At 71.9% G+C, this 57,210-nt stretch carries 50 protein-coding genes (1 of these 50 only partly in view); 26 read left to right on the top strand and 24 right to left on the bottom strand.

The genetic code is table 11. The annotated features are described in order from the left end of the window. The 3 genes from N4G70_RS25610 to N4G70_RS25620 form a co-directional block, all read right to left on the bottom strand. On the bottom strand, positions 1-354 hold a 354-nt coding region (locus N4G70_RS25610; RefSeq protein ID WP_261715065.1), incomplete at its 3' end, for an ATP-binding protein. A 182-nt stretch (positions 355-536) separates the two neighbouring features. Then, on the bottom strand, positions 537-2,078 hold the full coding sequence (locus N4G70_RS25615; RefSeq protein ID WP_261715066.1) for an SDR family oxidoreductase: 1,542 nt from the start codon (positions 2,076-2,078) through the stop codon (positions 537-539). A 154-nt stretch (positions 2,079-2,232) separates the two neighbouring features. After that, on the bottom strand, positions 2,233-4,086 hold the full coding sequence (locus N4G70_RS25620) for a transketolase (RefSeq protein WP_261715067.1): 1,854 nt from the start codon (positions 4,084-4,086) through the stop codon (positions 2,233-2,235). Positions 4,087-4,424: 338 nt separating this feature from the next. Between N4G70_RS25620 and N4G70_RS25625 the strand changes: the two genes are divergently transcribed. After that, positions 4,425-5,783 carry a deoxyribodipyrimidine photo-lyase gene (locus tag N4G70_RS25625; protein WP_261715068.1) on the top strand — a complete coding sequence of 453 codons (1,359 nt, stop codon included), beginning with the start codon at positions 4,425-4,427 and terminating at the stop codon, positions 5,781-5,783. 300 nt (positions 5,784-6,083) lie between these two features. Here the strand turns inward: N4G70_RS25625 and N4G70_RS25630 are convergent, their stop codons facing one another. Together N4G70_RS25630 and N4G70_RS25635 are read right to left on the bottom strand one after the other, a co-directional pair. After that, positions 6,084-8,597 carry a SpoIIE family protein phosphatase gene (locus N4G70_RS25630; RefSeq protein WP_399036827.1) on the bottom strand — a complete coding sequence of 838 codons (2,514 nt, stop codon included), beginning with the start codon at positions 8,595-8,597 and terminating at the stop codon, positions 6,084-6,086. A gap of 49 nt (positions 8,598-8,646) precedes the next feature. Further along, on the bottom strand, positions 8,647-13,227 hold the full coding sequence (locus tag N4G70_RS25635) for a HAMP domain-containing protein (RefSeq protein ID WP_261715069.1): 4,581 nt from the start codon (positions 13,225-13,227) through the stop codon (positions 8,647-8,649). Between the two features lie 253 nt (positions 13,228-13,480). Between N4G70_RS25635 and N4G70_RS25640 the strand changes: the two genes are divergently transcribed. The 5 genes from N4G70_RS25640 (at position 13,481) to N4G70_RS25660 (ending at position 17,523) form a co-directional block, all read left to right on the top strand. Continuing rightward, positions 13,481-14,347, top strand: coding sequence for an MEDS domain-containing protein (locus N4G70_RS25640; RefSeq protein WP_261715070.1), 867 nt, complete (start codon positions 13,481-13,483; stop codon positions 14,345-14,347). Beyond that, entirely contained in the window at positions 14,344-15,303 is a 960-nt protein-coding gene (locus tag N4G70_RS25645) for a sensor histidine kinase (protein WP_261715071.1), read from the top strand. Before N4G70_RS25640 ends, N4G70_RS25645 begins: the two co-directional genes overlap by 4 nt. A gap of 297 nt (positions 15,304-15,600) precedes the next feature. Beyond that, positions 15,601-16,299 carry a HemK2/MTQ2 family protein methyltransferase gene (locus N4G70_RS25650; protein WP_261715072.1) on the top strand — a complete coding sequence of 233 codons (699 nt, stop codon included), beginning with the start codon at positions 15,601-15,603 and terminating at the stop codon, positions 16,297-16,299. Next, positions 16,283-16,525 (top strand): CDGSH iron-sulfur domain-containing protein, encoded by a 243-nt coding sequence (locus N4G70_RS25655; protein ID WP_261715073.1) that lies wholly within the window; start codon positions 16,283-16,285, stop codon positions 16,523-16,525. Before N4G70_RS25650 ends, N4G70_RS25655 begins: the two co-directional genes overlap by 17 nt. After that, positions 16,522-17,523, top strand: coding sequence for an iron-containing redox enzyme family protein (locus N4G70_RS25660; protein WP_399036833.1), 1,002 nt, complete (start codon positions 16,522-16,524; stop codon positions 17,521-17,523). Before N4G70_RS25655 ends, N4G70_RS25660 begins: the two co-directional genes overlap by 4 nt. A gap of 63 nt (positions 17,524-17,586) precedes the next feature. Here N4G70_RS25660 and N4G70_RS25665 read toward each other — a convergent pair whose 3' ends face one another. Together N4G70_RS25665 and N4G70_RS25670 are read right to left on the bottom strand one after the other, a co-directional pair. Then, complete coding sequence (locus tag N4G70_RS25665; protein WP_261715074.1) at positions 17,587-18,165, bottom strand: hypothetical protein; 579 nt, start codon at positions 18,163-18,165, stop codon at positions 17,587-17,589. Positions 18,166-18,363: 198 nt separating this feature from the next. Further along, complete coding sequence (locus tag N4G70_RS25670) at positions 18,364-18,849, bottom strand: carboxymuconolactone decarboxylase family protein (protein WP_261715245.1); 486 nt, start codon at positions 18,847-18,849, stop codon at positions 18,364-18,366. 166 nt (positions 18,850-19,015) lie between these two features. Here N4G70_RS25670 and N4G70_RS25675 point away from each other — a divergent pair, with 166 nt between their 5' ends. Next, complete coding sequence (locus N4G70_RS25675) at positions 19,016-20,005, top strand: RNA polymerase sigma-70 factor (protein WP_261715075.1); 990 nt, start codon at positions 19,016-19,018, stop codon at positions 20,003-20,005. 35 nt (positions 20,006-20,040) lie between these two features. Here N4G70_RS25675 and N4G70_RS25680 read toward each other — a convergent pair whose 3' ends face one another. Then, complete coding sequence (locus tag N4G70_RS25680; RefSeq protein WP_261715076.1) at positions 20,041-21,354, bottom strand: alpha/beta hydrolase; 1,314 nt, start codon at positions 21,352-21,354, stop codon at positions 20,041-20,043. A gap of 197 nt (positions 21,355-21,551) precedes the next feature. Here N4G70_RS25680 and thpR point away from each other — a divergent pair, with 197 nt between their 5' ends. The 3 genes from thpR (at position 21,552) to N4G70_RS25695 (ending at position 23,777) form a co-directional block, all read left to right on the top strand. Then, the gene (gene thpR / locus N4G70_RS25685; RefSeq protein ID WP_261715077.1) at positions 21,552-22,145 is read left to right on the top strand and encodes an RNA 2',3'-cyclic phosphodiesterase; all 594 of its coding nucleotides are present in this window, start codon (positions 21,552-21,554) and stop codon (positions 22,143-22,145) included. Between the two features lie 99 nt (positions 22,146-22,244). After that, positions 22,245-22,871, top strand: coding sequence for an ATP-binding protein (locus tag N4G70_RS25690; RefSeq protein WP_261715078.1), 627 nt, complete (start codon positions 22,245-22,247; stop codon positions 22,869-22,871). A 66-nt stretch (positions 22,872-22,937) separates the two neighbouring features. Beyond that, on the top strand, positions 22,938-23,777 hold the full coding sequence (locus N4G70_RS25695) for a helix-turn-helix transcriptional regulator (protein WP_261715079.1): 840 nt from the start codon (positions 22,938-22,940) through the stop codon (positions 23,775-23,777). Positions 23,778-23,813: 36 nt separating this feature from the next. Here N4G70_RS25695 and xylA read toward each other — a convergent pair whose 3' ends face one another. Beyond that, positions 23,814-24,983 (bottom strand): xylose isomerase, encoded by a 1,170-nt coding sequence (gene xylA, locus N4G70_RS25700; protein ID WP_261715080.1) that lies wholly within the window; start codon positions 24,981-24,983, stop codon positions 23,814-23,816. A gap of 199 nt (positions 24,984-25,182) precedes the next feature. Between xylA and xylB the strand changes: the two genes are divergently transcribed. Together xylB and N4G70_RS25710 are read left to right on the top strand one after the other, a co-directional pair. Continuing rightward, complete coding sequence (gene xylB / locus N4G70_RS25705; protein ID WP_261715081.1) at positions 25,183-26,688, top strand: xylulokinase; 1,506 nt, start codon at positions 25,183-25,185, stop codon at positions 26,686-26,688. A 231-nt stretch (positions 26,689-26,919) separates the two neighbouring features. Beyond that, positions 26,920-27,306 (top strand): STAS domain-containing protein, encoded by a 387-nt coding sequence (locus N4G70_RS25710; protein WP_261715082.1) that lies wholly within the window; start codon positions 26,920-26,922, stop codon positions 27,304-27,306. A 59-nt stretch (positions 27,307-27,365) separates the two neighbouring features. Here the strand turns inward: N4G70_RS25710 and N4G70_RS25715 are convergent, their stop codons facing one another. Next, entirely contained in the window at positions 27,366-28,466 is a 1,101-nt protein-coding gene (locus tag N4G70_RS25715; protein ID WP_261715083.1) for a M20 family metallopeptidase, read from the bottom strand. Between the two features lie 205 nt (positions 28,467-28,671). Between N4G70_RS25715 and N4G70_RS25720 the strand changes: the two genes are divergently transcribed. Continuing rightward, positions 28,672-29,046 (top strand): hypothetical protein, encoded by a 375-nt coding sequence (locus N4G70_RS25720; protein WP_261715084.1) that lies wholly within the window; start codon positions 28,672-28,674, stop codon positions 29,044-29,046. Between the two features lie 31 nt (positions 29,047-29,077). On the opposite strand, the gene N4G70_RS25725 is transcribed toward N4G70_RS25720, so the two are convergent. Continuing rightward, a complete protein-coding gene (locus tag N4G70_RS25725) occupies positions 29,078-30,208 on the bottom strand; it encodes an AI-2E family transporter (RefSeq protein WP_261715085.1) in 1,131 nt (376 codons plus the stop codon). Between the two features lie 353 nt (positions 30,209-30,561). Next, the gene (locus N4G70_RS25730; RefSeq protein ID WP_261715086.1) at positions 30,562-30,744 is read right to left on the bottom strand and encodes a DUF6381 family protein; all 183 of its coding nucleotides are present in this window, start codon (positions 30,742-30,744) and stop codon (positions 30,562-30,564) included. A 184-nt stretch (positions 30,745-30,928) separates the two neighbouring features. On the opposite strand from N4G70_RS25730, the gene N4G70_RS25735 reads away from it, so the two are divergent. Continuing rightward, on the top strand, positions 30,929-31,159 hold the full coding sequence (locus tag N4G70_RS25735; protein WP_261715087.1) for a DUF6479 family protein: 231 nt from the start codon (positions 30,929-30,931) through the stop codon (positions 31,157-31,159). A 161-nt stretch (positions 31,160-31,320) separates the two neighbouring features. Continuing rightward, a complete protein-coding gene (locus N4G70_RS25740; RefSeq protein WP_261715088.1) occupies positions 31,321-31,647 on the top strand; it encodes a plasmid stabilization protein in 327 nt (108 codons plus the stop codon). Positions 31,648-31,654: 7 nt separating this feature from the next. On the opposite strand, the gene N4G70_RS25745 is transcribed toward N4G70_RS25740, so the two are convergent. Next, a complete protein-coding gene (locus N4G70_RS25745; RefSeq protein ID WP_261715089.1) occupies positions 31,655-32,527 on the bottom strand; it encodes a class II glutamine amidotransferase in 873 nt (290 codons plus the stop codon). An 87-nt stretch (positions 32,528-32,614) separates the two neighbouring features. After that, positions 32,615-33,418, bottom strand: coding sequence for a VOC family protein (locus tag N4G70_RS25750; RefSeq protein ID WP_261715090.1), 804 nt, complete (start codon positions 33,416-33,418; stop codon positions 32,615-32,617). Positions 33,419-33,708: 290 nt separating this feature from the next. On the opposite strand from N4G70_RS25750, the gene N4G70_RS25755 reads away from it, so the two are divergent. Both N4G70_RS25755 and N4G70_RS25760 read left to right on the top strand, forming a co-directional pair. Next, the gene (locus N4G70_RS25755) at positions 33,709-34,245 is read left to right on the top strand and encodes an ATP-binding protein (RefSeq protein ID WP_261715091.1); all 537 of its coding nucleotides are present in this window, start codon (positions 33,709-33,711) and stop codon (positions 34,243-34,245) included. 76 nt (positions 34,246-34,321) lie between these two features. Continuing rightward, positions 34,322-35,416, top strand: coding sequence for a glutamate--cysteine ligase (locus tag N4G70_RS25760; protein ID WP_261715092.1), 1,095 nt, complete (start codon positions 34,322-34,324; stop codon positions 35,414-35,416). A 216-nt stretch (positions 35,417-35,632) separates the two neighbouring features. On the opposite strand, the gene N4G70_RS25765 is transcribed toward N4G70_RS25760, so the two are convergent. Genes N4G70_RS25765 through N4G70_RS25785 form a run of 5 tightly spaced genes read right to left on the bottom strand, consistent with a single transcriptional unit; the run spans position 35,633 to position 43,447 of the window. Further along, positions 35,633-36,166 (bottom strand): type 1 glutamine amidotransferase domain-containing protein, encoded by a 534-nt coding sequence (locus tag N4G70_RS25765; protein ID WP_261715093.1) that lies wholly within the window; start codon positions 36,164-36,166, stop codon positions 35,633-35,635. Positions 36,167-36,210: 44 nt separating this feature from the next. After that, positions 36,211-37,221, bottom strand: coding sequence for an SDR family oxidoreductase (locus N4G70_RS25770; protein ID WP_261715094.1), 1,011 nt, complete (start codon positions 37,219-37,221; stop codon positions 36,211-36,213). Between the two features lie 49 nt (positions 37,222-37,270). Next, positions 37,271-38,398, bottom strand: a complete 1,128-nt coding sequence (locus N4G70_RS25775) for an enolase C-terminal domain-like protein (RefSeq protein WP_261715095.1) — start codon at positions 38,396-38,398, stop codon at positions 37,271-37,273. Next, positions 38,395-40,212, bottom strand: coding sequence for a thiamine pyrophosphate-requiring protein (locus tag N4G70_RS25780; protein ID WP_261715096.1), 1,818 nt, complete (start codon positions 40,210-40,212; stop codon positions 38,395-38,397). The genes N4G70_RS25775 and N4G70_RS25780 overlap by 4 nt, the downstream gene beginning before the upstream one ends. A gap of 55 nt (positions 40,213-40,267) precedes the next feature. Then, entirely contained in the window at positions 40,268-43,447 is a 3,180-nt protein-coding gene (locus tag N4G70_RS25785; protein ID WP_261715097.1) for an FAD-binding and (Fe-S)-binding domain-containing protein, read from the bottom strand. A 277-nt stretch (positions 43,448-43,724) separates the two neighbouring features. Between N4G70_RS25785 and N4G70_RS25790 the strand changes: the two genes are divergently transcribed. Together N4G70_RS25790 and N4G70_RS25795 are read left to right on the top strand one after the other, a co-directional pair. Beyond that, positions 43,725-44,678, top strand: a complete 954-nt coding sequence (locus N4G70_RS25790; RefSeq protein ID WP_261715098.1) for an LLM class F420-dependent oxidoreductase — start codon at positions 43,725-43,727, stop codon at positions 44,676-44,678. Between the two features lie 35 nt (positions 44,679-44,713). Beyond that, the gene (locus N4G70_RS25795) at positions 44,714-44,911 is read left to right on the top strand and encodes a hypothetical protein (RefSeq protein WP_261715099.1); all 198 of its coding nucleotides are present in this window, start codon (positions 44,714-44,716) and stop codon (positions 44,909-44,911) included. Between the two features lie 107 nt (positions 44,912-45,018). Here the strand turns inward: N4G70_RS25795 and N4G70_RS25800 are convergent, their stop codons facing one another. Next, complete coding sequence (locus tag N4G70_RS25800) at positions 45,019-45,693, bottom strand: HAD family hydrolase (protein WP_261715100.1); 675 nt, start codon at positions 45,691-45,693, stop codon at positions 45,019-45,021. 116 nt (positions 45,694-45,809) lie between these two features. After that, the gene (locus N4G70_RS25805) at positions 45,810-46,028 is read right to left on the bottom strand and encodes a hypothetical protein (protein ID WP_261715101.1); all 219 of its coding nucleotides are present in this window, start codon (positions 46,026-46,028) and stop codon (positions 45,810-45,812) included. A 218-nt stretch (positions 46,029-46,246) separates the two neighbouring features. On the opposite strand from N4G70_RS25805, the gene N4G70_RS25810 reads away from it, so the two are divergent. From N4G70_RS25810 to N4G70_RS25825, 4 genes are all read left to right on the top strand, one after another. Beyond that, the gene (locus N4G70_RS25810; RefSeq protein WP_261715102.1) at positions 46,247-47,212 is read left to right on the top strand and encodes an LLM class F420-dependent oxidoreductase; all 966 of its coding nucleotides are present in this window, start codon (positions 46,247-46,249) and stop codon (positions 47,210-47,212) included. A gap of 26 nt (positions 47,213-47,238) precedes the next feature. Next, positions 47,239-47,610, top strand: coding sequence for a VOC family protein (locus tag N4G70_RS25815; RefSeq protein ID WP_261715103.1), 372 nt, complete (start codon positions 47,239-47,241; stop codon positions 47,608-47,610). A 103-nt stretch (positions 47,611-47,713) separates the two neighbouring features. Beyond that, complete coding sequence (locus N4G70_RS25820; RefSeq protein WP_261715104.1) at positions 47,714-48,106, top strand: hypothetical protein; 393 nt, start codon at positions 47,714-47,716, stop codon at positions 48,104-48,106. A 104-nt stretch (positions 48,107-48,210) separates the two neighbouring features. Beyond that, a complete protein-coding gene (locus N4G70_RS25825) occupies positions 48,211-48,366 on the top strand; it encodes a DUF6131 family protein (RefSeq protein WP_261715105.1) in 156 nt (51 codons plus the stop codon). Between the two features lie 103 nt (positions 48,367-48,469). Here the strand turns inward: N4G70_RS25825 and N4G70_RS25830 are convergent, their stop codons facing one another. The 3 genes from N4G70_RS25830 to N4G70_RS25840 all read right to left on the bottom strand — a co-directional run bounded on the left by N4G70_RS25830 (position 48,470) and on the right by N4G70_RS25840 (position 53,616). Then, entirely contained in the window at positions 48,470-49,705 is a 1,236-nt protein-coding gene (locus N4G70_RS25830; RefSeq protein WP_261715106.1) for a PP2C family protein-serine/threonine phosphatase, read from the bottom strand. Between the two features lie 182 nt (positions 49,706-49,887). Next, complete coding sequence (locus N4G70_RS25835) at positions 49,888-51,333, bottom strand: glyceraldehyde-3-phosphate dehydrogenase (protein ID WP_261715107.1); 1,446 nt, start codon at positions 51,331-51,333, stop codon at positions 49,888-49,890. Between the two features lie 75 nt (positions 51,334-51,408). Beyond that, positions 51,409-53,616 carry an RICIN domain-containing protein gene (locus N4G70_RS25840; protein WP_315904293.1) on the bottom strand — a complete coding sequence of 736 codons (2,208 nt, stop codon included), beginning with the start codon at positions 53,614-53,616 and terminating at the stop codon, positions 51,409-51,411. A 493-nt stretch (positions 53,617-54,109) separates the two neighbouring features. Here N4G70_RS25840 and N4G70_RS25845 point away from each other — a divergent pair, with 493 nt between their 5' ends. The 3 genes from N4G70_RS25845 to N4G70_RS25855 form a co-directional block, all read left to right on the top strand. Further along, positions 54,110-55,066, top strand: a complete 957-nt coding sequence (locus tag N4G70_RS25845; RefSeq protein ID WP_261715247.1) for a hypothetical protein — start codon at positions 54,110-54,112, stop codon at positions 55,064-55,066. A 156-nt stretch (positions 55,067-55,222) separates the two neighbouring features. Beyond that, on the top strand, positions 55,223-56,674 hold the full coding sequence (locus N4G70_RS25850) for an amino acid permease (RefSeq protein WP_261715248.1): 1,452 nt from the start codon (positions 55,223-55,225) through the stop codon (positions 56,672-56,674). Between the two features lie 316 nt (positions 56,675-56,990). Further along, positions 56,991-57,210: the 5' portion of a DUF779 domain-containing protein gene (locus N4G70_RS25855; RefSeq protein WP_261715108.1), read on the top strand. The gene runs 101 nt beyond the window's last position; 220 of the gene's 321 nt are visible here — the first part of the coding sequence; its start codon is at positions 56,991-56,993; its stop codon lies off the right edge, out of view.

Raw genomic sequence — 57,210 nt, forward strand, 5'->3', positions numbered from 1 at the left:
GCGCGGGAGGGCGACGCAGACGTTCTTGCCGCCGTCCATGCTGGGTGTAACGGCCACGCTGCGGGCGAGCTTGCGGACCAGGAGCCAGCCGAAGCCGCCCTCGTATCCGCGAAGGTCGGGCAGGCGCTCGCGCGGTGGTTCGGGGCTCGGGTCCCGGACGCTGATGTGCAGCGAGCGGCGGTCGGCGGCCAGGTGCAGCGCCGTGGCGCCGCCCGCGTGCCGCACGGCGTTGGTGACGAGTTCGGAGACGACGAGGAGCACGTTCTCGGCGCTTTCCCGCGACGGCAGGGGCGCCAGTGCGGAGAGAAAGGTACGGGCCTCGTCGCGGGCCTGGGCCGGCGTGGCCGGTCCCATGGTCCGTTCAACGGTGCCCGGTGAAGCGCCGGTGCTGGCAGGCGGGCGCGCCATGATCGAAACCCCCAGAGGATTTGCCCGTGGTTGGTTGTGGATGTACTGAAGCTTCTGCCCAGCTTCCCCAAGGCCGAACGTGTGCAAGGGCCACCGGACGTCCGGCCCGAAGCCGGTGGCGGGGCGGCTCAGGGGCCGGCGCCCGACACCTGCGACGCCCGTCCCGTCTCAGCCTCGGCGGCCTTCGCCATGTTGCGGGCCATCCCGCCGAAGACGATCGCGTGGAAGGGCGACACGCTCCACCAGTAGGCGTGGCCGAGCAGTCCCCGCGGATGGAAGACCGCCCGCTGCCGGTACCGGCTGCGTCCCGGTCCGGCGTCTTCGGTGGTCATCTCCAGCCAGGCGAGACCGGGCAGCCGCATCTCGGCCCGCAGGCGCAGCAGCCGGCCGGTCTCGATCTCCTCGACGCGCCAGAAGTCCAGCGAGTCCCCGGCGCGCAGCCGGTGTGCGTCGCGCCGGCCGCGCCGCAGTCCGACGCCGCCCACCAGCCGGTCGAGCCAGCCGCGCAGCGCCCAGGCCGCCGGGAGGGAGTACCAGCCGTGCTCGCCGCCGATGCCCTCCACCACCCGCCACAGGGCGTCGGCCGGAGCGTCGACGGCGCGCTCGCGCACATCGGTGTAGAGGCTGCCGCCCGCCCAGTCGGGGTCGGTGGGCAGCGGGTCGCTGGGGGCGCCGGGGACCGAGGCGTTGGACCAGCGCGTCATGACCTGGGCGTCACGGACCCGTCGCAGCGCGAGGGCGAGCGCCTCGTCAAAGCCGAGGGGGGCGCCCGGCCCGTCGGGCACGTATCGCGCGATGTCGTGTTCGCCGCAGACCACCTCGTGGCGCAGCGACTCCGCGAGGGGCCGCGCGATGGCGGCGGGTACCGGGGTGACCAGGCCGATCCAGTGACTGGAGAGTCTCGGGCTCAGCATGGGGACGGGCAGGATCAGCCGGTGCGGGAGGCCCGCCACCTTGGCGTACCGCTCCATCATGTCCCGGTACGTCATGATGTCGGGCCCGGCGATGTCGAAGGAGCGGTTCACGTCCTCGGGCATGCGGGCGCCGGCCACCAGGTAGCGCAGGACGTCGCGGATGGCGATGGGCTGGATGCGGGTGCCGACCCAGCTCGGGGTCACCATGACCGGCAGCCGCTCGGTCAGATAGCGCAGCATCTCGAACGAGGCCGAGCCCGATCCGATCACGACGGCGGCCCGCAGCACGGCCGCCGGGACCGGGCAGGCGAGGAAGATCTCGCCCACTTCGGCGCGCGAGCGCAGATGCGGCGACAGTTCCCGCACCGGTACGTCGGCGGGGGTGAGCCCCCCGAGGTAGACGATCCGGCGCACGCCGGTGTCCGCGGCCGTGTCGGCGAACAGGCGGGCGGCGTCCCGGTCGGTCTTCTCGAACCCGGACCCGGTGCCGAGCGCGTGCACCAGGTAGTACGCGACGTCGATGCCGCGCAACGCCCGCGCGACGGAATCCGGGTCGGTGACATCGCCGCGCAGCACCTCGACCCGGCCGGCCCACGGCTGGTCGCGCAGCTTCTCCGGGGAGCGCGCCAGGCAGCGCACCGTGTGGCCGGCGGCGAGGAGTTCGGGGACGAGCCGCCCGCCCACGTACCCGGTGGCGCCGGTCACCAGGCAGGTGAGCGGCGCTCCGCCGTGCTGTGTCTCGTCTCCTGAAGGCACCGGGACTCGCTCTCTGTAACGGGGGCGGCCCCGGGTGTGCCCCGCGCCGTACGCCGGGCCCGAGGGCACCGCTGTGGCGGGGCGTACGGCGGTGTCCCCGGTTCGAGGACGGCCGCGCGGCACCCCTGATGCCGATGATGCGCGGCCGTCCGCCTCAGCGCACCACGGCGCGTTCCACCAGGAGGCGTACCGCCGCGGCGATCGACTCGGCGTCGATGCCCGCCAGGTGGAGCTGTTCCTCGGGGCTCGCCGAGGCCGGCATGTTCCGCACCCCGAGCCTGACCAGGCGCGGCGCGGGGCGGCCGTCGGCGAAGGCCTCGGCCACCGCGTCCCCGATGCCGCCCTCGACGCGGTGGTCCTCGACGGTGACGAGGCATCCCGTCTCCTCGGCCGCGGTCCGCAGGGTGTCCGCGTCGACCGGCTTCACCGAGTACAGGTCGATGACGCGCACCGCGATGCCCTCCTGGCCGAGGAGTTCGCCCGCGCTCAGCGCCTCGTGGACCGTGACGCCCGCCGCCACGATCGTCACGCGGTCCTGGTCGGTGGAGCGCAGCACCTTGGAGCCGCCGGGACGGAACTCCTCCTCGGGGCCGTAGATGACCGGGGCGTCGCCCCGGCCGGTGCGCAGATAGCGCACTCCGCTCAACTCGGCCATGGCGGCGACCAGTTGGGCGGTCTGGTTGGCGTCGCACGGATAGAGGACGGTGCTGCCGTGCACGGACCGGAACATCGCCAGGTCCTCGAGGCCCATCTGCGAGGGGCCGTCCTGGCCGATGGAGACACCCGCGTGCGAGCCGACGAGGTTGATGTCGGCCCGGCTGACGGCGGCCATCCGCACGAAGTCGTGGGCGCGGGTCAGGAAGGCCGCGAACGACGAGGCGAAGGGCACGTAGCCCCGGGTCTGGAAGCCCACCGCGGCCGCGACGAGCTGCTGCTCGGCGATGTAGCACTCGAAGTACCGCTCGGGGTGGTCCTTGGCGAAGAACTCGGTCCGGGTGGAGTCCCCGACCTCGCCGTCGAGGGCCACCACGTCCTCGCGCGCCGAGCCGAGTGCGGCCAGCGCCTGCCCATAGGCGTCGCGCGTGGCCACCGAGCCCCCGAGCTCGAAGCGCGGGAGTTCCAGATGGCCGTTGTCGGCCTTGCGCCGGGACGGGGCGGTGGGCGGCGCGGTGACCTCGACGCGGACGAAGCGCGGGCCGCCGAGTTCCTCGATGGCGGCGTCCGCGTCCGGCAGCGGCTTGCCGTGCTGGCCCTCCTGGTCCTCGACCTGGGCCACGCCCCGGCCCTTGCGGGTGCGGGCGATGATGGCGGTGGGCTGTCCGAGCGTGGCCGTCGCCTCGGCGAACGCGGCGTCCACCGCCTCGACATCGTGTCCGTCGATCTCGATCGTGTGCCAGCCGAAGGCCTTGAGGCGGCGGGCGTATGCGTCGAGGTCCCAGCCGTGCCGGGTCGGGCCGCGCTGGCCGAGGCGGTTCACGTCGACGATCAGCGTCAGATTGTCGAGGTGTTCGTACGCCGCGTGCTCGGCGGCCTCCCACACCGAACCCTCGGCCATCTCGCTGTCGCCCGACAGCACCCACACCCGGAACGGGTCCTGTTCGAGCCGCTTGCCCGCGAGCGCCATGCCCACCCCGACGGGCAGGCCCTGCCCGAGCGAGCCCGTCGCCACGTCCACCCAAGGCAGTCGCGGGGTGGGGTGGCCTTCCAGGAGGCTGTCGCGGCGGCGGAAGGTCAGCAACTGCTCGTCGTCGACGACGCCCACCGCCCGGTACATCGCGTACAGCAGCGGGGAGGCGTGGCCCTTGGAGAAGATGAGCCGGTCGTTCCCGGGGTGGTCGGGCCGGTCGAAGTCGTAGCGCAGATGGCGGGCGAGCAGGACCGCCGCCAGATCGGCGGCGGACATCGAGGAGGTGGGGTGGCCCGAGTTCGCCGCGGCGGCCGCGCGCACCGCGTCCACCCTCAACTGCTGTCCCAGGTCGGCGAGTTCGCGTGCGGATTCGCGTCGCATGTCACTCCTTGCGTTCGACGGCCCGGCGGGCCGGTCGGTGCGGGCGGTCGGTGATGTCCGGGGCGAGGGCGGCCTCATGGCCCGGGCGCACCTCCTGGGTCCACCCGGATCGGCGGCCCTCCTGACGTCGGGTATCCCCGGGTCTCCGGGCCAAACGGTCACATACTGTCGTCAACCGGGAGCCTTCCCTGGGATCATCCGACCCTCGCCACGCCCGCGTCGGATCACCCGAGTGGTGGCCGCCGTCCGGGAGGATCGGTCCAGCCGGTGTCCTGCGCCCGTCGCGGGCCGTACGCCGCCCGTCCGACGCATCACGTACGCCTTGAGGAGCCGACCAAGTGACCGTGTCCGTAGTGCTGTTCACGTCAGATCTGCGGTTGCACGACAACCCGGTGCTGTCCGCCGCCGTGCGCGGCTCCGACGCGGTGGTGCCGCTGTTCGTGGACGACGACGGGGTGCGGGCGGCCGGATTCGACGCGCCCAACCGGCAGGCCTTCTTGGCCGACTGCCTCACCGATCTCGACAGCGGGCTGCGGGCGCGCGGCGGCCACCTGGTCGTCCGGAGCGGCGATGTCGTGGCCGAGGTGTGCGCCGTGGTGTCCGCGACCGGGGCACGGCAGGTGCACCTGGCGGGCGGCGTGAGCCAGTACGCGGCACGGCGCGAGGGACGGCTGCGGGCGGCGCTCGACGAGATCGGCTGTGCGCTGTCGGTCCATGACGCCGTGGTGACCGCGCTGGCGCCGGGGGCCGTCACCCCCGCGGACCGGGACCACTACACCGTCTTCACGCCGTATCTGCGGCGCTGGTCCGAAGCGGGCGTACGCGAGGTGGTGGCGGCGCCCCGGAAGATCGCGACGCCCGATGTCGCGCCCGGCACCCTGCCCCGGCGCGCCGATGTGGGCGGGGTGTCGCCGGGTCTGATGGCAGGCGGTGAGACGGAGGGCAGGAAACGCCTTCGGCAGTGGCTCTCCGGCGGCATCGCCGGATACGAGGAGGGCCACGACGATCTGGCGGGCGACGCCACCTCCCGCCTCTCGCCGTTCCTCCACTTCGGCGCCCTGTCCGCCGTGGAACTGATCCACGCGGCACGGCGCGAGGGCTCCCCGGGGGCGCAGGCGTTCGTACGGCAGCTCGCGTGGCGGGACTTCCACCACCAGGTGCTCGCGGCACGGCCCGCGTCGGCGCACCAGGACTACCGTCCGCGCGGCGACCGGTGGCGCGACGACGAGCGGGAGATCGCCGCGTGGCGCGCGGGCCGCACCGGCTATCCGCTGGTGGACGCGGCGATGCGGCAGCTCGCGCACGAGGGGTGGATGCACAACCGGGGCCGGATGCTGGTGGCCAGCTTCCTCACCAAGACGCTGTACGCCGACTGGCGGACCGGCGCCCGCCACTTCCTCGACCTCCTGGTCGACGGCGACCTCGCCAACAACCAGCTCAACTGGCAGTGGATGGCGGGGACCGGCACCGACACCCGCCCCAACCGGGTGCTCAACCCGGTGGTCCAGGGCAAGCGCTTCGATCCGCTCGGCACCTATGTGGGCCGCTGGGTGCCCGAACTCGCGGGCCTGGCGCGCGGGGTCGTCCACGAGCCGTGGAAGCTGAAGCCGGCGGAGCGGGCGGCCCTCGACTACCCCGAGCCGATCGTGGACCTCGCCGAGGGCCGGGCCCGTTTCGAGCGCGCCCGCGGGGTCTGACCGACGGCGCCGGGTGGCTCAGGTCACACGCATGGAGCGGCGGCGCCGGGGCACTCGAACGTCAAGCCCCCCTCAGGGCCCCACAGGGCCAGGCGTCCCCCCGACCTGGCCCGGGCTTGCGGCCCCGCCGTCCCTCCCCCCGGACGCGCGGGGCCGCTTCGTGTCCGCCCGCCGACGGCCGCCCGTACGCGGCCGCCGGGGCCGGCGAGCCGGGCCCGAGGCGCCGGACGGGAGGCTTTGGCCCGATGCGCTGGAGTTGCCGGAGCCGGACCCGCACGGACTGACGACCGCCCGGCCCGGCTAGCGCACGGTGACCCCGATGAGACAGGTGTCGTCGTCGGTGTCCGCGTTGGTGTAGCGCAGCAGATGGTCGAGCTGGTCCTCCAGATACCCCTCGCGCCCCAACTGGCGTGGTGTGCGGGCGACTTGGAGCAGGTTCTCCAGGGAGTCCTGCACCGACCGGTCCCGGCGCTCGATCAGCCCGTCCGTGTACATCAACAGGGTGTCGCCGGTCTCCAGCTTGGTGTGGCCCTCCTCGTACGTGGCCTGCCCGACGGCCCCCAGGAGGATGCCGCCGAGCTTGGGCAGCGTCGCCGCCTTGCCCCCGCGCATCAGGACGGGCGGCAGATGGCCGGCCCTGGCCCAGCGCAGTTCGCGCGAGCCCGGATCGTAGAGACCGCACACCGCGGTGGCCGTGACGTTGTCGGTGAGGTGGTGGGTGACGGTGTTGAGCCACGCCAGGAGCTGGGCGGGACCGGCTCCGGTGGTGGCGAGCCCGCGCAGCGCGTTGCGCAGCGCGACCATGCCGGTCGCCGCCTCGATGCCGTGTCCCGCCACGTCGCCCACGCACAGCAGCACCTGGCCCGAGGGAAGCGCCACGGCGTCGTACCAGTCGCCGCCGACGAGGTGGTCCTTCTCGGCGGGCCGGTAGCGCACGGCGACGCTGAGGTTGTGCAGGTCCACGGGCCCATGGCTGGGCGGCATGATCGCGTGCTGCAACTGGAGGGCCAGCCGGTTGCGTTCGGCCGTCTCCTGCTGGCTCTGGGCGAGCTGGTCCCGGGTGGCCGCGAGCGCGACCTCGGTCCAGTGCTGGGCAGAGACGTCCTGGTAGGCGCCGCGCACCGCGGTGACCCGGGCGTTGTCGTCCAGCACGGGCTCGGCGACCACCCGGATGTGCCGGGCCACGCTGTCGGCGCGCTGGAGCCGGAAGGCGGTGGAGGCGGGCCGCTGGTGGTGGAGCAGGGAGCGCAGGAACCGGCCGATGGAGTGGGCGTCGTCCGGGTGGACGTGCGCGGCCAGATGCTCCAGGGGGATCGGTTCGGCGGTGGGCAGCAGGCCGTGGAGCTCGAAGAGGGTCTCGTTCCAGGCGATGTCGCCGGTGAGGAAGTTCTCCTCGAACCCGCCGATCCGGCCCAGGCGTTGGGCGTGCTGCAACAGGCTGGCGACCTTCGGTGTGCCGTCGTCCAGACGCAGCACCACGACCACGTGGTTGCCCTGGCGGCTGATGCTGACCTGGGCCTGGGTGGTCAGCGAGATGGTGTCGACCACGGCCGCGAGCCGCATGCGCTCGGCGCGGAAGGGCTCGCCGGTGGCGAGGACGTGCTCCACCTTCTCGAAGAGTCCGCCGGGCTCGGCCGCGAGCGGGTACGCGTCGAGGAGCAGGGCGCCCGCGATCACGTTGCGGGGCCGGCCGGCGAAGTCGACGAAGCTCGAATTGACGTGCCGGATCAGGAAGTCGGCAGGGGTGTCCGCCGTGTCGAGGAGCGGCTGGAGCACCAGACAGGGGTCGTTGAGCCCGTCGGTGAGGTCGAGCAGTTCGGTGAGCCGGGGGTCGACGGGCTCCTTGGACCGGGAGTCGTCGGCGGCGGAGTGGCTCTCCAGGGCGATCGCGCACAGTTCGGCCAGCACCTGCACCTGGCGCTCGATGGACTGGGACTGCTCGGGGAGCCGGCCGGGCCAGCAGATTTCGAGTACGCCGATGATGCGGCCACCGGCGCCGGCCGGTACCGCGACCCGGCCGCCGCCCACCTCGCGCAGCCCGATCGAGGGCAGCGCCGCCTCGGCGAGCATGTCGTAACTCACGGTCGCACGTTCGTCGAGGGCGCGCCGGGCCGGGGTGGGTACGCCGGGCGGCACATGGCGCCAGCGGGCCGGCTCCTCCTCCGTGAACCCGGCGCTGCCGGCCAGGGACAGGGACTGGTCGGCGTGGGCGGCCCAGATGGCCACGGCGACCGCGCCCAGCGGCGCCAGGGCGTGCTGAAGGATGGACTGCGCCACGGACTGCGCGTCGCCGGCCGCGATGGCGCCCGCCTCGGCGCTGCGCAGGCGCAGGCCGACGGAGGCCCTGGCCGGCTGGACGGCGTCGGTGACGAAGTCCCGGGCCACGTCGGCGATCTTGTCCCGGGTCGCCTGGTTGACGAGGTCGGCGGCCAGTTCGAGCGTGGACATGCCGGACTGCTCGGCCAGGCTTTCCAGTTGGGCCGCGGCTTCGACGGGGCTGCAACTCAGACGCTCGACGAGGATGCCGCATGCCAGGTCGACCAGGGCGCGCCCGTCGGCCTCGGCCTGGGCGCGCTGGAGCTGCTCCTGCAAGCGGCGGACGCTGTCCGCGAGGCGGCCCACGGCGCCCGCGCCCTCGGCCGGATCGGCGCTCGTCGCCACGGTGGCACCCGTCGCCAGGTCGACAGCTGTCGCCGGGCCGGGCCCGTCCGCGGGGGCCGCGCCGGGCGCCGCCGTCTGGGCCGGCAGGGAACGGCCCGCCTTCAGAGGGCTGCCGCTCCCGTGCTCGTCCCCGGTGTGTTGGGGCTTGGACACAAGCGCTCCTTGGGAGGTGGACTGTCGTTGACGTGGTGGCCGGACGGGATCAGGCGTTCAACTGCCGCTTGATCCGTGCGACCAGCTCGTGCGCGTCCACGGGCTTGGTGACGTAGTCGCTCGCTCCGGAGGCCAGACTCTTCTCCCGGTCACCGATCATCGCCTTGGCGGTCACGGCGATGATCGGAAGGTCGACGTGTTCGGGCATGGCCCGGATGACCGCAGTGGCCGTGTACCCGTCCATCTCCGGCATCATCACATCCATCAGGATGAGATCGATCGCGGGGTGCGCGGCCAGGGTGTCGATGGCGATCTTGCCGTTCTCGGCCTGGAGGACCGTCACGCCGTGCAGTTCGAGGATGCCGGTGATGGCGTACAGGTTGCGGTCGTCGTCGTCCACGACCAGCACGGTGCGCCCGGCCAGCGAGGAGTCGACGTCGTGGCTCACCGCGACCGGCTCGTCGGCCCGGACCAGCGGCAGCACGTCCCCGGGCTGGTCGGCGCTCAGGTGCAGGGCGATGCGCTCGCGCAGTTCGTCGAGGCTGGAGATCAGCTCCAGCGGCTGGGAGGCGGCGCGCTTCTGGAGGATCTGCTCCTGCTCGGTGCCGAGCCGGCGGTTGTTGTGGGCCAGCACCGGCACCCCGCGCAGCGCGGCGTCCCGTCCCATCTCCTCCAGGAACCGCAGTGCCGCGTCGTCCGGCAGGTCCAGCTCCAGGACCACGCAGTGGCAGGGCATCTCGGCGAGCGCCGCCGCCGCTTCGTTCACGCCGACCGCCGCGGTGATCTCCACCGGGCCCCGCGGGTCCCCGAGGTCGGGGTGGGCGGCCAGATCGCCCACGGCGCTCTCCGCGACCAGCGAGAGCAGTCCGCGCGAGCGCTCCTCGACGACCAGCAGCCGCTTGGGCTGGACGATCTCCGGGGCCGGGGCGGCCGCGCCGTGCGGCTCGGGCTCGGCGGCCACCTCCTCCTGCGGCACGACGGCCGGAAGGGCCGGGCGCCCGGCGGGAGCGTTGAGGTCGGCGTAGTCGGGCCGGGCGACCGGCAGGTAGAAGGTGAAGGTGCTGCCCTGGCCGAGCACGCTCTCGGCGGTGATCGCGCCGCCGAGCAGGAAGGCGATCTCCCGGCTGATCGACAGGCCGAGGCCGGTGCCTCCGTACTTGCGGCTCGTCGTGCCGTCGGCCTGCTGGAAGGCGCCGAAGACGGTTTCCAGGTGCTGCGGCGCGATGCCGATACCGGTGTCCATCACATGGAAGGCGATCACCGGGCCGCCGCGCCGGGCGGCATCCGGGGCGAGGTGCTCGTCGAGCAGTTCGATCCGCAGCTCCACCCCGCCCTTCTCGGTGAACTTGACGGCGTTGGAGAGCAGGTTGCGCAGCACCTGGCGCAGCCGGTAGTCGTCGGTGAGCAGTTCGGCCGGCAGCGCCTCGGCGGCGCTCACGGTGAACGACAGGCTCTTCTGGCTGGTCACCGGGCGGAAGGTGGCCTCGATGTACTCGAGGAGCTTGCGCAGCGAGATCCGCTCGGGGCTGACGTCCATCTTGCCCGCCTCGACCTTGGACAGGTCGAGGATGTCGTTGATGAGCTGGAGCAGGTCGGAGCCGGCGGAGTGGATGATGCCGGCGTACTCGACCTGCTTGGGGGTGAGGTTGCGGCTCGGGTTCTGGGCGAGCAACTGGGCGAGGATGAGCAGGCTGTTGAGCGGGGTGCGCAGCTCGTGGCTCATGTTGGCCAGGAACTCGGACTTGTACTTGGAGGCGAGGGAGAGCTGGTGGGCCCGGTCCTCCAGCTCCTGGCGGGCCTGCTCGATCTCCAGGTTCTTGGTCTCGATGTCGCGGTTCTGCGCGACGAGCAGTTCGGCCTTCTCCTCCAACTCGGCGTTGGAGGACTGGAGTTCCTCCTGCCGGGCCTGCAACTCCTGGGAGCGGGTCTGGAGTTCGGCGGTCAGTCGCTGCGACTCGCCGAGCAGCTCGTCGGTACGCGCGTTGGCGATGATGGTGTTGACGTTGACACCGATGGCTTCCATGAGCTGTTCCAGGAAGTCGCGGTGGGTCGGCGTGAAGGCGTGCACGGTGGCGAGCTCGATGACACCGAGCACCTGCTCCTCGACCACGATGGGCAGCACCATCAGGCTGACCGGCTCGGTGCTGCCCAGGCCCGAGGAGACCGAGACGTAGTCGGCGGGCAGGTCGTCCACGGCGATGGTGCGCCTGCTGCGGGCCGCCTGGCCGACGAAGGACTGGCCGAGCTTGAAGCGGGCGCCGAGGGTGGCGTCCGGCCGGGCGTAGGAGCCGATGAGGTTGAGGTAGACCCCGTCCGGGGTCTCCTCGGCGAGGTAGAAGGCGCCGTACTGGGCGGAGACCAGGGGGCTGAGCTCGTCCATGATGAGTTCGGCGACGACCGCGAGGTCGCGGCGGCCCTGCATCAGGCCGGAGATCCGGGCCAGGTTGGACTTGAGCCAGTCCTGTTCCTCGTTGGCGCGGGTGGTCTCGCGCAGCGACTCCACCATGAAGTTGATGTTGTCCTTGAGGTCGGCGACCTCTCCGGAGGCGTCCACGGTGATCGACCGGGTGAGGTCGCCCTCGGCGACGGCGCCGGTGACCTCGGCGATGGCGCGGACCTGGCGGGTCAGGTTGCCGGCCAGTTCGTTGACGTTCTCGGTGAGCCGCTTCCAGGTGCCGGAGACGCCTTCGACCTCGGCCTGCCCGCCGAGCCGGCCCTCGCTGCCGACCTCGCGGGCGACTCGGGTGACTTCGGCGGCGAACGACGAGAGCTGGTCGACCATCGTGTTGATGGTGGTCTTGAGCTCCAGGATCTCGCCGCGCGCGTCCACGTCGATCTTGCGGGTCAGATCGCCCTGGGCGACGGCGGTGGTGACCTGCGCGATGTTGCGTACCTGACTGGTCAGGTTGTGCGCCATGAAGTTGACGTTGTCGGTGAGGTCCTTCCAGGTCCCCGCGACGTTCGGCACGCGGGCCTGGCCGCCGAGGGTGCCCTCGGTGCCGACCTCGCGGGCGACCCGGGTCACCTCGTCGGCGAACGCGGAGAGGGTGTCGACCATCGTGTTGATGACACCGGCGAGGGCGGCGACCTCGCCCTTGGCCTCGACGTTGATCTTCTGCGACAGGTCGCCCTTGGCGACCGCGGTGGCGACCTGGGCGATCGAGCGGACCTGCCCGGTCAGGTTGGACGCCATCACGTTGACGTTGTCGGTGAGGTCCTTCCAGGTGCCCGAGACGCCCCGGACCGTGGCCTGGCCGCCGAGGTTGCCCTCGGTGCCGACCTCGCGCGCCACGCGGGTCACCTCGTCGGCGAAGGCGCCGAGCTGGTCGACCATCGTGTTGATGGTCTCCTTCAGCTCCAGGATCTCGCCCCGCGCGTCCACCCGGATCTTCTGCGAGAGATCGCCCTTGGCGACCGCCGTCGTCACCTCGGCGATGGACCGGACCTGCGCGGTCAGGTTGTCGGCCATGACGTTGACCGACTCGGTCAGGTCCCGCCAGGTGCCGGACACGTCACGGACGTCGGCCTGCCCGCCGAGGCGGCCCTCGGTGCCGACCTCGCGGGCGACGCGGGTGACCTCCCCGGCGAACGACGAGAGCTGGTCGACCATCGTGTTGATGGTCTCCTTCAGCTCCAGGACCTCACCGCGGGCGGTGACCGTGATCTTCTGCGAGAGGTCGCCCTTGGCCACGGCGGTGGCCACCTGCGCGATGGAACGGACCTGTGCGGTGAGGTTGCCGGCCATGCCGTTCACGGAGTCCGTCAGGTCGCGCCACGTGCCCGAGACGCCCTTGACGTCGGCCTGGCCGCCGAGGATGCCCTCGGTGCCGACCTCGCGCGCCATACGGGTCACCTCGTCGGCGAACGCGGAGAGCTGGTCGACCATGGTGTTGACGGTGTTCTTCAGCTCCAGGATCTCGCCCCGGGCATCGACGGTGATCTTCTGCGAGAGATCACCCCGGGCGACCGCCGTCGTCACCTGGGCGATGTTGCGGACCTGGTCGGTGAGGTTGCCCGCCATGAAGTTGACCGAATCGGTCAGATCCCGCCAGGTGCCGCCCACGCCGGGCACCTGCGCCTGGCCGCCCAGGCGCCCCTCGCTGCCCACCTCGCGAGCGACGCGGGTCACCTCGTCGGCGAAGGCGGACAGCTGGTCCACCATGGTGTTGACGGTGTTCTTCAGCTCCAGGATCTCGCCGCGGGCGGCCACGTCGATCTTCTGCGAGAGGTCGCCCTGCGCGACCGCGGTGGCCACCTGGGCGATGTCGCGGACCTGGCTGGTGAGGTTGCCCGCCATCGCGTTGACGGAGTCGGTCAGGTCCTTCCACGTACCGGAGACACCCGGCACCTCGGCCTGCCCACCGAGCCGTCCGTCGGTGCCGACCTCACGGGCGACGCGGGTCACCTCGGAGGTGAACAGCGAAAGCTGGTCGACCATCCCGTTGAAGACGACGGCGATCTCACCGAGCAGGCCGTCCGCCTCGCCGGGCAGGCGCGTGCCGAAGTCGCCGTCGCGCACCGCGGTCAGACCCGCGAGCAGCTGACGCAGCTCCGATTCGCCGGCCTGAGCGGAACCGGATGTTCCCGCGGTCCGCTGCTGCGCAACAGTGGGTTTCGTCGAGCCAGCCATGGAACTTCGCCTCCGTCATACCCCAGGCCAACGGCCCACCATTCTCGCCCCATCGGCGCCTGCCACCTTCATGGACCCTCACGAGATCCACACGGCGGGTACACGCGCCGCCGAGGAGGTTATCCCACCGCTTCCCCCACCCGGGCCCCGCTGGGGCGCTGCCGTGACCAGGCACACTCTGGGCGATTGTCGGCCGGGCCCGCTAGGCTCATCAGCGTTCCGTGCCCATGTCGACGCCTCGAAGGGAGGCCACGTGCCCACATCCCGTGGCCCCGCGCCGGTCGCCGAGGGTGAACACTCCTTCTTCGCGTACGACGACGACACCGAGTGGGCGGACGTGGTGCTGCGTTCCGTCCACGCCGGTCTGGGCAGCGGCCGCCGGGTCCTGTGCGACGTCGACGCCAAGCCGGCGGGTGCCGTCCTCGATGTTCTGAGGCGCGGCGGCATAGACGTGGCCGCGGCCCAGGAGGGCGGACGGCTGAGGGTCGCCGGCTCGGACGGTTTCTTCCGCCGGAATCTGCCCTTCGATCCGGACCGGGTGATCCCCCTGGTGCGTGCCGCGTGCACGGAGGCCCTCGCCGACGGGTTCGCCGGTCTGACGGTGCTCGAGGACAAGTCCTGGTGCGCCCGGGAGCTCCCCGGCGCGGAGCGGTTGCTGGAGTACGAGCTGCGCCTGGACCGCGAGGTCTACGCGGATCTGCCGGTGACGGGCCTGTGCATGTTCGACCGCCGCGTCGTACCCGCGCGTCTGGCGGGGCTCCTGAGTGGCGCACACCACAGCGCCGCGCCCGCGACGGCGCGGCTCGCGCCGCCGCCGTTCACGGTCAGCGCGCTGCCCGACGGCGTGGGGGTCCGGCTCAGCGGAAGCGCCGATCTCGACAGCCGGCCGGACCTGGGCGCCGCCCTGGCCGCGATCACCGGGATCCCGGGCCAGACGGTCCGGCTCGACCTTTCCCACGCGACGTTCATCGACGCGCAGGCGGTCGCCGCCCTCGTCGAGGCGACGCACCACCTGCGCCGCCAGGGGCGACGCCTGATGCTCCAGAACCCGCCCTACTCACTGCGCCGGGTCGCGCAGCTGTTTCCGGACGAGTGTGGCGCGTTGGAGGTGCCCGTATGACCGACACCATCACCACGCGCCCCGAGGCGGAGACGTTCATCCATCCCGCCCTCTTCTACCGGGACCTGGACGAGTACGTGCGCGAGACGGGCGGCTTCGTCCGGGGCGCTCTCGCCGCCGACGAGCCGGTCTTCGTCGCCGTTCCGACGTCGCGTCTCGATGCCCTGCGCCAGGAGCTCGGCGCGGACGCGAGCGCCGTGGACTTCGCCGACATGACCGAGCTCGGCCGCAACCCGGGCCGTATCCTCGCCGCCCTCCAGGGCTTCGCCGACCGGCACCCGGGCCGGGCGGCCCGGATCATAGGCGAACCGATCTGGGCGGGCCGCTCCCAGGCGGAGATCCTCGAGGCCACCCGGCACGAGGCGCTGATCAACACCGCGTTCCACGAGCGCGGGGCCACGATTCTCTGTCCGTACGACACGAGCCGTCTGCCCTCCGCCGTGATCGCCGACGCGCGGCGCACCCACCCCACGCTGATCGAGGACAGCCAGAGCCTGTCCAGTCCCGCCTATACCGACGCCGAGGTCGTCTGCGCGGACTGCGACCTTCCGCTGCCCGAGCCCGACGCGGCCGAGGTGTGCCTGGAGTACGCGGCCGGTGACCTCGGCGAGGTCCGTGAGCAGGCGGACGCCTGGGCGCGGCGGATGGATCTGGATCCGGCGCGCCGCGGTGACCTCGTCATCGCCATCAGCGAGGCGGCCGCCAACTCCGTCGCCCACGGCGGCGGAAGCGGCACCCTGCGCCTGTGGTGCACCGGTTCCGGCACGGCGATCGCGGAGGTGCGCGACGGCGGCCGGCTGAGCGATCCACTGGCGGGGCGCCGCCGCCCCGCGCTGGCCTCCAGCAACGGTGGTCGCGGCCTGTGGATGATCCACCAGCTCTGCGACCTCGTCGAGGTCCGGGCCCTGGAGACCGGCCTCACCCTGCGTCTGCACGTCTCGTCCGCACGCGTCTGAGGCCCTGAGCCCCTCATCGGCCCGTGCGCCCGCGCGCACCCGCACCGCCCGTCCGGGACCCGTCGTACCCGGCCGCGGCGCGTTCGCCACCCCTGCCCCGCCTCCTCCTCGCACCCCACGGGAAATCTCCCGTCCGCCCCGCATCAACAGACTTCTGCGGGGCACCTGTCGATCACGGTGTACGCACCGTGACGACTCAAATGGACGTCGTGGAGAAAGCGAGGAACGCTGGTGGAGGATCCGGAATCCTCGATTCCTACGGCAAGCACTTCGTCGACCGACTCAGCGAGGCCCGCCATGGCACGGTTGATCACCCCCGACGCGCCCCCGGCCCGGTTCGCCGCCGGGGACCGGCTGTGGCGGTTCCCCGGTGTGTACGCCCCGCAGGACGACACCCGGCTGCTCGCCGACACGCTGCGCCGCGAGGGATCCCTGGCCGGAATGAACGTGCTGGACATCGGGACCGGCAGCGGCGCCCTGGCCCTGTGCGCGGCCCATCTGGGGGCGCGGGTGACCGCCCTGGACGTCGCCCGCCGGGCGGTGTGGAGCACCCGGATCAACGCCTGGCGCGCGGGCCTCTCCGTCGACGCCCGCCGCGGCAGCGTCGAGGACCTCGCCGGGGAGCGCTTCGACCTGATTCTCAGCAACCCTCCCTATGTGCCCGCCCCGCACCCCGCGCCGCCCGGCCGGGGCGCCGCGCGGGCCTGGGACGCCGGTGTCGACGGCCGCCATGTACTGGACCGGCTGTGCAGGACCGCGCCCGCCCTGCTGGGCCCGCACGGTGTGTTCCTGGTGGTCCAGTCCGCCCTGAGCGGCACCGAGGCCACGGTGAACATGCTGGAGGCGGCCGGTATGCGGGCCAAGGTGGCCGACCGGACGCTCATCCCCTACGGCCCGGTCCTGCGCTCCCGCCTGGACTGGCTGCGGGACCGGCGCCTGGTCGGTCCGCACGACACGATGGAGGAGCTGGTGGTGATCCGTGCCGAACACACCTGACCAGCTCGCTCCCGAGACCACGGCCCGGCGCGTCACGGTCGACCCGGGCGGCCCGGTCCTGATCGAGGGGCCCGTCGAGGTGACGGCGGCCGATGGGACGGTCGCCCGCTCGGACCGCTTCGTGGTCGCCGTCTGCACGTGCCGGCGCACCCGCACACCCCCCTGGTGCGACACCAGCCACCGCCGCCGCTCCCGCCCCTCCGAGGCCCCGAAGGACTCGCCGTGACCGCCCTGCCCACCCCCCGCGGCCCCCTGTCGCACGCCGTGATCGCCGCTCTGGCCGACGGCCCGGGCGAAGGGCTGCCGGACGCCGGTGCCGTCGGCGACGCCGACCCGTACGGCGATGACGCCCAACTCGCCCTGTACGCGCTGTATGAACTGCACTACCGCGGCTTCGAGGGCGTACCGGACGACCGCGAATGGGACCCGGCCCTGCTCACCGTGCGCCGCGAGTTGGAGCGCTCCTTCCTGTCCGCGCTGCGGGCCGACACACCCGGTGGCCGTACCGCGCAAGAGGCGCTCGACGAGCTGCTCGTGGAGCCCGTCGAGCAGACGGGCGTCAGCCACCACCTCGCCCGCGACGGGGAGTTGTGGCAGATGCGGGAGTACGTGATGCTGCGCTCGCTCTACCACCTCAAGGAAGCCGACCCCCATCTATGGGTCGTGCCCCGGCTGCGGGGGCGCGCCAAGGCGGGCATGGTGGCCATCGAGTACGACGAGTTCGGCGGGGGCCGCGCCGACCGCATCCACTCCCAGCTCTTCGCGAACCTCATGGCCGACCTGGGACTGAACACCGACTACGGCCACTACCTCGACGAGGCACCCGCCGAAGCCCTGGTGACGGTCAACCTCATGTCGCTGTTCGGGCTGCAGCGAGCCCTGCGCGGCGCCCTGATCGGTCACTTCGCGGCCGTGGAGATCACCTCCTCCCCCGGTTCGCGCCGGCTCGCCGCCGCGATGAGCCGTCTGGAGGCGGGCCCGGCCGCCGAACACTTCTACGCCGAGCACGTCGAGGCCGACGCGGTGCACGAACAGGTGGTCCGGCACGAGGTGGTGGCCGGTCTCCTCGCCGACGAACCCTTCCTGGACGCCGATGTCGCCTTCGGCGCGGACGCCACCGGCTTCGTCGAGGACCGTCTGGCCAGGCACCTTCTCGCCGCCTGGGAAGAGGGGCGCTCGGCCCTGCGTGAGGGCCGCACCGTCGCGGCCGCGGGTCCCCGGTAACCCGGCCGACGCGCCGCGGCTCCGGGCGGAACACGCGCGCGTCGAGCGGAAACTGACGATCCGTCAGGAGCGGTAGCGGTACGAGGCCACGCGGGAGCGGGCCTCCTGCTCGGTCAGCCCCAGCGCATGCCCCACCGATTCCCAGGACACCTCGTCGGCCCGGGTGTGGAACGCGGCCACCATGCCGATGCGACCGCTGAGGCGCTCCAGGGCGGCCACCACGCGCAGCGCGGCGAGCGGGGCGTCGTCGGCAAGGGTGCTCAGGCGGGTGTCCAACTGGGCGACCAGATCGTCCAGTTCGACCGGGACGGGCACGGTGCGCGCCTCGACGTGCCGGATGTGGTTCTGCCAGTCGGCGTAGGGGCCGGGGACGACGGTGTCGTACGGCCGCTCGTCGTCCACCTGGGACCAGTCGACCGGGTGGAGGCCGCTGCCGCGCCAGCCGCAGGAGCACACTCCGCGCAGATGGGTGGCGAGCGGGGCGCTCAGGGTGCCGTCGTAGAGCCACCAGTCACTGGATGTACAGCCGAAGGAACCGCTGCCGGCGTCGAGGTACATCGGTTCGGGCTCGCTGCCGTCGGCCAGGACCGCACCCGCGCGGCCCTCGTGCGATGCCCCGAACTCATCGCTCTGCCACTCCATGGCACTCCTCCCCGGCGCGGCCGCGGTGCGGCCCGCCCCCCACCGAGGATGCCCGAACCATCGCGCGACAACCGGCGAACGGCCGGTCCCGTCCCGCCAGGGTTCCGTCAGGACGACGGAACCCTGGCGGGACGGGCACGGACCTGATGGTCCATCAGATGCCGTACTCGGCCGATGCCTTGGGGGCGTCCGCGCCGGTCAGTTCACCAGGGCCGCGAAGGTGCCGGCCTCGTACGCACCTCCCTGCTGATGCAGGATCACGGCGAGGCGGTTGGCCGCGTTGATCAGGGCGATCAGGGACACGAGGGCGGCGATCTGGTCGTCGTCGTAGTGCTCGCGCACCCGGGCCCAGGTCTCGTCGGACACGCCCTGGTGGGCGTCGGCGAGCCGGGTGCCCTCCTCGCTCAGTGCGAGCGCGGCGCGCTCCGCCTCGGTGAACACGGTGGACTCCCGCCAGGCGGCCACCAGATGGAGGCGTACCGCACTCTCGCCCGCGGCCGCGGCCTCCTTGGTGTGCAGGTCGATGCACCACCCGCAGCCGTTGATCTGGCTCGCCCGCAGCGCCACCAGCTCCTGCGTGGACTTCGCCAGCGTCGACTGCTGGATCACCAGGCCGGCGTTGGCGAACCGCTTGGCGAACTTCGCGCCGAGCTCGTTCTCGAACAGGTTGAACCGAGCGTCCATGACGTCGTCCTCACTCATCGTCGTTGGTGGTGCGGGTCGTTGTGTGCCGTTCGCGCCGTGCGCCGAACGAACACAAGACGCCGCCCGGCCGCCCGCTGTGACAGACCGACGATGTGACGCAGGCCACCGCCGAGGGATGTCACAGAGCGGCGGGGGCCGGCGTCTTGTGGGCGTGACACCCTCGGCAGCCAACAGGCAGGAGCGGCCCGTGACGAACGAGTGCAGCGGAGTTCCGCAGGACAGGACGACCGGGCGCCCGCTCGGTGGCGGGCCCCCGGACCCCGCCACCGAAGCGTTCGTCGCCCATCGCAATCTGCTGTTCACCGTGGCGTACGAGATGCTCGGTTCGGCCGCCGACGCGGAGGACGTCCTCCAGGAGACCTGGCTGCGCTGGGCCGGCGTCGACCTCGGCGCGGTGCGGGACCGGCGCGCCTATCTGGTCCGGATCACCACACGACAGGCTCTGGCCCGGCTGCGGACACTCGGTCGCCGCAAGGAGTCCTACGTCGGCACCTGGCTGCCCGAGCCGCTGCTCACCGCCCCGGACGTGGCCGACGACGTCGAACTCGCCGACAGCGTCTCGATGGCGATGCTCCTGGTGATGGAGACGCTCGCGCCGACCGAGCGCGCGGTGTTCGTGCTGCGCGAGGTGTTCGGCCTCGAATACGAGGAGATCGCCGGCGCCGTCGGCAAGAGCCGGGCCGCGGTCCGTCAGATCGCCCACCGGGCCCGGGCCCATGTAGCGGCGCGCCGGCCACGCGGAAGCGTCTCGCCCGGCGAGACCCGGGTCGTGCTCGACGCGTTCCGGCGGGCGGCGACCACCGGCGATCTGCGCGGCCTCCTGGACGTCCTCGCGCCGGACGTCGTCTTCATGGGCGACGGCGGCGGCATCAAGCAGGCCATCCTGCGGCCCGTCCGGGGGTCCGACAAGGTGGCCCGCCTGCTCATCGGCGGTCTCGGCAAAGCCACCGCGGCCTCGCTGCGCCCCACCCGGGTGAACGGCCACCCCGCGCTCGTCCTCCACCTCGACGGCGAGGTCGACACCGTGGTGGCGGTCCGCATCGAGGAGGGCCGCATCAGCGGGCTCTACGCCGTACGCAACCCCGAGAAGCTCGCGTACATGCGAGACGAGACCGTCCTGAGCCGCCGCGCATGACCGCGAGAGCCCAACTGTGCCGCGGTGGGCGCGCGTTACAGCTCGCCCCGGGCCATCCGGATCAGCCGGTCCAGGACCTTGCCGCCACTGACGCGCAGCCCGTCGTGCTCCCACTCGCTGGTCACCCAGGTCCGCAGTCCGCGTACCGCGTCGGCGGTGGCCAGGGAGTCGGCGGTGTCGACGTACATGTCGTCGTGGTAGACGGCGGCGACCACCGGCACCTCATTGGCCGCCAGGACGTCGGGGGCGTAGAGGTCCGGCCAGTCCGTGCGGTGGGCCAGCAGGTCGGCGGTCTCCCGCAGCGGGCGCAGCGACGGATCGGTCTCGAACATCCACGGGTAGATCATCTCACCGGTGAGCCGGACCGGGGAGCCGTCCGCGAGCGCCTTGGCGGCGTCGAACTCGGGGAACTCCGAGCGCACCCGCTCGGCGGCCCAGCCGGTCGGGCCCGGGTCCACCGAGCGCTGCCCGTAGATGGATTCGTGCAGTACGGCGTAGAGGGGGGCGTCCGCGAAGGAGAGCTTGGCCTGGACGCCGGCCAGGAAGGTGTCGGAGAGTTCGGGCCCCGCGCCGCCGTCGATCCAGGCGTCCTCCAGGAGGTAGTGCAGCAGGTCGGAGCCGTTGCCGGTGCCGAGCATCAGGCCGAGCGCCTGGAAGGCCTCGACCGTCAGCCGCCCGCCGCCCGGCAGCGCGGCCGGGGGCGCGAGCAGGTGCTCGGCGATCCGCCGCACGGCCGCCACGTCCTGCGGGTAGCGCGCGTAGTGGGCGGTGTTCTTGCGGGCGACGCGCGGATAGGCGGCCCGGTACACGTCCGCGGCGCTGCTGCGCAGGCCCGCCAGGCCGCCGGTGATCAGCGCCTCGCGGAGTCCCTCGGGGGCGAGGGAGAGATAGGTGAGCGTGCAGAAGCCGCCGAAGCTCTGCCCGAGCAGGCTCCACCGGCCCCCTTCGCCGAGCAGTGCGCGCCGGATCAGCTCGGCGTCGCGGACGATCGAGTCGGCGCGGAAGTGGGAGAGGTACTCGGCCTGCGCGGCGGCCGCCCCGCGCGACGGCAGGCTCTGCCGGGTGGCGGGCGTCGAACGTCCGGTCCCGCGCTGGTCCAGGAGCAGCACCCGGTAGTCCTCAAGCGCCCGGTCGAGCCAGGTGTCCCGGCCCACCGGCCGCGCCGCCCGTCCGCCGGGACCGCCCTGGAGGAAGAGCAGCCACGGGAGTTCGGAGCCCTCCTTGCCGGTCGCGACCACCTCACGGGCGTAGACCTCGATGCGCTCGCCCTCGGGGGCGCCGTGGTCCAGCGGAACCTGGAAGAAGTGGTCGGTCAGGACGACGCCCGGCTGTCGGATCACGACGGTCATGGGACTCCTCGGTCGGTACGGGGTGCGGCGGGTACGCGCACAGGGTGCTGCTCGGTGGAGCGCGGTGCACCTGAATGATCTCCCGGGCCCACCCGGCCCCCGCAAGGGGCGAGAGGCCCCCACCGGGGCGTCCCGTCCCGAAACGTGCGGGCAGGCCGTGCGACCCTCGCGCCCGCCGGTGGTGTACGAAGGCCTACGTGAACGAAGAGATTCCGCCGGCCACCGTCCGCGTGTTCATAGCGCTGGCCCCGCCCGACGACGCGAAGGACGAGCTGGAGCGAGCGCTGCGGCCCGCGTACGAGGCGTATCCGGGGCTGCGCTGGAACCGCATCGAGGACTGGCACATCACCCTGGCCTTCCTGGGCGAGCTCCCGGCCGACACCGCTCCCCTGCTGCGACAGCCGCTGGCGGAGCTCGCGGCCGCGCGCGGACCCCTGCGCCTTGCGCTGCGCGGCGGCGGGCACTTCGACGAGCGGGTCCTGTGGAGCGGGATCGACGGGGACGTCGAAGGGCTGCACCGGCTGACCGCCGAGGTCCGCGACGTGGTCAGGGACTGCGGTGTCGTCTTCGAGGACCGGCCCCTGCGCCCCCATCTGACCCTGGCGCGGGCCCGCCGTGCCGAGCCCACCGGTGTCAAGGAAACAGCCGCCGAGCTGGCCGGGTTCACCGGCCGTACGTGGACGACGGAGCGCCTGCATCTGGTCGCGAGCAACATCGGCCGGGGTCCCGGCCCCATCCACTACCGCGACATCGCGGCATGGGAGTTCACCGGCGATCACGCGGGCCGCTGACACGGATCCGGCCGCACCTGGGCCGGCCACCGCTCCCCCGGGCGCTTCGGCGCCGGGGCCGGCGCCGCCAACCTCCGCTCCCCTTGCGATACTTCGGCGATGGACGGGCACCTGCCGCTGTGGCGCAATACGACGCACGACTGGGCGAACACGGTCGACGCCGACCACCTCGCCGCGATCCGCCGGGACCCGGCCGCGTTCGCCCCGGGCGGCAGGCGGCAGTTGATCCTCGAAGTCGTCGCCTACGCGGCCGACGAAGCGGAGTCCCGGGGGGCGGGGCGGTGCGCCGTCACCCTGAACGCCGATGGCTCGGTGTGCGTGGCGGACGACGGCAGGGGCACCGACACCCGCTTCGACGCCGAGGGCCGCCCCGTCAAGAAGCCGGTCATGGCGACGAAGGACCTCCGCTTCTTCGACCACCCGGACGCCGAGGCCCTCCCCGGCGGCCATCCTCGACGCGGTATGTCCGTCGTCGCGGCGCTCAGCGAGTGGCTCGTCCACACCAATCGCCGCGCGGACGGTGCGTGGTCCCAGCGCTACGCGTACGGCGTGCCCACCACCGGCCTGCGCCCGGTCGAGGGCGACGGCACGACGGGGACGACCGTTCATTTCCACGCCACTCAACTACCCTGCTCAGGCGGTGAGTTGGCGTCGGACGAGCTCGCCCGGCTCGTCTCCTCGTGGCCGCGTCTCACGGCCGAGGTCCATGACCGCCGACTCGGCTGACCGGCGCCGCTGCCTGGGTGTGACGCACCCGGGCACAGCCGTCCCTCGCCGTCCTACGCTGGGCGCATGACCGACAACGACCTGGGCGACTTCCTGCGTGCGCGCCGTGCCAGCGTGCGGCCCGAGCACGTCGGGATGGTGAGCCACGGGACGCGCAGGGTGCCGGGGCTGCGCCGCGAGGAGCTGGCCGTGCTGGCCGGGGTGAACGCGGATTACTGCGCCCGTCTGGAGCAGGGCCGCGAACGCAACCCCTCGCCCCAGGTCCTCAGGGCGCTCGGCCACGCCCTGCGACTCGATCCCGAGGCCAGGGCGCATCTCTTCCGGCTGGCCGGGGCCGTCCCCGAGGGCGATCGCCGCCCCGCCCCGGCAGGGGTGAGCCCGACGCTGCGCCGGCTGATGGACGGCTACCCGCACACTCCGGCGTTCGTGATCAACCGCACGCTCGACGTGCTGGCCGCCAACGCCCTGACGGACGCCCTGTATTCACCCTTCGAGACCGTGGACAACCTGGCCCGCATGGCCTTCCTCGATCCGGCCGCGCGGCGCTTCTACCCGCTGTGGGACCGGACGGCCGAGGCGACCGTCGCCAACCTGCGCGAGGCCGCCGGTTTTGAGCCGAGCGGCCCGCGCCTGCGCGAGCTCGTCACGCTGCTCGGCGAGCGGAGCCCCGAGTTCGCCCGGCTGTGGACCGCCCATGCGGTGCGCGGCAAGGCCCGGGACGCCAAGCGGCTCCACCACCCCGAGGTGGGCGCGCTGAGCCTCACCTACCACGCGTTCGACGTCCGGGACGCCCCCGGCCAGCAGCTGATCATCTACCACGCCGAACCGCGCTCCCCCAGCGCCGACGCCCTCGGCCTGCTCGGCTCGATGCACGCCACGGCCCGGCCGGGCAGCGCGAGGAGCTGACGGCGGCCATGGGTACGGGCGCCCTCGCTCCCGGGTTCAGCGAGCCCCGAGCAGATGGTCCATGGCGAGCTGGTCCAGGTGCTCGAAGGCCATGCCCCGGGCTCCGGCCGCTTCGGCGTCGAAGTCCTCGAAGGCGGTGTGGTCGGCGAGGAGCGCGGCGAGGCCATCCTCGGCGGTGGGCCGGGCCAGGTCGTCCAGCCGGGCCGCACGCAGCGCCTCGCGCACCTCGGGGTCGGCACGGAAGGCGGCCGAACGCTCTTTCAGGATCAGGTAGTTGCGCATGTTGCCGGCCGCCGACGCCCATACGCCGTCCATGTCCTCGGTGCGCGGCGGCTTGAAGTCGAAGTGCCGGGGGCCCGTGTAGTCGGAGCTTTCGAGCAGGTCCACCAGCCAGAAGGCGTCGCGCAGATTGCCCGATCCGAAGCGCAGGTCCTGGTCGTACTTGATGCCGGACTGACCGTTGAGGTCGATGTGGAAGAGCTTGCCCGCCCACAGCGCCTGGGCGATGCCGTGGGTGAAGTTGAGACCGGCCATCTGCTCGTGCCCGGTCTCGGGGTTCACGCCGAACAGTTCGGGCCGCTCCAGCCGCTCGATGAAGGCGAGGGCGTGGCCGACGGTGGGCAGCAGGATGTCGCCGCGCGGCTCGTTGGGCTTGGGCTCGATGGCGAAGCGCAGGTCGTAGCCCTGTTCGGTGACGTACTGGCCGAGCAGGTCGAAGGCCTCCTTCATCCGGTCCAGGGCTGCGCGGACGTCCTTGGCGGCACCGGACTCGGCGCCCTCCCGGCCGCCCCACGCGACATAGGTGTGGGCGCCCAGCTCCACGGCGAGGTCGATGTTGCGCACCGTCTTGCGCAGGGCGTACCGCCGGATGTCGCGGTCGTTGGCCGTGAACGCGCCGTCCTTGAAGACCGGGTGCGTGAAGAGGTTGGTGGTGGCCATGGGCACGACCAGACCGGTGGCGTCGAGCGCCTGCCGGAACCGCTTGATGTGCGACTCGCGCTCGGTGTCGCGGGCGCCGTAGGGGATCAGGTCGTCGTCGTGGAAGGTGACGCCGTACGCACCGAGGTCCGCGAGGCGCCGGACGGACTCGACCGGGTCGAGAGCGGGACGGGTCGCGTCGCCGAAGGGGTCGCGCCCCTGCCAGCCCACGGTCCACAACCCGAAGGTGAACTTGTCCTCGGGGGTCGGGGTGAAGCGTTCCGTCATCCTCTTCGCCGCCTTGTCGCGAAAGCGTCCGACGCACGTCGGAGCTATTTGTTTTCTTCCTTACCAAATACTGCACGATCGTCATCGCTTCCGTAACCCCGGGCGTTCGCCTAATTTGGGTGCTGCATTTGTTCCTGGCACGGTCAAATGACCCATGCCCCCCTCAGACCCGCCCTCGCCCCGCAAGAGAGGTGTCCGGATGCCGTACAGCCCGGTCGTCATCGGCGTGGACAGCTCCACCCAGTCCACCAAGGCCCTGTTCGTCGACGCCGCCGACGGAAGGACCCTCGCCGTCGGCCGCTCCCCGCACCGCGTCGACGGCTCGGCCGGGGCCCGCGAGACCGACCCCGAGCAGTGGTGGCAGGCGCTGCGGGAGGCCGTCGCGATGGGACTGAAGGAGTCCGGCGTCCCGGCGTCCGCCGTCGCCGGGATCGCGGTCGCCGGGCAGCAGCACGGCCTGGTCGCGCTTGGGCCGGACCGGCGTCCGCTGCGCCCGGCCCTGCTGTGGAACGACACCCGCTCCGCGCCGCAGGCCGCCGCCCTCGTCGCGGCACTCGGCGGCCCGCACGCCTGGACCGACCGCACCGGCTCGGTGCCGGTCGCCGCGGTGACCGCCGCCAAGTGGCAGTGGCTGCGCGAGAACGAGCCCGCAACGGCCGCCCGGTGCACGGCGGTTCGCCTCCCCCACGACTTCCTCACCGAACGGCTCACCGGCACCGCGGTCACCGACCCGGGCGACGCCTCGGGCACCGGCTGGTACTCCACCGCGACGGGCGCGTACGACCCCGACATCCTCCAACTGCTCGGCCTGACAGCGCAGTTGCTGCCCACCGTGGCGCCGACCGGCGGCACCCGGGTGGGTACCCTCACGGCGGGGGCCGCCGACGCGCTCGGGCTGTCGCCCACCGTCGTCGTGGCGGCCGGCACCGGCGACAACATGAGCGCGGCCGTCGGCCTCGGACTCGGCGGAGCCGGGCTCCTGGACCATCCCGTCCTCAGCCTCGGCACCTCCGGCACGGTCTTCGCCGCGACCCGCACCCGCCCCGCCACCCCCGCGCTCAGCGGGTTCGCCGCGACCGACGGCAGCCATCTCCCGCTGGCCTGCACCCTGAACTGCACGCTCGCCGTCGACCGCGTCGCCGCCCTGCTCGGCCTCGACCGCGACGACGCCGAGCCCGGCGGCGAAGCCGTCCTGCTCCCCTATCTGGACGGCGAGCGCACGCCCGATCTGCCGACCGCGTCGGGGCTGCTCACCGGCCTGCGGCACACCACCACCTCGCGCCAGCTCCTGGGCGCCGCCTACGAGGGCGCCGCCGTGACCGTACTGCGCGCCCTGGACGAGGTGCTGCGGGCCTGCGGTCTCGATCCGGCCTCGCCCGCCGCCGCCGAGCGGCCGCTGCGCCTGATCGGGGGCGGCGCCCGGGGCCGCACTTGGGTCGAGACGGTACGGCGCCTGTCCGGGCGGCCCGTCATCCTCCCGGCCGGCACGGAGCTGGTGGCCGTCGGCGCGGCCGCGCTCGCCGCGTCAGCCGTCTCCGGCACCGATCCGGTCACCCTCGCCCGCGCCTGGGGGGCCGGCGACGACCCCGAACTTCCGCCTGTGGAAAGGGACTTGGCGACGTGGGAGCGCGTCGGCGCGGTGATCGAGAGCGCGGCACCCGCACTGTTCGGCCGGGGCGAGGTCACGGACCCGGGCGTCGGCTGATCCACTCACCCCCGGCCATCGTCTCGACAGGTTGTCCGAAACTCGCACCATTACAGAACGTCACAGAGGTGAGTTTCCCAGATCATCAGGGAATGAGGACTACCAGGGGGTTTGTCGATCGGCCCCGCTTCGCGGCCTCTCCACAGGTCACGGAGAGTGAGAAATTCCGGATGTCGGGCGGTATCCGGGGACCGGGAACGTACCGGCGAACAAGAGACGGGCAGGCGCGACGTGAGCGCTGACGAATTCCCCTTCTGGCTGCGGACTCGCACCGTGGGCGGCACCATCATCATCGAACTGCACGGCGAGCTGGACATGCTCGCCCACCGCGAACTCGGCCCGCGCGTCCATGCGTTGGTCCATCCGGCCGCCGCCGATGTCGTCCTGGACCTGCGCGCGGTGACCTTCCTCGACGCCGGAGGCATCCGGCTGCTCCTGGCGGTACGCGAACACGTGGCGCAACGCGGCGGCGTCCTGCGGCTGATACGCGGCACACCCCGGGTGTCCCACATCCTGAGGATCGTCCGCCTGGACACCTCCTTCACGGTGCTCGACACCCTGCCGCGCGCCCTGGCCGAGGGGCCGGCGGCGGCCGACGACAGAAGAACACCGACCTGACCAGCGGGCCGCCGGATCCCGCCGGCCCCGCAAGGAGCCGACTCAGCTGGGCGGCCGCACTACTTCTCCTGGAGGGCCCGCACCAGTGCGGCGGCCAGGTGCGCGCGCCCGGCCATGGCGTCGACCACCACGTACTCGTGGTCGGCATGGGCACCGCCCCCGACGGCGCCGAGGCCGTCGAGCGTCGGCACCCCGAGGGCCGCAGTGAAGTTGCCGTCGCTGCCGCCGCCGACCGCCACGCCCTCGATGCCGGGAGCCAGCCGCCGGGCGAGCGTGAAGAGCTCGGCCGACGCCGACTCGGGCATGGGCGGCCGACCGATCCCGCCCTCGACCGTGATCTCGGCCTCGTCGAGATACGGGGTCAGCGCGGCGAAGGCCGCCTCGACCCTGGCCTGCTCATCCGCCGACTCGACGCGGACATCGACCACGATGCTCGCCCGCGCGGGCACCACGTTGTCGAGGGTCCCCGCGGCGGCGACCGTCGGTGTGACGGTCGTGCCGACCTCGGGGCGTCCCAGAGCGGCGATGGCGAGCACCTGATGGGCCGCCTCCACCAGGGCGTTGACCCCTGCCGCCGGTTCGAGCCCGGCGTGCGAGGCGCGGCCCGTGATGGAGACCTGGAACGTCCCGCATCCCTTGCGGCCGGTCTTCAGACCGCCCCCGTCGGCGGCGCCCTCGAAGACCAGCACCGCGCCACAGGCCAGGGCCCGCTCCTCGATGAGGGCGCGCGAGGCGTGCGAGCCGACCTCTTCGTCGGCGGTCACCAGGATCTCCACGCCCGACAGGTCGTCCAGGGCCGCCAGTCCGTGCACGGCCTGCACCAGACCGCCCAGCATGTCGAAGACGCCGGGGCCCGTCGCGTGCCCGGCCTCCACCTTGAACGGGCGGCGCTCCAGGGTGCCGAGCGGGAACACCGTGTCGTGGTGTCCGAGGACGAGGACCCGGGGGTCGCCGCCGCCCGACCAGTGGACGTGCGGGCCGGCCGGGCTGTCGACGAGGACGGCGTGCCCGCCGAGCCGGCGCTCGACGACGGCGGCGACGGTCTTGGCCGATGCCGTCAGGGCGTCGCGGTCGCGCGAGGGCGACTCGACCTCGACGAGTGTCCTGAGGTCCTCGATCATCGCGTCCACGCTCACCGGAACAGCCTTGTGCGTCGTCATGCGGCCAGGTTAGTGGGGCCCCACCGACCCCTCCCCGGCAGGTTCCGGCCCGCCTCTCCGCGCGTACCCCACCGCCACGGCCGCGTGTCCTGGCACGATCACGACGTACCCCGTCCCGAAAGGACAACAGGGACATGCCGATAGCGGCGCACAGTGGGTACCCGAACCTGTAGACCCCCACGATCACCAGGCAGAGGTGAGTGATGTGACCGCACCCGAGGACCGCACCCCGTCCGAGAAGCGAGCCACCCAGCAGGGCCGGGAGGCGCTGGTCGGTGTCCGGCCCCGCGGCGATGTCGACCTGGCGCTCAAGTACCTGACCACGCGGTCCGACGCCTCGGCCCAGCTCGCCCTGGGGGTGGCCGCCGCCTACCGCTGGGCCCTCGGCCTCGCCGCCCAGGCCCCGGTGACCGGGTCCTCCGCCCGCCACACACCGGATCTGCGCCTGCTCACCGCCGAGGTGGACGCGGCGGTCGTCCAGCTGGAGGACCCCACCACCCAGCCGGGCGCCCGGGACTTCACCCGCGGGGTGCACGAGGCCCTGGCCTGGGTGTGCGGCTACAGCGACACCAGGATCTGAGGGCCGCCGGGCCGCGCACCCGCGCCACGGTTCAGGACGTATCGGTGCGCGAGAAGACGTGCTCGTCGAGGATCAGACCGATCGCGACGGCGGCCGGGATGGCGACCAGCGCCCCGACGATGCCGAGCAGCGCCCCGCCGAGCAGGACGCCCACGACCGTCACCAGGGGATGGACGTCCACGGCGAACTTCATCACGCGCGGCACGATCAGATAGTCCTCGGCGATCCGGAAGGCGACGTAGAAGCCCGCGGTCGCCAGGGCCACGGGCAGGGACACCGAGAGGGCCACCAGGCTCACGACCAGCCCGCCGATCGTCGTGCCGACGATGGGGATCAGGTCCATCAGGGCGATGAACACCCCGAGGGCCGCGGGGTAGGGGACATCGGTGGCGATGCACCAGATGAAGGTGGCCAGGCCCGCGATCACCGAGGTGAGGACGTTGCCGAGCATGTAGCGGCCCACCCGATTGAGGATCTCGTCCGTGACGTCACGGGCGTGCGGGCGCTTGCTGGCCGCGACGAAGCGCAGGCAGAAGGTCTTCAGCGAGGGCAGGAAGGCCATCACATAGATCGTCACGACGATGACGACGGCGGCCGAGGTCACCGCGCCCACCACCACCCGCCCGGCCCCGAGCAGTCCACCGGCGACACCTGCCGCCCCGCCGCCCGAGAACTGCTCCTTGACCTTCTCCAGGACGTGGTAACGGTCCTCGAACCTGCCGAGCGCCGAGTCGTGGTTCCGCAACTCCTTCAGCCAGCCGGGCACCGCCTTGATCAGTGCGTCGACCTCGTCCGTGACCGGTGGAACGACCAGCGCGAGGAACCCCGCGAAGCACGCGAGGAGCACGACCAGGACCACGAGGACCGACCAGCCGCGGCGGACCCGGTGCCGGGTGAGCCAGGCGACGACCGGTTCGAGGGCGATCGCGATGAACGCGGCCAGGAGCAGCAGGGTGAGGAGGTTGCCCACCTCCAGGACGGTCTGGACGGTCAGCCAGGCCAGGGTCGCGCCGAGGCCGAGCCCGAAGCCGACAGCGACCCAGGATCTGCCGCCGGCCACGCCGCGGGCGCCGGGCGTGCGTCTGCCCTTCGCCGCGGGCTCGACGGAGGAGATACGGGCGGGCTCGGGGCCGCCCTCGCCGTCAGGCCGGGAGGACGTCATCACGGCCCCCGGTCCGTAGCGGCGCGGATGAGGCGCAGGCGAGCGAACGATGCATCCTGCCAGTACCTCTCTTCGAGGCCGGGACGGAATCCGCCCACGGGGTGGCCGCCCCGTGCGGCACGGCGGCAACGAGCGCCGGAACCGGCCTCTTCCAGCTCCGACCCGAGCCAGGTATCCCGGCCCGGGCCTTGTATGCCGGTGCGTGCAGCCGCCATCCGGATGAGGAGTCGTTGGCCCGGCACATGACGGGTACTGGTTGGCCGCGCGGGGACCTGCCCCCCCGGGGTGCTCCCCCGCGGCGTCGGCAGCGCGCCTCCGGAGTCTCAACTCCCTTGGCCCGCAAGCCTTTGCCCTCACATGGGGTCGATGCCGCCGCTTTCGCCCGTCATCCTGCTCTGCTCCTGGAGACGACGGGCCTTCTCCTTCAAACGCTGGCGCTCCGCCGGGTCCTCGGCGCGCTCCGCCGCCTGCTCCAGCTGCTCCGCCTTCTGCCGCATCTGCTGGACCCGGGCACCGAACTCGTCTGCGACGCTCATGATCACTCCTGGGAAATCGGGGGATGGATCGGGGGATACAGATGCCTCCAGAAGAACAGCGGTCCGCCACCCTCGCATCCCGGATCGTCACACGGTGTCATCGCGCGGGGCGGCCCGGGCCCAAGCGTCCGAAGTCGTACGAGACCGTGTGTCAGGTCCGCCGCGCAGGGGGTAGGCGCACGTCATGACCAGTTTCGCTGCTTCGCAGACCCTCGCTGCGGCCTCCACGTCCTGGCTGTTCACGGGCGTGGGCGTCGTCATCGTCGCCGTACTGATCGGGGCCTTCTGGTTCGGGAGCCGCCGCGCCACCCGTAAGCCGATGCCTCCGCAGGAGCCGCAGCCCCGGGCGAATTCCTGGCAGCCGCCCGAGGCGTCCCAGGGTTCGGACCGCACCGACCCGGACCACCGCGTATAGCGGCCCCTCCCCCGCCCGGCGGTCCTGATGTCGCGGTCCGTGACGTGCGGGAGTCAACTGACGGATGGGCCACGGCCCACGCGCGAGGCGGCGCCCAGCCGTACTCGCCCGGTCCGCGCCGAACCGGACGGGCCGGGACACCGAAGACGAGGAGAGACACCATGCCGGCAGGTTCGAGCCCCAAGCGGGAGCGCCAGTACGAGCACATCAAGGAGAGCGCCGAGGACCGCGGCGCCTCGGCCAAGCGCGCCAAGGAGATCGCCGCGCGGACGGTCAACAAGGAACGCGCCCGCTCCGGCGAGTCCAAGACCGCGAGCAAGACCTCGACGCGGGACAAGAAGTCGGCGTACGAGCGCGGCGGCGAGCGTTCCCACAGCGGTTCGCAGGGGCCGACGAAGGACCAGCTCTACGAGGAGGCCAAGAAGCGCAACATCGACGGCCGCTCGACGATGAACAAGCAGGAACTGCGCAAGGCCCTGGGGCGCTGAGGGGACCTCAGCCGCCCGCGGTCTGCGAGTGGGCCGCGCGGCCGGAGAGGTCGCTGAGCCGGAGCGGGTCGACCGGCGGGTCCGCGAGGACCACGCGCCGGTCGGCCCGGCCGCCGGTCGTGACGTGGAGCAGTTCCCCGGGCTCCATCAGGCGCCAGTCGGGGTGCTCGTCCATGGGCTCGCTGGCGACGACGGTCGCCGGGGCGTCGGCGAGGTCTCCGGAGTGGACGCGCATCCGGCCGCCGCTTCCGCTGTGGTCCAGATGGCGGGCGCCGTGCGGGCCGCCGGGCTCACGCTCCAGCACGTACAGCTCGTGCGTGTCGGGGTAGCGCAGGGCCCACAGCTCGTCAGGGGTGGTGAGCACGAAGTTGAGGGCGTAGACGGGCAGATGACCGGCGATCCAGCGCGTCGCGCGCTCGATGCCCGCCCCGATGTCTCCTCGTGCGTCCCGGATCTCGCGGGTGATCAGCGCGAACACCCGCTCGGTGTCCGTCTCCCCCGCCACCAGGGCCAGATCCGGCCCCAAGTGGGCTTCCAGGGCGGGCAGTCCCTCCACGACCCCGTTGTGCGCGAACAGCCGCCCGTCCTGCTGGAACGGGTGGGTGTTGGGAGCGGTGAGGCTGCCGGTCGAGGCGAGCCGGATGTGCGCGAGGAAGGTGGCCGAGCAGACCCGGCGGGCTTCGCGCGCGAAGTCGCGGTCGGCGTAGGCGGCATCGGGAGCCTTGCGGACCTGGGGCGTGCCGTCCGGGTCGAAGTAGCCGAGGCCGGTGCCGTCCGGGTCGCGGTGGCTCTGCGCCGCGAGGCTGTCGGGGGCGTCGAGCAGCCAGAAGGTGGCGTGGCTGCGGCGCGGGGCGCTGCTCAGTCCGAACAGACGGCACATCCTTGCCACCTCCATGCTGCGGCATCGGCCATGACCCGGCCCGGGCATCGTGCCGCGTCGCGGGTGCGAGCGCAACGCGGCTGAGGGCTATCCCCGCGTGTTGAGGGTGAAGGTGGCGCCGTCGGGGTCGCTCAGGCGGACCCAGGGTCCGGTGGGCGAGACGCCGTCGGCCAGCACGGTGGCGCCGTGCGCCCGCGCCTTCTCGGCGTCGGCGTGCGGGTCCGCGACGGTGAAGTGGGTGTGCCAGTGCGGCCGCAGACTCGGGTCGGGGGCGGCCTCCACCGCGCCCGAGGTGAGCCGGGCGACGACATGTCCGGCGTGGCGCAGGACGACCTCGTCGTGTTCGTAGCGCACATCGCAGCAGCCGGGCCGGTCGCACGCCCAGTCCAGGACCTCCCCGTAGAAGATCGCCGCGTCGAACGCGTCGCGGGTCTGCAACCGGGTCCACACCGGCGCGGTGTCCCGCCACTGTTCCCACTCGGGAACCAAAGGGCCCTGCCACAGGCCGAACACGGCGCCGTCCCGGTCGGCGGCCAGCGCCCCGCGCCCGGTGTGCAGCGCGACCGGGCCCACCGCCACCGTGCCGCCGCGCTCCCGGATGCGGCTCGCGGTGACGTCCGCGTCCTCCACCGCGAAGTACGGGGTCCACGCCACCGCCACCTGAAGTGCCGGGGCCAGCGCGCCGATTCCGGCGATCGGCACCCCGTCCGCGAGCGCGATCCGGAACTGTTCGCCCAGCGCCCCCGACCGGAACGTCCACCCCAGCACGGCACCGTAGAAGTCCTGCGTGGCGCGCAGGTCCCGGGCCATCAGGCTCACCCAGCACGGCGCCCCGAACACCGGTGCTCCGGAGCCGAGTCGGGCGGTGGAGTTCGTCGTGGGGGGCGTCAAGAAGGGCCTCGTTCCAGGAGGGGGCGACAGATACGGGTCGTGGACCATCCACTATCCCGCCGGCGGGCCGTCGCTGCCTCTCGGCGGGACGGCGGCGCGCGGCGCGGGGTCGATCGCCCCCAACCCACCGTGGCGCCCGGGGCGGGGGTGCTTCGTGTTGCGGATGCGGCCGTACGGGTCATGCTGGAGGAATCCGCGCTGTGCTCACCTGGCTACTTTTAGTAGCCCTTGCGTGGTTTGCGGACGCGGGAGTGGCCGGCGAGCCGCTCCCGCCGACAAGGGAGCCGTAAGTGGTCACCATCGACAGTCCCCGCCAGTACACCCTGAGCCTGCACGCGACGCCGGCCCGCATTCCGCAGGTCCGGCGCATCGTCGCCGCTCATCTGCGCCACTGGCGGTTGGAGAACATCCTTCAGCCCGTCAGCCTCGGCGTGTGCGAACTGCTCACCAATGTTCACCGCCATACCGAGGGTGACGGCAGTTGCGTCCTCGAACTGCGCTGGGCGCGTGGGCAGTTCGCCACTTCCGTCGCCGACGGCGACCCGCGACTGCCCCGCCTCCAGGGGCCCCAGCCGTTCGCGGAACGCGGTCGCGGCCTCGCCCTCGTCGCCCACCTCAGCGACAGCTGGGGCACCCACACCACGCCTGACGGCAAGGTCGTCTGGTTCACCCTGACCGCCCAGCCCCAGGCGATGCGCCCGCTGCGCCCCCTCCCCCCGACGCCCACCCTCAGCACGACGGTGAGCGCTCCGGTCCTGGTCGACTTCGACCTGCGGGCCCACGCGCACCCGCTGCGGACCGGGGCGCGCCTGCTCAGCGACGCCTGATGTCCGGCCCCGCCCCGCAGCGGAGGCCGCCCCTCCGTGCCGGGCGGGGGCGCCCCCCAGCGGATACGCTCGCCTCATGATCACCATGGGGGTCGAAGAAGAGTATGTGCTGGTCGACCCCGCCTCGGGCCGGCCCACGCCGCTGTCCGAGGAAGTGCGGGCGGCCGCCGGGCTCGGGCCGCTGGTGCAGGAGCGCGAGGTGCAGCCCGAACTGCTCCAGGCCCAGGTCGAGGTCGCCACACCGGTGTGTTCGACCCTGGACGAGGTGGGCGGCCATCTGCTGCGGCTGCGGCACGCACTCGGCACCGCCGCCGAGCGGTACGGCTGCCGGCTCGCTGCGACGGCGGCGGCCCCGGTGACCGGGGTCTCCCCCGCCCTGGTCACCCGGGAACCCCGGTACCAGGCGTTGCGCGTGCAGGCCCCCCAGTTGGTGGACGAGCAGTTCATCAACGGCATGCACGTCCACGTCGGGATGCCGGACCGGGAGGTCGGCGTGGCCGTCCTCAACCGGATCCGCGCCTGGCTGCCGACACTGCTCGCGATGTCGGCCAACTCCCCGCTCTGGCAGGGCCGGGACACCGGTTTCGCGAGCTGGCGCACCCTGGTCTTCAGCCGCTGGCCGGTCTGCGGCCTGCCGCCCCGGTTCTCCGGTGCCGGGGACTACGACCGGCGCATCAAGGCCCTGATCGAGTCCGGGGCCATCGCCGACACCGGCCAGCTCTACTGGCACGCGCGCCTGTCCGAGCGCTATCCCACCCTGGAAGTGCGGTGCCTGGACGTGCAGTTGAGGGCGGACGACGCGGTGATGTTCGCGGGCATCGTACGGGCGCTTGCGGCCACCGCCCTGCGCGAGCAGAAGAGCGGCGAGCCCGAGCCGCAGTGCCCGCCGGAACTCCTCCAGGCCTCGATCTGGCATGCCGCCCGCCATGGCCTCGGCGGCACCCTGATCGATGCGGCGGGGAGCCCGCGCACCGCCGGCGACACCCTGTGCCGGCTCAGCCGGCACATCGCTCAGGCCCTCGAAGCAGCCGGCGACGACCGGGAGGTCGGCGCCCTCATGCACCGCCTCCTGCGCCAGGGCAACGGCGCGGACCGCCAGCGCAAGGCGCTGGCCGACGGTGGGATGCCGGCCCTGCTGGACCTCATCACCACCGAGGCCACCGCCCCTTGAGCGCCCCGCCCCGTAACCGCTCGGGGCGGTTTCGGGCGGCGCCGGCGGCTGTTGGTCCCAACCCGTCCGGCGCCTTCGTTCCTTCGTACGCAAGGAACGTGCTTCCGAACTACCACGGGATGCCCAGAGGAAACCTCTGCCCCCTACATATAAAAGGCACCCCGCGCGGCGGGGTGCCTTTAGTCGGCCGCACGGCCCGGGGGGCCGCCGGGTCCGTCAGGAGGTGAGCTCGCCGACGAGGGCCTCGCCGAACGCCTTCAGGTCGTCCGGCTTGCGGCTGGTGATCAGGGTGTTGGGGCCCGACGTGCACACCTTGACCTGCTCGTCGACCCAGGTGCCGCCCGCGTTGGTGATGTCGGTGCGCAGGCTCGGCCAGGAGGTGAGGGTGCGCCCGCGCAGCACATCGGCCTCGACGAGCGTCCAGGGGGCGTGGCAGATGGCCGCGACGGGCTTGCCCAGGTCGAAGAAGCCCTTCACGAAGGCGACCGCGTCCTCGTCCATCCGCAGCGCGTCCGGGTTGGCGACACCGCCCGGCAGCACCAGGGCGTCGTAGTCGTCCGGGCGGGCCTCGCCGACGGTGCGGTCCACCGCGAAGGTGTCGGCCTTGTCGAGGTGGTTGAAGGCCTGGACGCGCCCCGACTCGGGGGAGACCAGTTCCGGGGTGTGGCCCGCGTCGGCCACGGCCTTCCACGGGTCGGTCAGCTCGACCTGCTCGATGCCTTCCTTCGCCACGAGAAATGCCACCTTCATGACGTCGCTCCTTTCATGTGCACCGCGCTGTTCGCGGTGGGGGTTCAGGTTGTGTCGCGGTACCGGCGCACCGCCCAGGCCGCCGTGGCCAGCGCGCCCAGGGCGGTGCCGGCGGCCAGCACGGGGTGGTGGGCCGTCATGGCCTGGTACGAGCGGGAGTGGGCCTGCTCGTCGAAGATGCCGTGCGCGCCGTGGTCCTCGTCCGGTGTCCGGTCCAGGGGCTGCCACAGATTGCCCCGGGAGGACTCCGGCGCCATCTCCTCGCGCTGCTGCGAGCCGTATCCGGTGCGGGCCAGATAGCGGTCGAGGAGCGCGGGCACGAAGCGGTTGGCCCACACGGTGGCGACCGTGGAGGCGCCGACGTAGTACTGCTTGCGCCGGGGGTGGTCGGCGGCGAACAGAACGGCCCGCGCGGCGACTTCGGGCTGGTAGATGGGTGGGACGGGTTGTGGATGCCCGGGTAGTCGCGAACGCACCCAGGAGAACTGGGGCGTGTTGACGGCCGGCATCTGGACGACAGTGATGCGTACATGGCTCTTGTTGTGGAGGAGTTCGGTGCGCACGGACGAGGTGAATCCGTTGACGGCGTGCTTGGCTCCGCAGTAGGCGGACTGCAGCGGAATGGATCGCTCCCCCAGCGCGGAGCCCACTTGCACGATGGTGCCCCGGTCGCGGGGAAGCATGCGCGCGAGTGCGGTACGCGTGCCGTGCACGAAGCCGAGGTAGCTCACGTCGGTGACGCGCCGGAACTCGTCCGCGGAGATCTCCGTGAAGGGCGCGAACACCGAGGTGAAGGCGACGTTGACCCAGACGTCGATGGGCCCGAAGGTCGCCTCGGCGGCTTCGGCGGCCTTCTCGACCTGCTCGGGGTCGGCTACATCGACCGGCAGCGCGAGGGCGCGCCCGCCCAGTTCCTCGACCTCCGCGGCGGCCGCGTCGAGCCCGGCCTCGCCCCGGGCCAGCAGGACGACATGGGCTCCGCGCTCGGCGAACAGGCGGGCGGTGGCACGGCCGATTCCGGCGCTCGCTCCGGTGATGACGACGGTCTCGGGCATGGCGTTCCTTTCGGGACACGACGGTGGGCGGCGTGCTCTCGCCACCGGATCAGGCGGTGCGGTGGGGTTCGGCGTCGGCGCTCCTGAGCGTCAGTCCGTGGCCCGGTGATCCATCGGCCCCAGGACTGATGTGACCCCCCTCGGGGTCCAACGTGCCGTCGAACCACCGGGATTCGAGGCGGACGTGGTCGTGGAACCACTCCAGATGGCGCAGGTTGGGCACGGCGGCAGCGGCCGCCGCGTGCGCGTGCGGGGCGCAGTGGCCGGAGATGTCCAGGCCGAACGCCTCGGCGAGGGCGGCAGCGCGCAGCCAGACGGTGAGGCCGCCGCAGCGGGTCGCGTCCGCCTGGAGGCAGTCGACGGCGCCGGCCCGCAGCATGTGCCCGAAGTAGGCCAGGGTGTAGCCGTACTCGCCGGCGGCCACGTCCACGGCGGTGGCGGATCTGACCCGGATGAGGCCGTCGAGGTCGTCCGAGGAGACGGGTTCCTCGAACCAGCGGACGTCGTGGTCGTCGAGGAAGCGGGCCACCCGCACGGCCTGTTTGACGGTGTAGCCGCCGTTCGCGTCGACGTACAGCTCGGTGGCGTCGCCGATGCTCGCGCGGGCCTTGGTGACGCGGTCCCGGTCGCGGTGCTCGGCGCGCCCCCACGACTCGCCGATCTTGATCTTGACGCGGGGGATGCCCTGCTCCTCGACCCAGTGCCGCAGCTGCCGTTCCTGGCGCCGGTCGTCATAGGTGGTGAAGCCGCCGCTCCCGTACACCGGCACCTGTGGGCGGGCCCGCCCGAGCAGCTGGGTCAGAGGGACGCCGAGGAGGCGGGCCTTGAGGTCCCACAGGGCGATGTCCACGGCGGAGATGGCGCCGGCCACCAGGCCCGGGCGCCCGTCGTTGCGCACGGCCCGGGTCATCGCCTCGTTCGCGCCCGGTACGTCCCAGGCGGAGCGGGCGGTGACGACGGGGGCCAGGTGGCCGCGGACGTACGCCGCCGTCTCGGGCGCCCCATAGGTGTAGCCGAGTCCGGTGGTGGTGCCGGAGCGGACATGGACCACCACCAGGGTGGTCTTGGCCCACTCCAGCGTGCCGTCGGCCTCGGGGGTGTCGGTGGCCAGGGTGTAGGCGGCCGCCTCGACCTCGTCGACCGAGGGCACGTCACCGGGCGCGGCGGGCCTCGTCACTCGTGGTCGCCGCCGTCCGGGTGGCGGTGGCGGGTGCCGGGGAGCATCTCCTGCACCTTGGCCTTCAGGCCCTGCCGGATCATGCCGGTGCGGTCGCTGTCGCCCTTGAGGACGGAGGCGGCCGCGGCCTCGATCTGGTCGAGCGAGGCGTGCGGGGGGATCGGCGGCACGGCCGGGTCGGTCCGGAAGTCCAGGACGAACGGCCGGGTCGCGGCCAGCGCCTGCCGCCACGCGCCCTCGACGTCGTCGGGCTTCTCCACGCGTACGCCGTCGAGGCCGATGGAGCGGGCGAAGTCGGCGTACGCGATGTCGGGCAGCGACTGGGAGGGCAGGAACTGGGGGGCGCCGGACATGGCGCGCATCTCCCAGGTGACCTGGTTGAGGTCCTGGTTGTTGAGGACCGCGACGATGAGCTGCGGGTTGCTCCAGTCCTGCCAGTACTTGGCCGCGGTGATCAGTTCGGCGAGCCCGTTCATCTGCATGGCCCCGTCGCCCACGATCGCGATGGCCGGGCGCTCGGGATGGGCGAACTTGGCGCCGATCACATAGGGGACGCCCGGCCCCATGGTGGCGAGCGTGCCCGACAGCGAACCGCGCATCGAGCCGCGCATCCGCAGATGGCGGGCGTACCAGTTGGCGGCGGAACCGGAGTCGGCGGCCAGGATCACGTCGTCGGGGAGCAGCGCGTCCAGGGCGTGCACCACGTACTCGGGGTTGATGGGTTCGGCGTCCACCGCGGCCCGCCGCTCCATCACCTCCCACCAGCGCGCGGTGTCCTTCTCGATCTTCTTGCGCCACTTGCCGTGCTTCTTGCGCGTCAGGAGCGGCAGGAGCCGCTTGAGGGTCTCGGCGGAGTCGCCGACGAGGTTGACCTCGAAGGGGTAGCGCAGGCCGATCATCTGCGGGTCGATGTCGATCTGCACCGCGCGGGCCTGGTCGAGTTCGGGCATGAACTGCGTGTAGGGGAAGCTCGATCCGATGACGAGCAGGGTGTCGCAGTCCTGCATCATCTCGTAGCTGGGCCGGGTGCCTAGCAGACCGATGGAGCCCGTCACATACGGCAGGTCGTCGGGCAGCGCGTCCTTGCCGAGGAGGGCCTTGGCCACGCCGGCGCCGAGCACGTCGGCGATCTGCTCGACCTCGACGCGGGCGCCGCGGGCACCCTGGCCGATGAGGATGGCGACCTTCTCGCCGGCGTTGAGCACCTCGGCGGCGCGGGCGATGTCGTCGTCCGCGGGGACGGGCGCGTAGGAGGCCATGCCGAGGCTGGAGGGCACCATCTTGAAGGCGTGCTGCGGCGGCGAGTAGTCGAGTTCCTGCACATCGGCGGGGATGATGACGGCGGTCACCGTGCGCTGGGCGCGTGCGATGCGCATCGCACGGTCGATGACGTTCGGGAGTTGCTCGGGGACGGTGACCATCTCGCAGTAGGCGCCGGCCACGTCCTTGTAGAGGCTCAGCAGGTCGACTTCCTGCTGGTAGGAGCCGCCCATGGCGCTGCGGTTGGTCTGGCCGACGATCGCGACGACCGGCACGTGGTCGAGCTTGGCGTCGTAGAGGCCGTTGAGCAGGTGGATGGCACCCGGTCCGGAGGTGGCCGCGCACACGCCGACCCGGCCGGAGAACTTGGCGTAGCCGACCGCTTCGAAGGCGGCCATCTCCTCGTGCCGGGCCTGCACGAAGACGGGCTTGTTCTCGGCGCGTCCCCAGGCGGCGAGCAGGCCGTTGATGCCGTCGCCGGGGTAGGCGAAGACGTGCTCGACGTCCCATTCGCGCAGCCGCTGAAGGACGTAGTCGGAGACTTTGATCGACACGGGAGGCAGCCTTCTTTCGTTTCGCTGGGGAGGGGGTCGCGGTAGTCCTCGGGGCTCACCCGCGCCGTCGTCGGGTCCAGGCGTAGAGACCGAGCGCGGCGCCGCCGAGCGCAAGACCGGCCGCCGTGGCGGCCCGGCGTGCGTCGGTGGCCGACGGTTCGGGGCGGTCGGCGAGCTTCTCCGGGTGGTCGGCGGGCAGCGGCCCGTCGAGCCCGAGCGCCAGCGCCTCGGCCAGGTGCAGGGCGCGGCGGCCGGTGCTGCCCTGCTCGATCTGGGTGCGGCAGCTGAATCCGTCGGCGACGACCAGGGTGCTGGGGGCGGCCGCGCGGACCGCCGGCAGCACGCCCAGTTCACCGATGTTCATGGACACCTCGTAATGGCCCTGCTCGAAACCGAAGTTGCCGGCCAGACCGCAGCAGCCCTCGTCCAGGACGTCGGCGTCCAGGCCCATGCGCCGCATCAGTTCGCGGTCGGCGTCGTCCTTGAGGACGGCGTGCTGGTGGCAGTGGGTCTGAACGAGAGCCGTGCGAGCCAGAGTTGGCGGTTCCCAGTCCTTCGGGGCCCGGTCGAGCAGGAACTCGGCGAGGGTCCGGAACTGGTGGGTGAGCCGCTGGACGTCCTCGTCCTGCGGCATCAGTTCGGGGGCGTCGGCGCGGAAGACGGCCGTGCACGACGGTTCGAGCCCGACGATGGGCGTGCCCGCCTCGATCCACGGACGCAGTACGTCCAGGGTATGGCGCAACACGCGCCGCGCGGTGGTGAGTTGACCGGTGGAGATCCAGGTGAGGCCGCAGCACACGGCCCGGGTGGGCACCGCGACACGGAATCCGGCGCTCTCCAGGACCCGTACCGCCGACTTGGCGACAGCGGGGTGGAAGTACGTGGAGAACGTGTCGGGCCACAGCACCACGGTCCGCTCGTCCGCCGGGTCCGGTTCGGGCAGACCGCGCGAGGACCACCACTGGACGAACGACTCCTCGGCGAAGGCCGGCGCCTCCCGCTCGGGTGCGACCCCGGCGATCCGCTTGCCGAGCCCGGCGACGTACGGCGCGTGCGCGAGGGCGTTGACGGCCCGGGGGGCGAGCCGGGACAGCCGGGCCCACAGGGGCAGCCAGCCCATCGAGTAATGCGCGGCCGGGCGCGGGCGGTGGGCGTAGTGGTGGGCGAGGAACTCGGCCTTGTAGGTGGCCATGTCGACACCGGTGGGGCAGTCGGACTTGCAGCCCTTGCAGGCCAGGCACAGGTCGAGGGCGTCGTTGACCTCGGTGGAGCGCCAGCCGCCGGTGACGGGTGAGTCGGTGTGCCCGCCCAGCATCTCGAACAGGAGCCGGGACCGGCCGCGCGTGGAGTGCTCCTCCTCGCCCGTGGCGCGGTAGGAGGGACACATGACGCCGCCGGAGTGGGTGCGGCAGTTGCCGATCCCCACGCAGCGCAGCACCGCTTCGTTGAAGGAGCCGTGGTCGTCCGGGTAGGCGAAGTGGGTGTCGTGCTCCTGGGGCCGCCAGCGTGGGCCGAGCCGCAGGTCCTCGTCGCTGCGGTACGGCCTGACGACCTTTCCCGGGTTCATCCGCTCCGCCGGGTCGAACAGCGCCTTGACCTCGCCGAAGGCGGCCACCAGCGGTTCGCCGAACATCCGGACCAGTAGTTCGCCCCGGCCCTGTCCGTCCCCGTGCTCCCCCGACAGCGAGCCACCGAAGGACGCCACCAAGTCGGCCGCGCGGAACAGGAATTGGCGGAAGGCGGCCACCCCTTCGGCGGTCTTCAGGCCGAACGGGATCCGGGTGTGGACGCAGCCCTGCCCGAAGTGCCCGTACAGGGACGGGTGGTCGTAGTCGAACTCCTCGAACAGCTTCTTCAGGGCCCGCAGGTAGTCGCCCAGGCGCTCCGGCGGTACGGCCGAGTCCTCCCAGCCTTCCCACGTCTCCCGTTCGTCGGGCGGCCGGGCGGTCACGCCGAGTCCGGCCTCGCGGGCCTTGAGCATCTCCTGCTCGCGCGTGGTGTCGTCGGAGAACGCCACGGACGCGTCCTTCTCGTCCCGGCCGATCGCGCGGAGCAGGGCGTGGGCGGCGCCGTCGACCTCGTCCTGGCTGTCGCCGGTGAACTGCACGAGCAGCCAGCTCTCGCCCTCGGGAAAGCTGTCCAGGGACGCGAGGTAGGCGTGCTCCTCGCGCATGAGCTGCGCCATCCGCCCGTCCAGCGCCTCCAGTTGGGCCGGGGCGCTGTGTTCGAGCAGGCGCGGCACATCGTCGGCGGCGGCGCAGATGTCCGGGTAGCCGAGAACCAGGATGGCGTCGTACGGCGGCACGGGCACGAGGTCCAGCTCGGCACGGAGCACCGTCACCAGCGTGCCCTCGCTGCCGACCAGGGCGCGCGCCAGGTCGAAGCCGTTCTCCGGGAGCAGCGAGTCCAGGTTGTAACCGGACACCCGGCGGGGGATCTTGGGGTAGCCGCGCCTGATCTCTGCCAGCTCGCGGTCGACGATGTCCCTGAGGCCCTGGTAGATATCCGCGCGCCGGCCGCCCTCGGCGACGATGGCCTCGAACTCCTCGGCGGTGGTCGGGCCGACCCACATGCGCACGCCGTCGTAGGTGAGCACTTCGAGCCGTCGTACGTTGTCGACGGTCTTGCCGTAGGCCTGGGCGGAGGCGCCGCAGGAGTTGTTTCCGATCATGCCGCCGAGCGCGCAGTGGCTGTGGGTCGAGGGCTTGGGGCCGAACTTCAGCCTGTGCGGCGCGAGTTGACGGTTGAGCTCGTCCAGGACGAGGCCGGGCTCCACCACACAGGTGCGCTGCCCGGGGTCGACCGAGACGAGGGCGTCGCAGTACTTCGTCCAGTCGATGACGACCGCGGTGTTGGTGCACTGGCCCGCCAGGCTGGTCCCTCCGCCGCGCGAGAGGACCGGGGCGCCGAACTCCGCGCACACCGCGACCGCCTCGACGGCGGCGTCGACGGAGCGGGGCACGACCACCCCGATGGGGACCTGCCGGTAGTTGGAGCCGTCCGTGCTGTAGGCCCCGCGGCTCCCGGCGTCGAACCGCACCTCCCCGTCGACCCGCTCGGTCAGGGCGCGTTCTAGGGCTGCCGTGTCGAGAGGGGCGCGGTCGGGAGCGGCCGTGCCGCGAGAGGCGCGGTCGGGAGCGTCGGGAACGGCCGGGTCGGGAGCGGCCCCTTCGAGGTCCGCCGCCCGTCCGGGCAGGCCTCGCCCGTGGCCGGCCGGGGCGGGGCTTTCGGCCATGCGCATCACTCCCTCTCGTTCCGCTGCCGCTCCCCCTCCGCGCTCCGCCAGTACCCCTGAGCCGGGTGCCGACACCCTTCTTACGGCTACCCGAGGTCGGCCCGGCCCGCCACTCGGCCGTCCTCGCGTGCGGGGGCCCCCGGCCGCACCTAGGGTGACTGGGGAAGGGGGCCCAGTGGCGCCGGATTCGGGACCTCTGGGCGGTTTCCCCGTGCGTACTTCGGCCACCCGGAGGGGACGCGGACGCGTCGCGTCCACCCCCCGTGAGGAGTCCCCCATGACGCAGTACGGCTACTTCCTGTCCAGCGAGGAACACACCCCCGCCGAGCTGGTGGAGCAGGCCAGGATGGCGGAGCAGGCCGGTTTCACCTCGCTGTGGATCTCCGACCACTACCACCCCTGGAACGGCGAGCAGGGCCAGAGCCCGTTCGTCTGGTCGGTGATCGGCGCGCTGTCGCAGGCGGTGTCCCTGCCCGTGGAGACCGCCGTGACGTGCCCCATCATCCGCACGCACCCGGCCGTCCTCGCCCAGGCCGCGGCCACCAGCGCCGTGCAGCTCGGCGGGCGGTTCCGGCTCGGGATCGGCAGCGGCGAGGCCCTCAACGAGCACATCCTGGGCGACCCCTGGCCGGAGGCCGCCGTCCGCCTCGAGATGATGGAGGAGGCCGTCCGGGTCATGCGGCTGCTCTTCACCGGCGAGCAGGTCAGCCACCACGGCAAGCACTACACGGTCGAGAACGCCCGCCTGTACACCGTTCCGGACGAGCCCGTGCCCATCGACGTCTCCGCCTTCGGACCGCTGGCCGCGGAGGTCGCGGGCCGCATCGGGGACGGGTTCATCACCATGTCGCCCGACGTGACCTCGATCGAACGCTTCCGGCGCAGCGGCGGCGGCACCAAACCGGTGATGGCAGGGCTCAAGGTCTGCTGGGGCACCGACGAGGAGGAGGCGGTGCGTACCGCGCACCGGCTGTGGGCCAACGAGCAGTTGCCCGGCGAGCTGCCCCAGATCCTGCCCACCCCCAGCCACTTCGAGCAGGCCTCCGAGCTGGTCACCGCCGACCGGGTCCGCGAGAACGTCACCTGCGGACCGGACCCGGACGCTCATGTCGCGGCCGTCAAGGGGTATGTGGACGCCGGGTTCGACACCGTCTACATCAACCAGATCGGCAAGGACCAGCAGGGGTTCTTCGACTTCTACCGCACCAAGGTGCTGCCGCAGCTCGACTGAGGAACCCCGTCACAGCACGCGAACCAGGGAGTGACATGACCCACCCGCACCAGCAGGACAACGACTCTTCCGCGTCCCACGCCGACACGGCCCTCGACGAGGTCCTCAAGGAGTTCGAGGACGCGGAGACGCGCGACCCCAAGCAGACGGCACGCGAGGACGCCCACGACGGCGAGGCCGGGGACGCGCTGACGCCGAACGAAGAGGCTCAGGAAGAGGCGGCCGACGACTGACCGGGGCGGGGAACGCCTGTCGGGGGTCCGGTCCCGGGAGAGCCGGGACCGGACCCCCGACAGGCGTTCACCCGGGAACGGGGCTCATCGGCCGCCCACTTGAGGGGTCATTCCCCGCGCTCCATCTGGGCGAAGATGCTGGTGTCCAGTTGGGAGAGCAGCTCGGCGGGGTCCCCGTACACGGCGAGCGCCCCGGCCTCTTCGAGGTCCGCGCGGGCGATTCCTCCGGTGAGCAGCGCCACCGCGCGCACGCCCGCCGCCCCGGCGGCCTTCATGTCCCAGACCGTGTCTCCGACGAACACCGCGTCCCCCGCTTCGGCCTCGGCGAGCTCCAGGGCCCGGTGGACCGGGTCGGGGGCGGGCTTTCCCTCGTTCACGTCGTCCGCGCTGGCCACGCCCGCGATGACGTCGTCCGCGTCGATGGCGCGGCGCAGCGCCTTCAGTTCGGGGCCGCCCGCCGAGGTGGCCAGGACGATGCGCCAGTCCCGCGCGGACAGTTCTCGCAGCAGTCTGCGGGCTCCGTCCAGGGAGGGCAGCCGCTCGAAGTAGGTTCCGTACAGGGAGGTGTGCGCGGCGCTCAGCGTCTCGTCCTCGTCCTGGTCGCGGTCCTTGCCGAGGAGATGCTCGATGAGGTCGTCCGAGCCGAGCCCGATGGCGCGGTGGATGTCGTGCATCGTCACCTCGTGCCCCGCTTGGCGGAACGCCTCCCACCAGGTGACCACGTGCAGATGGTTGGTGTCGACGAGGGTGCCGTCGACGTCGAACAGTGCCGCACGTGCCATGCGTCCAGGCCTTTCGTTACGTGTTCATTTGCGTTCGTCGCGTCCTGCCGGGTCCCGCTGCACTGCCGATCATGCCGTCATTCGCGGCGCGCTACATCCGGGGAGCCGGGGCGGACTCAGGCCGCGTGGCGGCCCCGGGCGGCGGTGCTCCTGTGTGGCCGCGCCTTGTGCCGGGCCCCTGTCTCGGCCTCCGGCAGGTCCGGCACGGCGACCAGATGGCGCCCCCGTGGCTCCTCGACGGGTTCGCTCCCGCCGAGCACGCGTTCTTCGTACCGGGCCAGCGCCAGGACGACGAGCAGCATCAGGTTGGGCAGGAATACGGCGACGAGGACCACGACGACTCCTAGCAGGGAAGACCCTTCTGTGGACTCGGGTTGCCCGGCCCAAGGTCCCGAAACCTGCCGGGCGAAGGTCATCCGCGCGGTGCATCCTGACCGCGTACGCGGAACGGATGGCCGCGTACGTGACAGCACAGCGGGTACCCGGCGAGTCGTCGGCCGCCCGACAGGACGGCCGGAGGTTTTGGCCGCAGCGGATCGGCAATGGGTGAATTATGGTGCAAATCGGCTACACGATGATGACCGAGCAGGCAGGCCCCCGCGCCCTCGTCGAGGACGTGGTCGCGGCCGAGCGTGCGGGCTTCGACTTCTCCGTCACCTCCGACCACTACTTCCCCTGGCTCGAGTCCCAGGGGCACGCCCCGTACGCCTGGAGCGTGCTGGGCGCGGCGGCGCAGGCGACCAGTCGGATCCCGCTCATGACGTATGTGACCTGTCCGACGATCCGGTACCACCCGGCCGTCGTGGCGCAGAAGGCGGCCACGATGCAGCTCCTGTCCGAAGGGCGCTTCCGGCTCGGCCTGGGCTCCGGCGAGAACCTCAACGAGCATGTGACGGGCGCCGGTTGGCCCTCCCCCCAGGTACGCCTCGACATGCTCGAAGAGGCCGTCACCGTGATCCGGGCGCTGTTCGAGGGCGGCACGGTCAACCACCAGGGCGAGTACTTCGACGTGCAGAACGCGCGGCTGTGGGACCTGCCGGACGAGCTGCCGCCGATCGGCGTCGCCGTCTCCGGCGAGCGCTCCTGCGCGCTGGCCGGACGCCTCGCCGATCTGGTGATCGCCACCGAGCCCAAGAAGAAGCTGGTCGACTCCTTCGACCGGCACGGCGGCCAGGGCAAGCCCCGCGTCGGGCAGTTGCCCGTCTGCTTCGACACCGACCGGGACGCGGCGATCGCCCGTGCCCACGACCAGTTCCGCTGGGCGATGGGCGGCTGGCCGGTCAACTCCGAACTGCCGGGCCCCTCGGGCTTCGAGGGCGCGACGAGCTTCGTCAAGCCCGAGGACGTGGCGGACGCCATCCCGTGCGGCGACGACGTCTCGGCGTTCGTCGAGGCCGTACGCCCCTATGTCGAGGCCGGCTTCACCGAGGTCGCCCTCGTCCAGGTCGGCGGCGACCACCAGCGTCCCTTCATCGACTGGGCCGAGAAGAAGCTGCTTCCGGCCCTGCGCGAACTGTGAACGACCACGGCCCACAGGAGACCGGCATGCCCATCGCAACGTACTGCCTCGTGGCCCTCGACTGTCCCGACCCCGAGGCGCTGGCCGCGTTCTACGCCGCGGTCCTCGGCGGGGAGGTGAAGAACGACGGCGAGGACTGGTACGACCTGTACGCCCCCGGAGGGCACCGCATCTCCTTCCAGCGGGCGCCGGGTCTGACCCCGCCGGAGTGGCCGCGCGGGGACCGCAACTCCCAGCAGCTGCACCTGGACTTCGACGTCCAGGACATCGACGCGGCCGAGCAGCAGGTCCTCTCGCTGGGGGCGACCCCCCTCGACCTCGACGACCGGGGCGGCGAGCGCAACTTCCGGGTGTACGCCGACCCGGCCGGCCACCCCTTCTGCCTCTGCCGGGCATGACGCCGTATCCCCCGAGGAACCGGCCGGCCCTCCCCTGACGGCCGCGTTCCTCCCCCGGCCCGTCAGGACGACCGGCCACCGAGCCAGAAGCACGGAGAACAGCGTGAACGACTCAACTTCCCCCGCCTCCCCGAAGGCCCAAGCCGACTCCCCCGACCTGGTGCAGGTCATGCTCGCGGAGTGCTCCCCCGCCGACGCGGACGCGGTCTTCGAGGTCCTCGGCACCCACTTCACCTCCGACCGCGCCGACGTCGTGCCGCACCGCGACGAAGGACCCCGGCCCGCCGCCTGGACCGGCAGCTTCTGTGTCGACCACGCGCCGGACGGGGTCGAGGGGGTACTGCTTTCCGGGCCTGTCTCCGCAGAGCTCCAGGGCGGTCCGGTGGCGGTCGAGCGGCTGCGAAAGACCCTGGCCGCCGCCTTCTCCGTCGAAGCGGCGGGCACCTCGGCCGGCGACCAGGAGGTCGACGTCCAGCTCCGTCTGACGAACGCCTAACGGGCCCCGCGCGGGTTCACCCCGTACTGAACAGGCCCGGATGGGGCGTACGGACCTACTCTGGTACCAGGAGCGGGAACCCTTCCACGAGAGCGGAGGACATCATGCTCGTCCTCGGAGTCATCCTGCTGGTCGTCGGTTTTGTGACCGGCATTTCCATCCTCTGGACCATCGGCATCATCCTCGTCGTCATCGGCGCCATCCTGTGGCTCCTGGGATCCGTGGGTCACGCGGTCGGTGGACGGCGGCACTACTGGTAACGGCCCGCAGCGGGAGCCCTTGATCCAAGGGCTCCCCTGGGCCGACGGATCGCGCCCCGGAGGCGTGCCCGCTCGTGAGGGGCACGCCGCCGGGGCGCCCGCGTCACAGCGCGATGACGATCAGCGCCGTGTCGTCGGTGGCCCCGCCGGACGGCAACAGATCGGCCAGGACGGCGTCCGCGAGGGACTCCGGATCGGCGCCCTGGTGACGGACGAGGGAGTCCGCGAGCCGCTGGAGGCCGGTGTCGATGTCCTCGTCGCGGCGCTCGACCAGGCCGTCCGTGTAGAGGACCAGGCTCGCCCCCTCCGTGAAGGCGATGGAGGCCTGGGGGCGCGCCACGGGTTCGGGACGCGCGCCCAGCGGTGGGTCCGTCGCCCGGTCGAGGAACGTCACCGTCGCGTCCGTACCCAGGAGCGCCGCGGGCAGATGGCCCGCGCTGCTGTACGCCAAGGTGTGATCGGCCCAGTCGATGACGGTCGAGAAGACGGTGGTGGACTCGGCGCCGTCCACGAAGCGGGCGTACAGGCCGAGGACGTCGAGCGCGCTGGCGGGCCCCTCGGCCACCCGGGAGGCGGCGCTCAGGGCGCTGCGCAGCTGACCCATGACGCCGGCCGCGGCGAGCCCGTGCCCGACGACGTCCCCGACCGCGACCGCGAGCCGGTCCCCGGGCAGCTCGGCCAGGTCGTACCAGTCGCCGCACACGTTCAGGGCGCCGGTGGCCGGCCGGTAGCGCACGGCGGCGCGGTGCCCTCCCAGTGGCGCGGGCGCGGGCAGCATCGCGGCCTGTAGGGACAGGGCCACTTCGTGCTCGCGGTCGTGCGCCTGGCGGAGCTGCTCGTTGACCTCCTGCAACTCCCTGGCCCGGCTGTACAGCTCGGCCTCCAGGACCTGGGCCCGCTCGCCGTCCACCGTGCCGTTCCGGCCGCGCGCCCGGATGAGCTCGGTGACCTCCTCGACCCGGTGCAGCACCAGGACCACCCGGCCGTCCGCGTCGAACACGGGGGTGTTGACCGCGCTCCAGTACCGCTCCTCCCAGACGCCGGGCCTGGCGGGGTCCTCCACGTCGTAGCGCTGGAGCGCCATGGAGTCGCGCTCGCCGGTGGCCGCAACCCGGCGCAGCGAGGCGCCCAGATTGCGCACCCCGTTCGCGCCGGGGTCGCCGGGGTTCTCGGGGAAGGCGTCGAAGAGGTAGCTGCCGATCAGCTCGTCCCGGGTGCGGCCCGTCGTGCTCAGATAGACCGGGTTGGCGTCGGCGTATACGAGGTCGGGGGTCAGCAGGGCCACCGGCGCGGGCAGCCGGCGGAACACCGCCTCGTAGTCGATGCCGGACCCGTTCACGATGCACCTGCCCGAGCGACGCCTCTTCGATCTCGTGCTGCTTCTCCTGCTTCGATCCAGTGCTCTTCACGATAGGCGGCGTCGCCGGAACGAGCCCGCCGAGCGGCCTCGCGGGCGACATGCCGGGAGGGCGACCCGATGCCGCGCATCGAATCGCCCTCCGGGTCCCCGGGTGGGTGCGGTCAGAGCACCGGCACCGGGTAGGTCGGGTACTCGACGCCCGAGACGTGCTGGACGACGCGGATGACCTGGCAGGAGTAGCCGAACTCGTTGTCGTACCAGAGGTAGAGGATCGCGTTGTCGCCGTCGACCTTGGTGGCGCCCGCGTCGACGATCGAGGCGTGCCGCGAGCCGATGAAGTCGCTGGAGACCGCGTCGGGGGCGGTGGTGAAGTCGATCTGGCGCTTCAGGGGCGAGGTCAGCGACACGTTCCGCAGGTAGTCGAGGACCTCCTCACGGGTGGTCTCGCGCCCGAGCCGCAGGCTGAGGATGGCGATGGAGACGTCCGGCACCGGCACACGGATCGAGCTGCCGCTGATGGGGGCCTTGAGGTCGGGCAGCGCCTTGGCCACGGCCGAGGCGGCACCCGTCTCCGTCATCACCATGTTGAGCGGCGCCGAACGGCCCCGGCGGTCCGCGCTGTGGTAGTTGTCCAGCAGGTTCTGGTCGTTGGTGAACGAGTGGACGGTCTCCACGTGGCCGCGCAGAACGCCGTACTCGTCCGCCATCGCCTTGAGCGGCGGGACGATCGCGTTGGTGGTGCAGGAGGCGCAGGACAGGATCTGCTCGTCCGGCTTGATGGTGTCGTGGTTGACGCCGTGGACGATGTTGGGGACGTCGCCCTTGCCCGGAGCCGTCAGGACGACCTTGTCGATGCCGGGGCGCAGGTGCTTGGAGAGCCCCTCACGGTCGCGCCACTTGCCCGTGTTGTCGATGAGGATGGCGTTCTTGATGCCGTACGCCGTGTAGTCGATCTCCGAGGGGGCGCCCGCGTAGATCACCTTGATCTCGTTGCCATTGGCGATGATCTTGTTGTTCGCCTCGTCGACGGTGATCGTGCCCTGGAACTGGCCGTGGATGGAGTCGCGGCGCAGCAGCGAGGCGCGCTTGACGATGTCCTGGTCCCCGCCCTGGCGGACGACGATGGCCCGCAGCCGCAGACCGTTGCCGGAGCCCGCCTTCTCGATGAGGAGGCGGGCCACGAGGCGGCCGATGCGGCCGAAGCCGTAGAGGACGACGTCGCGCGGCTCGCGGCGCTCGATCTTGTTCGCCCCGGTGGCGCCGACGACCGCGTCCGCGGTGAACTCCGCGACCGACAGGCCGCGGTCATCCGTCTTGTACGTCGCGGCGAGCATGCCGATGTCGATCTGGGAAGGGCCGAGATCGAGGGTGGTCAGAGCCTGGAGGAAGGGCAGCGTCTCGGTGACCGAGAGCTCCTCGCCGGCTATCTGGCGGGCGAATCGGTGGGTCTTCAGAAGGCTGACCACCGACTTGTTCACCAAGGAGCGGCTGTGCAGCAGGACCGTCACGTCCCGCTCGCGGTGCAGCTTCCCGATGATGGGGATCATCGACTCCGCGATCTCCTCGCGGTGCTTCCAGTTGGTGAACGAGTCGTCATTGACAGTCACGGGTTCATCTTTCGAGCTAGGCGGCGCTCATATGCTAACCCCCCTCAGATTTTGATCGTTCAAGTGGTCTCCCGGTCAGCCCAGTGCCCAGCGCTGGAGGGCCGATCCCGTGCCGGGCTGCTGCGTGACCAGGGCTCCGTCGGTGCCCGAGGCGGTGGTGAGCAGCAGTCCGCTGGATTTCGAGGCGAGGGTGTAACCCCCTCCGGGCGCCGCGGTGATCACCCAGTGCTGGTTGGCGCCACCGGTGCAGGCCCACTGGATCACCTTGGCCCCGGCCGCGGTGGAGCCCCCGCTCACATCGGCGCACAGCTTCGACTCGGCGTTCATGATCTGGTAGCCGCCGTCGGGCTGCCGGGTCAGGATCCAGTTCTGGTTGCTTCCTCCATTGGGACTCCAGGTGATGAGCTGGGTGCCCTGGGTCGTCGAGTGGTTGGGGTCGTCGAGGGACTTGCCGGAGGCCGTCAGGGTGTGGGTGCCGTCGAGCGGTCCGCCGGGCGCCGCGCCCGTGGGAGTCAGGGTGAGGGTCTGCTCGCTCGCGCCCCGGGAGCCGCCGACCGCCCCGCCCGTGGTGTCGGTCCAGGTGCGGGTCGGCGTGGTCTCGGCGAGCCGGCCGTCCTTGGCGGACAGGCCGAGGACCAGGCCGCTGTAGCGGTTGACCAGACGGTAGGACCCGGTGGCGGCCACCGGCACGATGAACCACTGCTGTCCGACCGTGGGGCCGCCCGCACCGGCCGGGGTCACCGTGGGCTTCGCACCCCAGGCGCGCCCGGCCCTGGAGGTGGCGGGAACGCCGAGCAGGCCGCCGGTGGAGGCGTTGGCGATGCGGTACGAGCCGTCGCCGCCGGAGGTGAACACCCAGGATTCCAGGGCCGATCCGGTGGCCCCGGCACCCGAGGTGGTGCCGGCGGCGCCCGCCACCTGCGCCAGGACCCGGCCGTCACCGTTGCCGATCCGGTAGGACCTGCTCAGGTCGAAGGGGGGTGCCGCGGGCGTGGAGGAGTCCACCGTGACGTCCACGTACTCGCCGTCGGCCCCGCCCTGGCAGTCGATGGAGCAGTAGGAGCGGAAGGTCCTGCCGACGATGGTGGAGTTGGTGCGGTTGGCTCCGTCGAGGAACCAGCGGTACCAGGAGTTGTTGGTGTAGCCGCCGGTGTCGCCGATCAGGTGCCACTTCTGGCTCGCAAGGTCGTCGGTGGCGTAGAAGCGCTGCGGCGCCGTGCCGTTCACGGCCTCGGGCTCTCCGATGTACAGGCCGAGGTGGGCGTCGTAGGCGATGTTCATGACGAACAGCGGTGATTTCGGCGGCAGTTGGCCCGCCGCTATCTGCTGGCTCACGGTGCCGGGGTTGGCCGGGTCGTAGTCCCCCGCGACCGGCGTGTAGCCGGTGGCGCTCGACGCGTCGACGGGCACCATGTTGCTCTCGAGACCGCCCACGCCGGGCTGCGTCCAGTGGCCGTCGTACCACTTCTGCCAGGAGCCACGGGCCATCTTCGAGGAGATCGGCGCCCGGGCCACGTGCGCGAGGCTGTCCTGCCAGTTGCCTCCCTTCGCGACGATGCGCGACCCGTAATAGACGTAGAAATAGCCCGACTTGGTGTCGGCGAACAGGCGCTGGTCGCCGTCTCCGTAGGAGTACGTCTCGTGCGGGAACTGCGTGGTGTCGCCGCGTCGGGTGCTGTACGGCGAGGTGATCGCGTGGTCCTTGATGGTCCAGGTCCGGCCCTGGTTCTTCGACACCGCGTAGTCGATGGCGTCGAAGTGGATGCCGTCGTTGAAGGGCGCCGGGGTGAACTCGTTGTGCACCAGGCCGTACCAGTCACCGGTGTCCGGGTCGACCCACACCCCCGACAGGTCGCAGTAGTTCTTCTGCGAGTAGCCGGCGTTGCCGACCGCGTACGTCGCCTCCCGGCCGGTCGGGCTGTTGTTGCAGCGCCAGGTGGTGTCGTTGTTCTTGTCCTGGGCGTTGGCGGGATCGACCGCGTCGCTGATCGCGCCCGACCGCGCGGCGCTGTCCATGTCGGCGCCTGTGAAGAACTCCCAGTACCGGGGGTCCTTGGCCCCGTAGAGGGCGGCGGACTGCTGGAAGTAGAACGTGCCGTCCTTGTCGATGTACGTCGAGGCCGGGGTGTCCGTCGGGTGGGCGTACGGCACGGGTGATCCGACGCCGATCGTGTATCCGGTGTCGGGGGATGCCGCGGCCGCCGGGGGCGCGACGGTGGCGGCCAGCGCCAGAGCGGCGGCGCCGACGGCCGCGGCGGCCGCTCTGAGGGCGGTGGAGGACACGGGCACTCCTTCGGTGGGGGCTCCACGGGTGTGGGGCGGTGACCGGTGCTCGGCGGTGGCGTCGCCGACCGCGTGCTGGGCAGTCTGTGCAGCGGGCGAGCCACCGTCCACGGACATCCGTCCGGCGGGCTTGGACTTTTGTCGGCGCCCCCCGCCGAGCCGAAACCGCAGGCCCGGGGCCCGCACGAGGTCCCCGGACGCGGGCCACCCGCAGGGATGCCGACTGAATATGCCAGATGCATACACGGGTGCAAGGAGCGGGAATGCGCCATCGAAAACTGACCCGGGGCCAATGAATTAGCGAGCCCCGGGACGCTTCCCTAAAAGGCACGGAACAATATATTCCGGGCGGCGAGTTTCGATACGCCTAAGGGATGAGTAAGGTGTGGGTCGCTGTCGGTGAACCCGCGTAAGCGCTCGGGCTCCGGCGGAATTCCGCATGGCTGGAATTCATAGGGCGCAGGGTGTCGTCTGCGGGGACGGGGAGAGGATCGTGGCTGCCGGCTCGTTCGAGGGACACTACGTGTGGCATCCGGCGGCCGACGATCGCGAGCTGGCACGAGCGTGCACCGACGTGCGCGCGGGACGCTACCTGGGCGCCCACAACGTCCTCAAAGAAACGCGCGGCGACTACGAGTTGCGCGCTCACCGCTCCCTCGTCCTGGCCTCGGAGGCGGCCGACTCCGACCTCGCGGAACGCTGGATGGCGGAGGAACCCGGCCCGGAGGCAGCTCTGTTGGGGGCGCGCGTGGCCATGATCCGCGCACTGCGCATGGCCGACGCGGGCGACTCCCGGGCCGACGCCCTGTTGCGCATAGCGCAGGCGGCGTGTGTGCGGGCGGCGCGACTGCTGCCCCAGGACCCGACCCCGTGGGTGGCCCAACTCGCCCTGGCCCGTATCGACGGACCCCGCGACCCGGCGCCCCGGGGCCTCCTGACGGCACCGGCCGGGCCGTGGCAGATGTTCTCCCACGTCCTGCGGCTCGACCCCTGGCACCGCGAGGCCCATCACCGCTTTCTGGCTTGCTTCTTCACCCGGCACGGCGGTTCGGCGAGCGCGCGCTGGGACGTCGCCTCCTTCCTCAGCCACCGCGCCCCGGCCACCTCCCCGCTGCGCCTGCTTCCGCTGGTCGCACTGGTCGAGGACTACGACCCGAACGCACTCCTGGCGGATCACACCTGGCAACAGCCGCAATGGGCCACGACCACCATGAGCATTTACCACAACTGGTTTCCCCAGGCGGCCAGTTACCGGTTCACGCCGGTCCTCGACCTCGCTTATCTGGCGCACGCCCTGTTCATGGCCAAGCGTGAATTCGAAGCACGGGAAGTCCTCACGGCCATGGGCCCCTACGCCTCGCGCATGCCCTGGAGCGTGTTCGGCGATCCCGGGGAACAGCTCACCAGGGCCAGGCGGTCCTGCGGCCTTCCGACCCCCGCACCCGCCTGACCACCGCCGGGCGACCACGGCCCGGCCGCGACCCACGCGTCTTTTCACTCCCGAGGAAAGGTTGCTCCTGTGTCCGACCAGAAGTCCCGCACCCGTCCACCGAGCAGAAACCAGGAATCATCCGTGGCGTTCGACGACGACGCCACGCTGCACGCGATGGGATATCCCCGGAAACTCACCCGGCGATTCCACGCCTTCGACAATTTCGCCATATCGTTCACCATCATCAACATAATTTCAGGAATCTTCTCCGCATTCGGCTTCGGAATGGGGGCCGGCGGTCCCCGTATTCTCATTTTCGGCTGGATCGGCGTCTCCGTCATGGTGCTGTTCGTGGGTGCCGCGATGGGTGAAATCGCCTCCGCCTACCCGACCAGCGGGGCCCTGTACTTCTCCGCGGGCAAGCTCGCCAAGCGTCACCGCGGCGCCTGGTCCTGGTACACGGGGTGGCTGAACTTCGTCGGTCAGGTCGGCGGCACCGCCGCGACCAACTACGCCGCCGCCACCTTCATCCAGGCGTTCATCGCGATGCAGTGGCCCTCCTACGAAGGCACCCCGCAGCAGACCGTCGGCATCGCCACCGCGATCCTCCTGGTGCAGGCGCTCGCCAACACCTACACGGTGCAGTTGGTCGCCCTGGTGAACCGGATCTCGGTGTGGTGGCTCCTGATCGGCATGGTGGTCATCGTCGTCGCCCTGACCGTCAAGCCCTCCTCGCACCAGCCCGTCTCGTTCGCGACGCACTTCGTCAACAGCACCGGCTTCGACAACGGCCTGTACGCCGCGATGCTGGGCCTCCTGGTCACGAGCTGGACGTTCACCGGCTTCGACGGCAGCTTCCACATGTCCGAGGAGACGGTGCGGGCCACCGTCAACACGCCCAAGGGCATCATGCGGGCCATCATCTACTCGGCGCTCGCCGGCCTCGTCCTCATGCTGGCCCTGGTGTACGCGATCCGTGACTACGCGGCCGAGATCTCGGCGGCGGCGCCGCCGGTGCAGATCCTCGTGGACGCGCTCGGCATGGGCACCGCCAAGCTGCTCCTGCTGATCGTGATCGGGGCCATGCTGTTCTGCGGCCTCGCCAACATGACCAGCAACACCCGGCAGATCTTCGCCTTCTCGCGCGACGGGGCGATGCCCGGGTCGCGCTGGTGGCACTCGGTGTCCCTGCGCACCCGTACGCCCGTCAAGGCGGTGTGGCTGGCCGCGGCCTGCGCGCTCGTCCTGATCATCCCGGGCTGGTGGTCGCACACCGCCTTCACCGCCATCGTCAGCGTCAACGTGGTCGGCCTGTACCTGGCGTACGGTGTGCCGATCTTCCTGCGGCTCCGGCTGAAGGACTTCGAGCCCGGCCCGTGGAACCTGGGCCGCTACGGCAGGCCGGTCGCGGCCGTCGCCGTGGTGTGGATCGTGCTCAGCAGCGTGCTGTTCATGCTGCCGCAGGTCTCCCCCATCACCGTCGACTCGTTCAACTACGCCCCGATCGCGCTCGGCGTGGTGCTGCTCATCGCCACCGTCTGGTGGTTCGCCAACGCCCGCCGCCGCTTCCAGGGCCCGGTCAGCTACGGCAGCCCCGACGAGGTCGCCGCGATGGACCTCATCTGACCCCGCGTGTCCGCACCCCGGGCGCCGGTTCCTCAACTCCCCTGCGGGGAACGGGGACCCGGCCCCGGAGGCCGACAGCGGGAGCTCACACCCGAGGCGGTCGCAACCCCCGCGCAACCCCGCGCATGGTGAGCTGGGGGTGCCGGACCCGCGCGACACCGCCCGCTGGGGGCCGGTGCGTCCGGGCCGCAGGAGCGAGGCAGAGATGACGCCCGCAAAGCGCCCGCGCCCGAACGCCCCGGCCGAGCCGGCTGCCCCGCCTCCCCCGACGGCTCCGACTGCCCCGGCCGTTGAACTCACTTCCGCGGCAGCGGAGTTGCTCCGTGGACTGAGCGCGGCCCACGGCCCCCTGATGTTCCATCAGTCGGGCGGCTGCTGCGACGGCAGCGCGCCCATGTGCTACCCCCGGGGCGAGTTCCGTACCGGGGGCTCGGACGTGCTCCTTGCCTCCCTCGCGGTGGAGGGCCTCGCCGAGCCCGTGCCGTTCTGGATGTCGGCGAGCCAGTACGAACTGTGGCGGCACACCCGGCTGATCG

The organism is Streptomyces sp. ASQP_92 (assembly GCF_025399895.1).
Classification (GTDB): domain Bacteria; phylum Actinomycetota; class Actinomycetes; order Streptomycetales; family Streptomycetaceae; genus Streptomyces.

Excerpts from the sequence above, each read along its gene's own strand:
- N4G70_RS25620 (WP_261715067.1), bottom strand. The coding sequence starts at position 4,086 with ATGCGACGCGAATCCGCACGCGAACTCGCCGACCTGGGACAGCAGTTG.
- N4G70_RS25635 (WP_261715069.1), bottom strand. The coding sequence starts at position 13,227 with ATGGCTGGCTCGACGAAACCCACTGTTGCGCAGCAGCGGACCGCGGGA.
- N4G70_RS25645 (WP_261715071.1), top strand. The coding sequence starts at position 14,344 with ATGACCGACACCATCACCACGCGCCCCGAGGCGGAGACGTTCATCCAT.
- N4G70_RS25650 (WP_261715072.1), top strand. The coding sequence starts at position 15,601 with ATGGCACGGTTGATCACCCCCGACGCGCCCCCGGCCCGGTTCGCCGCC.
- N4G70_RS25665 (WP_261715074.1), bottom strand. The coding sequence starts at position 18,165 with ATGGAGTGGCAGAGCGATGAGTTCGGGGCATCGCACGAGGGCCGCGCG.
- N4G70_RS25670 (WP_261715245.1), bottom strand. The coding sequence starts at position 18,849 with ATGGACGCTCGGTTCAACCTGTTCGAGAACGAGCTCGGCGCGAAGTTC.
- N4G70_RS25680 (WP_261715076.1), bottom strand. The coding sequence starts at position 21,354 with ATGACCGTCGTGATCCGACAGCCGGGCGTCGTCCTGACCGACCACTTC.
- N4G70_RS25690 (WP_261715078.1), top strand. The coding sequence starts at position 22,245 with ATGGACGGGCACCTGCCGCTGTGGCGCAATACGACGCACGACTGGGCG.
- N4G70_RS25695 (WP_261715079.1), top strand. The coding sequence starts at position 22,938 with ATGACCGACAACGACCTGGGCGACTTCCTGCGTGCGCGCCGTGCCAGC.
- xylA (WP_261715080.1), bottom strand. The coding sequence starts at position 24,983 with ATGACGGAACGCTTCACCCCGACCCCCGAGGACAAGTTCACCTTCGGG.
- xylB (WP_261715081.1), top strand. The coding sequence starts at position 25,183 with ATGCCGTACAGCCCGGTCGTCATCGGCGTGGACAGCTCCACCCAGTCC.
- N4G70_RS25715 (WP_261715083.1), bottom strand. The coding sequence starts at position 28,466 with ATGACGACGCACAAGGCTGTTCCGGTGAGCGTGGACGCGATGATCGAG.
- N4G70_RS25725 (WP_261715085.1), bottom strand. The coding sequence starts at position 30,208 with ATGACGTCCTCCCGGCCTGACGGCGAGGGCGGCCCCGAGCCCGCCCGT.
- N4G70_RS25730 (WP_261715086.1), bottom strand. The coding sequence starts at position 30,744 with ATGAGCGTCGCAGACGAGTTCGGTGCCCGGGTCCAGCAGATGCGGCAG.
- N4G70_RS25735 (WP_261715087.1), top strand. The coding sequence starts at position 30,929 with ATGACCAGTTTCGCTGCTTCGCAGACCCTCGCTGCGGCCTCCACGTCC.
- N4G70_RS25740 (WP_261715088.1), top strand. The coding sequence starts at position 31,321 with ATGCCGGCAGGTTCGAGCCCCAAGCGGGAGCGCCAGTACGAGCACATC.
- N4G70_RS25745 (WP_261715089.1), bottom strand. The coding sequence starts at position 32,527 with ATGTGCCGTCTGTTCGGACTGAGCAGCGCCCCGCGCCGCAGCCACGCC.
- N4G70_RS25760 (WP_261715092.1), top strand. The coding sequence starts at position 34,322 with ATGATCACCATGGGGGTCGAAGAAGAGTATGTGCTGGTCGACCCCGCC.
- N4G70_RS25765 (WP_261715093.1), bottom strand. The coding sequence starts at position 36,166 with ATGAAGGTGGCATTTCTCGTGGCGAAGGAAGGCATCGAGCAGGTCGAG.
- N4G70_RS25770 (WP_261715094.1), bottom strand. The coding sequence starts at position 37,221 with ATGCCCGAGACCGTCGTCATCACCGGAGCGAGCGCCGGAATCGGCCGT.
- N4G70_RS25785 (WP_261715097.1), bottom strand. The coding sequence starts at position 43,447 with ATGGCCGAAAGCCCCGCCCCGGCCGGCCACGGGCGAGGCCTGCCCGGA.
- N4G70_RS25790 (WP_261715098.1), top strand. The coding sequence starts at position 43,725 with ATGACGCAGTACGGCTACTTCCTGTCCAGCGAGGAACACACCCCCGCC.
- N4G70_RS25795 (WP_261715099.1), top strand. The coding sequence starts at position 44,714 with ATGACCCACCCGCACCAGCAGGACAACGACTCTTCCGCGTCCCACGCC.
- N4G70_RS25800 (WP_261715100.1), bottom strand. The coding sequence starts at position 45,693 with ATGGCACGTGCGGCACTGTTCGACGTCGACGGCACCCTCGTCGACACC.
- N4G70_RS25810 (WP_261715102.1), top strand. The coding sequence starts at position 46,247 with ATGGTGCAAATCGGCTACACGATGATGACCGAGCAGGCAGGCCCCCGC.
- N4G70_RS25815 (WP_261715103.1), top strand. The coding sequence starts at position 47,239 with ATGCCCATCGCAACGTACTGCCTCGTGGCCCTCGACTGTCCCGACCCC.
- N4G70_RS25825 (WP_261715105.1), top strand. The coding sequence starts at position 48,211 with ATGCTCGTCCTCGGAGTCATCCTGCTGGTCGTCGGTTTTGTGACCGGC.
- N4G70_RS25850 (WP_261715248.1), top strand. The coding sequence starts at position 55,223 with ATGGGATATCCCCGGAAACTCACCCGGCGATTCCACGCCTTCGACAAT.